The organism is Pseudoalteromonas sp. NEC-BIFX-2020_015, from assembly GCF_012952265.1.
GTDB lineage: Bacteria > Pseudomonadota > Gammaproteobacteria > Enterobacterales > Alteromonadaceae > Pseudoalteromonas > Pseudoalteromonas neustonica.
The window spans coordinates 1-57,671 of the sequence record NZ_JABCJL010000002.1; the positions used below are offsets into that span (position 1 = coordinate 1).

The 57,671-nt window shown below is 40.6% G+C and carries 46 protein-coding genes and 1 other RNA gene (1 of these 47 running past the window's edge); 13 read left to right on the forward strand and 34 right to left on the reverse strand.

The window, feature by feature from the left end:
* Positions 1-722: 722 nt before the first annotated feature.
* The 6 genes from HH219_RS01560 to HH219_RS01585 all read right to left on the reverse strand — a co-directional run bounded on the left by HH219_RS01560 (position 723) and on the right by HH219_RS01585 (position 11,578).
* Entirely contained in the window at positions 723-2,024 is a 1,302-nt protein-coding gene (locus HH219_RS01560; protein ID WP_169326441.1) for an MFS transporter, read from the reverse strand.
* A 217-nt stretch (positions 2,025-2,241) separates the two neighbouring features.
* A complete protein-coding gene (locus tag HH219_RS01565; RefSeq protein WP_169326442.1) occupies positions 2,242-4,779 on the reverse strand; it encodes a family 20 glycosylhydrolase in 2,538 nt (845 codons plus the stop codon).
* The gene (locus HH219_RS01570; RefSeq protein ID WP_064435275.1) at positions 4,772-5,650 is read right to left on the reverse strand and encodes an ROK family protein; all 879 of its coding nucleotides are present in this window, start codon (positions 5,648-5,650) and stop codon (positions 4,772-4,774) included. The genes HH219_RS01565 and HH219_RS01570 overlap by 8 nt, the downstream gene beginning before the upstream one ends.
* Before the next feature lie 27 nt (positions 5,651-5,677).
* Complete coding sequence (locus HH219_RS01575; protein ID WP_169326443.1) at positions 5,678-6,937, reverse strand: MFS transporter; 1,260 nt, start codon at positions 6,935-6,937, stop codon at positions 5,678-5,680.
* Positions 6,938-7,125: 188 nt separating this feature from the next.
* Positions 7,126-8,643: a tryptophan halogenase family protein gene (locus HH219_RS01580; RefSeq protein WP_169326444.1), complete on the reverse strand. Its 1,518-nt coding sequence runs from the start codon at positions 8,641-8,643 to the stop codon at positions 7,126-7,128.
* Between the two features lie 298 nt (positions 8,644-8,941).
* A complete protein-coding gene (locus HH219_RS01585) occupies positions 8,942-11,578 on the reverse strand; it encodes a TonB-dependent receptor (protein ID WP_054205589.1) in 2,637 nt (878 codons plus the stop codon).
* 256 nt (positions 11,579-11,834) lie between these two features.
* On the opposite strand from HH219_RS01585, the gene HH219_RS01590 reads away from it, so the two are divergent.
* Positions 11,835-12,704: an AraC family transcriptional regulator gene (locus tag HH219_RS01590; RefSeq protein WP_169326445.1), complete on the forward strand. Its 870-nt coding sequence runs from the start codon at positions 11,835-11,837 to the stop codon at positions 12,702-12,704.
* Between the two features lie 45 nt (positions 12,705-12,749).
* Here HH219_RS01590 and HH219_RS01595 read toward each other — a convergent pair whose 3' ends face one another.
* From HH219_RS01595 to HH219_RS01610, 4 genes are all read right to left on the reverse strand, one after another.
* Complete coding sequence (locus HH219_RS01595; RefSeq protein ID WP_169326446.1) at positions 12,750-13,916, reverse strand: FAD-dependent monooxygenase; 1,167 nt, start codon at positions 13,914-13,916, stop codon at positions 12,750-12,752.
* Positions 13,913-15,112 carry a 2-octaprenyl-6-methoxyphenyl hydroxylase gene (gene ubiH / locus HH219_RS01600; RefSeq protein WP_064435270.1) on the reverse strand — a complete coding sequence of 400 codons (1,200 nt, stop codon included), beginning with the start codon at positions 15,110-15,112 and terminating at the stop codon, positions 13,913-13,915. Before ubiH ends, HH219_RS01595 begins: the two co-directional genes overlap by 4 nt.
* Positions 15,113-15,121: 9 nt before the next feature.
* Positions 15,122-16,453 carry a Xaa-Pro aminopeptidase gene (gene pepP, locus HH219_RS01605; RefSeq protein ID WP_169326447.1) on the reverse strand — a complete coding sequence of 444 codons (1,332 nt, stop codon included), beginning with the start codon at positions 16,451-16,453 and terminating at the stop codon, positions 15,122-15,124.
* 64 nt (positions 16,454-16,517) lie between these two features.
* The gene (locus HH219_RS01610) at positions 16,518-17,081 is read right to left on the reverse strand and encodes a UPF0149 family protein (protein WP_054205584.1); all 564 of its coding nucleotides are present in this window, start codon (positions 17,079-17,081) and stop codon (positions 16,518-16,520) included.
* 194 nt (positions 17,082-17,275) lie between these two features.
* Here HH219_RS01610 and ssrS point away from each other — a divergent pair.
* Both ssrS and HH219_RS01620 read left to right on the forward strand, forming a co-directional pair.
* Positions 17,276-17,459, forward strand: a non-coding RNA gene (ssrS, locus tag HH219_RS01615) — 6S RNA.
* Positions 17,460-17,886: 427 nt separating this feature from the next.
* Complete coding sequence (locus tag HH219_RS01620; RefSeq protein WP_054205583.1) at positions 17,887-18,543, forward strand: hypothetical protein; 657 nt, start codon at positions 17,887-17,889, stop codon at positions 18,541-18,543.
* 132 nt (positions 18,544-18,675) lie between these two features.
* On the opposite strand, the gene HH219_RS01625 is transcribed toward HH219_RS01620, so the two are convergent.
* The 14 genes from HH219_RS01625 to HH219_RS01690 form a co-directional block, all read right to left on the reverse strand.
* Positions 18,676-19,089, reverse strand: coding sequence for a DUF4019 domain-containing protein (locus HH219_RS01625; protein ID WP_169326448.1), 414 nt, complete (start codon positions 19,087-19,089; stop codon positions 18,676-18,678).
* A gap of 49 nt (positions 19,090-19,138) precedes the next feature.
* Positions 19,139-19,627, reverse strand: a complete 489-nt coding sequence (locus tag HH219_RS01630; RefSeq protein WP_054205581.1) for a GNAT family protein — start codon at positions 19,625-19,627, stop codon at positions 19,139-19,141.
* A 3-nt stretch (positions 19,628-19,630) separates the two neighbouring features.
* Positions 19,631-19,990 carry a 5-carboxymethyl-2-hydroxymuconate Delta-isomerase gene (locus HH219_RS01635; RefSeq protein ID WP_169326449.1) on the reverse strand — a complete coding sequence of 120 codons (360 nt, stop codon included), beginning with the start codon at positions 19,988-19,990 and terminating at the stop codon, positions 19,631-19,633.
* Positions 19,991-20,263: 273 nt separating this feature from the next.
* Positions 20,264-22,894 (reverse strand): MMPL family transporter, encoded by a 2,631-nt coding sequence (locus HH219_RS01640; RefSeq protein WP_169326450.1) that lies wholly within the window; start codon positions 22,892-22,894, stop codon positions 20,264-20,266.
* 9 nt (positions 22,895-22,903) lie between these two features.
* The gene (locus HH219_RS01645; RefSeq protein WP_169326451.1) at positions 22,904-23,737 is read right to left on the reverse strand and encodes an outer membrane lipoprotein-sorting protein; all 834 of its coding nucleotides are present in this window, start codon (positions 23,735-23,737) and stop codon (positions 22,904-22,906) included.
* A 9-nt stretch (positions 23,738-23,746) separates the two neighbouring features.
* Entirely contained in the window at positions 23,747-24,946 is a 1,200-nt protein-coding gene (locus HH219_RS01650) for a DUF1302 family protein (protein WP_169326452.1), read from the reverse strand.
* Positions 24,934-25,701, reverse strand: a complete 768-nt coding sequence (locus tag HH219_RS01655) for an SDR family oxidoreductase (RefSeq protein ID WP_169326453.1) — start codon at positions 25,699-25,701, stop codon at positions 24,934-24,936. The genes HH219_RS01650 and HH219_RS01655 overlap by 13 nt, the downstream gene beginning before the upstream one ends.
* A 2-nt stretch (positions 25,702-25,703) precedes the next feature.
* Positions 25,704-26,462: a 3-oxoacyl-ACP reductase FabG gene (fabG, locus tag HH219_RS01660; protein ID WP_169326454.1), complete on the reverse strand. Its 759-nt coding sequence runs from the start codon at positions 26,460-26,462 to the stop codon at positions 25,704-25,706.
* Positions 26,462-29,314: an aminotransferase class III-fold pyridoxal phosphate-dependent enzyme gene (locus HH219_RS01665; protein ID WP_169326455.1), complete on the reverse strand. Its 2,853-nt coding sequence runs from the start codon at positions 29,312-29,314 to the stop codon at positions 26,462-26,464. Before HH219_RS01665 ends, fabG begins: the two co-directional genes overlap by 1 nt.
* Entirely contained in the window at positions 29,301-30,287 is a 987-nt protein-coding gene (locus HH219_RS01670; RefSeq protein ID WP_169326456.1) for a hypothetical protein, read from the reverse strand. The genes HH219_RS01665 and HH219_RS01670 overlap by 14 nt, the downstream gene beginning before the upstream one ends.
* A complete protein-coding gene (locus tag HH219_RS01675) occupies positions 30,280-31,554 on the reverse strand; it encodes a beta-ketoacyl-[acyl-carrier-protein] synthase family protein (protein WP_169326457.1) in 1,275 nt (424 codons plus the stop codon). The genes HH219_RS01670 and HH219_RS01675 overlap by 8 nt, the downstream gene beginning before the upstream one ends.
* Complete coding sequence (locus tag HH219_RS01680) at positions 31,547-32,617, reverse strand: beta-ketoacyl synthase N-terminal-like domain-containing protein (protein WP_169326458.1); 1,071 nt, start codon at positions 32,615-32,617, stop codon at positions 31,547-31,549. The genes HH219_RS01675 and HH219_RS01680 overlap by 8 nt, the downstream gene beginning before the upstream one ends.
* The gene (locus HH219_RS01685; protein WP_169326459.1) at positions 32,611-33,849 is read right to left on the reverse strand and encodes a beta-ketoacyl-[acyl-carrier-protein] synthase family protein; all 1,239 of its coding nucleotides are present in this window, start codon (positions 33,847-33,849) and stop codon (positions 32,611-32,613) included. Before HH219_RS01685 ends, HH219_RS01680 begins: the two co-directional genes overlap by 7 nt.
* An 18-nt stretch (positions 33,850-33,867) precedes the next feature.
* The gene (locus tag HH219_RS01690) at positions 33,868-34,341 is read right to left on the reverse strand and encodes a phosphopantetheine-binding protein (protein ID WP_169326460.1); all 474 of its coding nucleotides are present in this window, start codon (positions 34,339-34,341) and stop codon (positions 33,868-33,870) included.
* Positions 34,342-34,578: 237 nt separating this feature from the next.
* On the opposite strand from HH219_RS01690, the gene HH219_RS01695 reads away from it, so the two are divergent.
* Entirely contained in the window at positions 34,579-35,136 is a 558-nt protein-coding gene (locus HH219_RS01695; protein ID WP_054453699.1) for a TetR/AcrR family transcriptional regulator, read from the forward strand.
* A gap of 103 nt (positions 35,137-35,239) precedes the next feature.
* Here HH219_RS01695 and hrpB read toward each other — a convergent pair whose 3' ends face one another.
* The 7 genes from hrpB to metA form a co-directional block, all read right to left on the reverse strand.
* Positions 35,240-37,663: an ATP-dependent helicase HrpB gene (gene hrpB, locus HH219_RS01700; RefSeq protein ID WP_169326461.1), complete on the reverse strand. Its 2,424-nt coding sequence runs from the start codon at positions 37,661-37,663 to the stop codon at positions 35,240-35,242.
* Between the two features lie 72 nt (positions 37,664-37,735).
* Positions 37,736-39,595: a GGDEF domain-containing protein gene (locus tag HH219_RS01705; protein ID WP_169326462.1), complete on the reverse strand. Its 1,860-nt coding sequence runs from the start codon at positions 39,593-39,595 to the stop codon at positions 37,736-37,738.
* Complete coding sequence (locus HH219_RS01710) at positions 39,592-40,473, reverse strand: hypothetical protein (protein ID WP_054453695.1); 882 nt, start codon at positions 40,471-40,473, stop codon at positions 39,592-39,594. The genes HH219_RS01705 and HH219_RS01710 overlap by 4 nt, the downstream gene beginning before the upstream one ends.
* Positions 40,474-40,964: 491 nt before the next feature.
* Positions 40,965-41,321, reverse strand: coding sequence for a hypothetical protein (locus HH219_RS01715; protein ID WP_064435260.1), 357 nt, complete (start codon positions 41,319-41,321; stop codon positions 40,965-40,967).
* A 292-nt stretch (positions 41,322-41,613) separates the two neighbouring features.
* Complete coding sequence (metH, locus tag HH219_RS01720; RefSeq protein ID WP_169326463.1) at positions 41,614-44,244, reverse strand: methionine synthase; 2,631 nt, start codon at positions 44,242-44,244, stop codon at positions 41,614-41,616.
* A 10-nt stretch (positions 44,245-44,254) separates the two neighbouring features.
* The gene (locus HH219_RS01725) at positions 44,255-45,322 is read right to left on the reverse strand and encodes a homocysteine S-methyltransferase family protein (RefSeq protein ID WP_054205570.1); all 1,068 of its coding nucleotides are present in this window, start codon (positions 45,320-45,322) and stop codon (positions 44,255-44,257) included.
* Positions 45,312-46,259 carry a homoserine O-succinyltransferase gene (gene metA / locus HH219_RS01730; RefSeq protein ID WP_064435259.1) on the reverse strand — a complete coding sequence of 316 codons (948 nt, stop codon included), beginning with the start codon at positions 46,257-46,259 and terminating at the stop codon, positions 45,312-45,314. The genes HH219_RS01725 and metA overlap by 11 nt, the downstream gene beginning before the upstream one ends.
* A gap of 165 nt (positions 46,260-46,424) precedes the next feature.
* Here metA and HH219_RS22375 point away from each other — a divergent pair, with 165 nt between their 5' ends.
* The 7 genes from HH219_RS22375 (at position 46,425) to HH219_RS01765 (ending at position 54,069) form a co-directional block, all read left to right on the forward strand.
* Positions 46,425-47,324 carry a DMT family transporter gene (locus tag HH219_RS22375; protein ID WP_169326464.1) on the forward strand — a complete coding sequence of 300 codons (900 nt, stop codon included), beginning with the start codon at positions 46,425-46,427 and terminating at the stop codon, positions 47,322-47,324.
* 82 nt (positions 47,325-47,406) lie between these two features.
* Entirely contained in the window at positions 47,407-49,080 is a 1,674-nt protein-coding gene (gene ettA / locus HH219_RS01740) for an energy-dependent translational throttle protein EttA (RefSeq protein ID WP_054205567.1), read from the forward strand.
* Positions 49,081-49,217: 137 nt separating this feature from the next.
* Positions 49,218-49,703, forward strand: coding sequence for a TlpA disulfide reductase family protein (locus HH219_RS01745; protein ID WP_054205566.1), 486 nt, complete (start codon positions 49,218-49,220; stop codon positions 49,701-49,703).
* An 88-nt stretch (positions 49,704-49,791) separates the two neighbouring features.
* On the forward strand, positions 49,792-50,157 hold the full coding sequence (locus HH219_RS01750) for a PilZ domain-containing protein (RefSeq protein ID WP_054205565.1): 366 nt from the start codon (positions 49,792-49,794) through the stop codon (positions 50,155-50,157).
* A gap of 53 nt (positions 50,158-50,210) precedes the next feature.
* Positions 50,211-51,119 (forward strand): histone deacetylase, encoded by a 909-nt coding sequence (locus HH219_RS01755; protein WP_064435257.1) that lies wholly within the window; start codon positions 50,211-50,213, stop codon positions 51,117-51,119.
* A 94-nt stretch (positions 51,120-51,213) separates the two neighbouring features.
* Positions 51,214-51,882, forward strand: a complete 669-nt coding sequence (locus HH219_RS01760; RefSeq protein ID WP_064435256.1) for a hypothetical protein — start codon at positions 51,214-51,216, stop codon at positions 51,880-51,882.
* A 207-nt stretch (positions 51,883-52,089) separates the two neighbouring features.
* Positions 52,090-54,069 carry a methyl-accepting chemotaxis protein gene (locus tag HH219_RS01765; RefSeq protein ID WP_064435255.1) on the forward strand — a complete coding sequence of 660 codons (1,980 nt, stop codon included), beginning with the start codon at positions 52,090-52,092 and terminating at the stop codon, positions 54,067-54,069.
* 100 nt (positions 54,070-54,169) lie between these two features.
* Here HH219_RS01765 and HH219_RS01770 read toward each other — a convergent pair whose 3' ends face one another.
* A complete protein-coding gene (locus HH219_RS01770) occupies positions 54,170-55,636 on the reverse strand; it encodes a PLP-dependent aminotransferase family protein (protein ID WP_169326465.1) in 1,467 nt (488 codons plus the stop codon).
* Positions 55,637-55,749: 113 nt separating this feature from the next.
* On the opposite strand from HH219_RS01770, the gene HH219_RS01775 reads away from it, so the two are divergent.
* Together HH219_RS01775 and HH219_RS01780 are read left to right on the forward strand one after the other, a co-directional pair.
* Positions 55,750-56,325: a GNAT family N-acetyltransferase gene (locus HH219_RS01775; RefSeq protein ID WP_169326466.1), complete on the forward strand. Its 576-nt coding sequence runs from the start codon at positions 55,750-55,752 to the stop codon at positions 56,323-56,325.
* A complete protein-coding gene (locus HH219_RS01780) occupies positions 56,325-56,933 on the forward strand; it encodes an FMN-binding negative transcriptional regulator (RefSeq protein ID WP_169326467.1) in 609 nt (202 codons plus the stop codon). The genes HH219_RS01775 and HH219_RS01780 overlap by 1 nt, the downstream gene beginning before the upstream one ends.
* A gap of 191 nt (positions 56,934-57,124) precedes the next feature.
* On the opposite strand, the gene nqrM is transcribed toward HH219_RS01780, so the two are convergent.
* Together nqrM and HH219_RS01790 are read right to left on the reverse strand one after the other, a co-directional pair.
* Complete coding sequence (nqrM, locus tag HH219_RS01785; protein WP_054205558.1) at positions 57,125-57,337, reverse strand: (Na+)-NQR maturation NqrM; 213 nt, start codon at positions 57,335-57,337, stop codon at positions 57,125-57,127.
* A gap of 82 nt (positions 57,338-57,419) precedes the next feature.
* On the reverse strand, positions 57,420-57,671 hold the final stretch of the coding sequence (locus tag HH219_RS01790) for an FAD:protein FMN transferase (protein ID WP_169326468.1). Its footprint extends 777 nt past the window's final position; 252 of the gene's 1,029 nt are visible here — the last part of the coding sequence; its start codon lies beyond the right edge, outside the window; the stop codon is at positions 57,420-57,422.

Consider the following 57,671-nt stretch of genomic DNA (forward strand, 5'->3'; position numbering starts at 1 on the left):
ATCCACTTGTAGGTCGTGATTTATCGCGAAAACAGCGCGTAGATTAAACCTATTAGTAACTTCAAACCTCGGTGCATTTTGGGCTAAAGCCCAACCTACATCGCTCCAACAACTAAACACAGATCCACTTGTAGGTCGTGATTTATCACGAAAACAGCGCGTAGATTAAGCCTATTAGTAACCTCAAGCCTCGGTGCCTTTGGGCTAAAGCCCAACCTACATAGCCCCAACAACTAAACACAGATCCACTTGTAGGTCGTGATTTATCGCGAAAACAGCGCGTAGATTAAACCTATTAGTAACTTCAAACCTCGGTGCATTTTGGGCTAAAGCCCAACCTACATCGCTCCAACAACTAAACACAGATCCAATTGTAGGTCGTGATTTATCACGAAAACAGCGCGTAGATTAAACCTATTAGTAACTTCAAACCTCGGTGCATTTTGGGCTAAAGCCCAACCTACATCGCTCCAACAACTAAACACAGATCCAATTGTAGGGCGTGATTTATCGCGAAAGCAGCGCGTAGATTAAACCTATTAATAACTTCAAACCTCAGCGCCTTTTAAGCTAAAGCCCAACCTACATCAAGACTACACGTAAGCATCTAGCCAATTTTGATCACTACCTCAAATTCAAGGCATAAAAAAGCGCGGTATAAAACCACGCTCTTTATCACCAAACTCGCTAGCTTTATTCAAGCCTGCAGCTAGATAACTTAACTATTTCCAACTTCTCATTTTATGGCCTTTTAGGGCATAAAATAAAATGAAGATATAGCTTGGGATCATCACGATATAAGCACCTTGAGAACCAAGACCGGCTACGTTACCTAAGCCTATAAGTAATGGACCTAATGCACCACCCGCAATACCCATGATTAATAAACCAGACGCAGTACCCGTTAAACGGCCAAGCCCTGCAAGTGCCAACGGCCAAATTGCAGGCCAAACCATTGCATTAGCAAAACCGAGTAATGCGATACATAACAATGGATCAGGTAACTCAGGGCCACCAAATGGTACAAGTAATAAGTTAGCAATAATAAACGAATCGTTGCTGCCCATAACTACGGCAAGCACAGTCACAATACCGGCAATACCTGACATAACAAGTGCATTTTGCTGCGACATAAAACGTGGAATAAGTGCAATACCAATAGCATAACCAATTAACATACACGCCATAGTATACGAAGTCATAACAGAGTAATCAGCAATTCCTAAGTGTAGTGCATATGAACCAATAGTATCTGCTGCGATAACTTCAACGGCTACATATAAGGCAATACCAATAACGCCTAACGCTAGGTGTGGGTGGCTTAACGCTTCTTTTACTTCACCTTTGCCGTTACCTTCAGATTCTTCGAATACTAAATCTGGTAATGGTGCAAACTTAGCAAATAATGCAAATAGAAAGATTAAACCAGCAATACCGATATAAGGTAGGATCAAGCTATTCGCCATCGCATCTTTTTGTGCTTGTGATAACTGTTCACCGTCAGAAACGACGCCGCTTACGACTACGGCTGCAAAAAGTACCGGTACAATTACACCAGCAAACTTATTTAATAAGCCCATAATACATACACGTACTGCCGCAGATTTCTCAGAGCCCATTTTAACCACATACGGGTTGATCGCGGTTTGTAAAATAGTTTGGCCAACACCTATCATTAGCTGTGCAAATAAGAATATTTCGATCATTTGCATTTTAGCGGCAGGTATATACATTAGCGCCGAAGCAGCCATTATCGCACACCCTATCGCCATACCATTTTTATAGCCAACACGCTTTATAAGCATTGCAGATGGGATACCTGCGACTGTTACAGCAATATAAAACGATGAAATAATGAACGATGCTTGCAATGGTGATAACACTAGCATTTGTTGTAAAAACGGGGTTATTGCGCCATTCAACCAGGTTATACACCCTAGAATAAAGAACATTGACCCGGCCAATGTCATTGGCAGCCAAATACTATGTTTTGTGTTTGCGTCACACTCGACGGTTGCTTCCATAATTTTATCTCAACTGTTTATTTTAATTAATTATTTTAGTATTACACTGTAAAAGCTTTAAAAAACAAGGCATACAATACTAAAACCATTTTTATTACATAAAATTAATCATACACCAACAAAAATGACAGCGCTATCATTTTAGGCCAACCAAAAAACTAAAAAGCCGCACGATTAAAACTCGCACGGCTTTTTATTCACTCATCAAACATGTTAATTATAGCTCTAATGCTCGTCCTTTACGCAAACCATTAACTGATATTGCACGTACCTGCTGTGCTGATACTGGCTTGCTATCGGCTTTATACTTAAGCCACTGCCCATCACTGTTTTGGTACTCAATTGTAAGCCCTGGATAAGGAATAAATGCATCAACGTTATTATCAATGGCGCGTGCAGCAACACTTGGAATACGATAAAAGCGCCCTGCTTGTTCCAACTTAGCTAATTCTTTAAAGCCAACTAACGCTGCAAAACGTTGCCAATCAGCCTCTTTTTGCTGCTTTAATGCTGTTTTAAAGTGCCCTGTATTTTGATCGTACTTAACTCCCTGCGTCTTATATTCAAGTTCCCATGGTGCTTTATGCCAAGCACGTTCAGCTAACGCCAGCAGTCGAGGATAAAGCATATATTCCGCCTGACGGTCACTGCGCAATAACTCTGACCACAAATGCCCTTGTAAGCCATGAAATTCTTTAGTACGAATACTCTGGCGGTCATCAGCACTGTAGTTCTGTGATTTTACTGACTGCCAAATTTCAGCATGTGCAGGTAAATTATCAGGCATAAACCCAAATACTTTTTTGCTATCAATAGCGCGGCTTGCCCAGTGATTGCCCGGCTCCTGCGGATGTGACTGGTAAGGAAAATCAAAATAGGTCACGTCTGGGCTTGATAGCACCACATCCCAACCTTGGTTAGCATGACGGTGTGCAACTTGATGACCCTCTTCACTGAGCGTTGCCCATGCATTTGATTGCACGGTTTTGGGCATGTTCTTAAGTGCAACATCACTCATACCGTCACTCCAACCAGCTACTTTTAAGCCTTTCCCAGCCACTAGGCTACTCACTTTTTCAATAAAGTAGCCATTAAATGAATGTAACTCTGGTTGTTGTTGCTTAATTGCTTTGCAGCTTGGCGAATCAACCCATGCACCCGCGGTTTCATCAGCACCTATGTGGTAGGTTTTAAAAGGTACCCCCGCTTGCACATGCAGCGCGTTTACTTCATCAAGTACTTTATCTATAAATTGATAGGTTGAGTCTAAACACACATTGAGCGTGTTATCGTTATAGTGCTGAATAGAGTTGTAGTTAGTTTTATCAGCAGGCTCCACCAAACGATACTTGAGTGCCTGTGCGCTTTTTCCTTGTGCTGTTAAACGATTAAAACGCGCTTCCATCGCGATAATCGCAGCGCGTGAATGTCCTGGCATATCAAGGGATGGGATCACTTCAATAAAATGCGCTTGGGCATGTTTTAATATTTCAATGTAATCAGCTTGGTTGTAATAGCCATTCACCGCAGCCCCCTTATTAAGTCCCGCGCCTAGTTGCGGTAGTAAACACGCTTGCTCGGTTAAATCTAAACAGCGTGTTGCGCCTACTTCAGTTAACTCTGGCAAGTCTTTAATCGCTAATCGCCACCCTTCATCATCAGCTAAATGTAAGTGCAGTTTATTTAGCTTATAAGCAGCCATTTGCTCTATGGTGTTTAAAATAAATGCTTTTGAGCGAAAATTACGTGCAACATCAATATGCATGCCCCTAAATGAGTAGCGTGGTGCATCAGTAATTTTGAGCGCGGGTATGGTTAAATTCTCAAGGCTCACTAATCCAGCAATACTCTGTAGAGCATAAAACACGCCTGATAGGCTGCTTGCACTGATCGCTATTTGATCATGTTGCATACTAAGGGTATAGGCTTCAGGCACATTACCCGGCAGATCAAAGTTAATTGTGGTTGCAATACCTTGGCTGTGTTGCTTGATACCAAAGCTTGTTAGTCGCGTGAGCGCCGCGCTTAACTGCGCTTGATTGGTATCATCTAATTGTAAGTTTAGGCCTTGGCTTAAATCGACCACGTCCCCTGTTAATACAGTTAAATTAGCCGGTTTTGGTATCAAACTAAGCGGCGCTTTACTTAACGTAGGCTTTGTTTCATTTTGATATAAATACTCAGCCCCCATCCACACCGTGGCATCATCTTTACTCGTTTGTAATTGTTCAAGTGTTAAAAATGGGGCTAAATAAGGTTGCAACTCAAGCTTTGTATCAGGGTCTAAGGTGGTCTTAGTGCTATCAATAACCCGACTTTTTAAACCGCTACTTGCCAACATGTAGTTAGGCATAAACTCTGAGCGGGTAATTTGCGACTCTTGAGTATAAAACTCAATACTGATTGGCGTATTTGCTTTAAAGCCAGTAAACGCTGCTGTGGGCTTAATTTGGTGTAAATCACCATTAATATGAGTAATGCTAAATTGCGCTGAGTCAGTGCTGTAAATTGGCATTAACTGACTAAAATAAACAGACCAGCTATTACTTTTTACGTCGTAAGGAGCGCTCAATGTTAACCGTGATAAGTAGCACTGCGCTTGATGCGGTGCTGGGCACACATCAGGTTTTGCTGATAGTAGCTCATAATTTACCGATAACTGCTGTGCTAACGTATCTAGCTCAATTTGTGTTGGTGCTTTAGCCATTACTGTGGCCGAGCATGCCCCAGCCATAAATAATAAAAATTTACGCATAGTTGGCTCCTAGTGGCTGATCGCTGATAATTTCGTGCATGAACAAGGCGTGGCTGCCCAGTAATGGCGCGTTATCCCCTAGTTCACTGATACGAATATCTAACGACTGTAAAATAACCGGATTAACAAGCTTGGCTAGCTGGGTATGTAAACTCGGTAAAAAGAAAGCCGATGATTGAGCAACTGAGCCACCAAGTACAATAACATCAGGGTCAAACGCCAGAACTACGTGGCTTATTGCATTGGCTAAGTGCATGCCAAACTCATCAAATAACTGCAGCGCATGTGCATCACCATCAAGGGCATCTTGGTAAACTTGTTTGCCCGTTGTACCTTGATTAATAAAAAACTGCCCTGAGGTAAAATGCTCAATAATACCTTGCTGATAAGTAAAACTACCAAACTCGCCAGCGGCGGAATGCTTGCCAGTGTATAGCTGACCATTTAACACCAACCCTGCGCCAAGGCCCGTGCCTAAGCAAATTCCAATTAGATTCGTATCTGATTTAAAGTCACCTTGGGTAAATTCTCCCATAGCAAAACAATTGGCATCGTTATGAACAAGCACAGGTAATTTAAAGTGCGTGTTTAACAATTGCTTTAGGTGTACGTTTTTCCAATTAGGGATATTAACCGTTTCAATTACTTCGCCTGTTTTCATCACGACCATACTGGGCACGCCAATCACTATACCCATGCATGTTTGATCAATAACTTGACTGATAATACTGCATAAAAAATCGTTTGTTTGCTGCTTACTTGCAGCGCCATCCACGTCAAAATAACGTTTTTCAATTACACCATTAGCGGTTACTTTTGCTACTAGTGCTTTCGTGCCACCTAGGTCAACACATAATAAAGTTTGTGACATTACAGCCTCTTTTGTCATCAAGTTAAATTAGTTACTTTCAGCAAGTGTTGCTGTTTGTGAATTACGTTTAAACGTGTGATTAGCAATAAGAGGCTTAGCCCAGATACCCACACTTAAAATATAACCAAGTGGTATAAGTAACAGTAATAATGATAGTTGCAAGCTACCTGTCAGCTCGCTCATCGCTCCGACTATAGGCGATGCAAACGCACCACCCACAATCCCGGTGCATAGAATGCCTGATACCGTGCCATGCCCTTTTGCAACCGAGTTTAATGCCAACGAAAATATCACTGACCACATAATTGATAAGAAAAATCCAACCGCAGGAAACGCCCATAAAACCAACTCAGTTCCTGCAAATAATGCCGTTAGTAGACTTATCACCGCACCAACACTAAAAGCCAGTAAGACATGTTTAGCATCGAAGAATTTTAATAACACGATCCCAAGCAAACACCCTAACGTCAATGATAACCAAAATTGGCTCACCACTTGGGCTCCTTGTGTATTTGGATCAAGTTGGTGGTAGGTTTGTAAAAATACTGAAATTGAATTAGCCACGCCTTGCTCAAGAGCGACATAAGCCACGATGGCAAAAAAGAATTTGATCACGGTTGGATCTTTAAATAATTGCAGGCTTTGTTTGATACTGTTTTGTTGCGTACTCTGTGCTTGCGCCTTTTCTTTCATAGGAACAACACTGATAACCACCAGCATCACCACGCATAGCAGTGCAAATAATACGTACATACTTAGCCACGTCATATCTGCGGGCACTAATTGCAACAACCAGTTTTGACCCTGTGCGTGTGCATCAGCTTTAACAAGTGCGCTATACACCAGCGGTGATAACGTTGCCGCGCCACCAAACATCAACTGCGCCGCCACCGAAAACACAGCGAAATGTTTAGATCCACCACTTGCCCTTAGTAGCGGGTTAATGGCCACCTGCAACAACGCCATGGCAGTACCAATTAAAAATAACGCTAACATTGCCACTGCAAAAACAGGCATGCTAACAAATAGTACACTACCAAATAGTGCCAATGAGAATGCAATCAGCATCACCTTTTTCTCACCTAAGCTTTGCACTAATAAACCTGCTGGGATCGACATCACACCATAGGCAATAAAAAATGCAAATGAGAAAAAGCCAGCTAGGGTTAAACCAATATCGTAACTTTGGATCAAAGCCGGGAATATCGGCGCAAGTAAGTTCGTTATAAATGAAATAACAAAAAAAGTACTGAGTACCATTAATACTATCAAATAATTTTTTTTCATAATTGTGCTACCTGAAAGTCTACAAATAAAATAAAAAGAGTGGTGATTACAATCTGTTCGTGGGCATACAAACAAAATGATTCAAGGGAATAGTTAATCACCACTCTTAATTGGTTAAGTCTGCCACTTTAAAATAAACCATGCGGCACTGCTCTACGGCTTATTGGTACTTTTCAACCCACTTTAGCCTATGTGCTATATTGATTTTTCATCGTATGCAGTTGCTTTGCATGTGGTTCGCAGTGCTGATCACACAACTCATTTAAATATGCTTTTGCCGCATTATTTATTGCAGTGGATGCGGGCTCAAATACCTGCTGACAACGCTCACTTTTAAAATCCATACCACCGAGCAAGCAATACCAACTTGGCCTAAAATAAACCTGTTGTTGAGCATGCTTTGATAAGTAAACGTCAAAATCATCGCCATTAAGCCATGCGATTAATAATGATTTTAATGCGTTGGAACTATGCGTTAATTGCGTTGCAGCTAGCCAATAGCTGCTGTTGGTGCGCTGACTGGTTGCATAATGCGCCACCACATAATCTTTAATCCCGTACACTAATTGATGTAATTGCTGATTAACGTGCTCGGTCAATGCTAATGGTTGCTCGTTGTTTTGCAGCTTTACTAATGCTTGGCTAAATAATTTAATACTGTGCTGAGTCACCATCAAAGACGTCGCTTCAATAGGCTCAATAAAACTGTGCGCCAAACCAATCGCCATGACATTTTTTTGCCAAGCTGACTGCATACACCCCACTTTCATTTTTAAATGCCGAAAAGCGCTATTTTGTGCATCTATATTTAATTGATCTGCAAGTTCAGACTGGGCTTGTTCGCTAGTGATGTGTTTTGAGCTATACACATAGCCGTTACCAGTGCGACTGGTGAGGGGAATTTGCCAAGACCATCCAGCACTTAACGCTGTTGATTGGGTGGCACATGAAATAACGCCATCCGCAGTTACAGGAGTTGCTACAGCGACTGCGCTATCGTTAAGTAGCTCATTCGCAAATGAGTTAAAAGGGGTTTTTAGAGTTTGCTCAATTAATAATGCATTAAAGCCGCTAGCATCAATAAAAAAGTCACCGTTAACCTGTCGACCATCAATAAGCGTAATGCCGACAATATTGCCGCACTCACTTAACTGCGCTTGGCTAAATTCACCATCAATATGTTTAACGGCCTTTTCTTGCGCATAAGCTTTTAATACACCCGCCAATTTAGTGGCATCAAAATGATAGCCATAGGTTTGCTCTTTAAGCATTGGCGTATGCACTTTTGGGCTTAAATTGTGTTTTGCTATGTGGCCTGTTAAAAAGTAATCATCGGGTGCTTGCCAATCACCATTGCCGCGCCTTCTGGCATTGGCATTTACACAATATACCTCGGCCATTTTTTCATCCATTTGGCTATAAAACGGGTGAAAATAGCGGCGTTCATCACCATTCCAATTGTTAAAATAAATTCCGGCTTTGTAGCTTGCATCACACTGAGGCATCCACTGTTGTTCACTAACCCCCAATGTATCCATAAACGTTTTTAAGTGTGGTGTTGAACCTTCACCAACACCGATACTGCCAATTTTACTTGATTCAACAACCGTAATATCCAGCTTTGGATGCTGTTTAGATAAATACGCAGCGCACATCCATCCTGCGCTACCACCACCTAATATAACTAATTTATTTATGATTGCCATATACCCAAGCCACCTCAAGATGTAGTTTCAGTTGGAGTTAAAAGCGATTTAGGCAAGGCATTGATTGCAAATAATGGTTGTTCCCTTGTTAAAATCAATAACGCAGTATAAATCGCTTTTAAACCAACCCGTTGGGCGTTTCACAAGCGCTTACTCTCATCGTTGTTATTTCTTAAAAGGGACTGCCATTGTTGCAAAGTAACGCCTTGATATTAAACACCTGTGAAACGCTGAAGTCTGCATCTTGAGGTGGTTTGGGTGTAAATATAAAAGGCCGCCAAACGGCGGCCTATCCTTATTAAAATTTATAACTTACGCCAAGGTAATAACGTGAACCAAACTCGATGGTATTTTGCGTTAAAGCAAAGTTAGTATCGTATGATTGCACTACTTCGTTAGTTAAGTTTACGCCTTCCAGACTAACATCTAAGTTTTCCATCGCATGCCAAATAATAGAAGCATCAAGTTGCTGATAATCATCATTCTTAACCGCTTGCGCTGCACCAACACCAATCCATTCACTACGCCAGTTATAAGCTAAACGGGTACTTATTATGTCGTTCTCAAAGAAAAGTGATGCATTAAAGCTATTTTCAGACACCCCAGGCACCATTTCTTTAGAGCCACTTGGTGTAGTTGTTTCGCTGTCTACATAGGTGTAGTTGGTGACTACACCAAAACCATTATCAAAACTATGCTGTAGTTGTAACTCAAGACCATTTACAGAGCCTTCGCCATTACTACGTGGGCGAGTAACGCGGCATTTATCGTACAGATCCGCACTTGCACCACACCCATCAACAAACTCAACGCCTTCAGTTGAAAAGACAACGTTGTCAATTTGTTTGGTAAAAAACCCAGCGGAGGCCATTGATGCTTCAGTAAAGTAATATTCAATCCCGATATCAGCTTGGTTTGCTTCGTATGGTTTTAGATCTGGGTTACCGCCAGTCGCACTACCAAAGTTGGCGTTAATTGCTAAGCCTGGTTTTAAATCACTGTAGTTTGCTCGCGACATAACTTGCGATGCAGCAGCACGTAAAATAATCTCATCCGATAAGTCATAGGCAAAATTTACACTTGGTAGCAGGTTACTATAATCAACGGTCTTGTTATAAACGGCACCACCTGCATAACCTCTGGAGGTTTGCTCTGTTTCTACATAACGCAGGCCAACATTACCCCGATAGTTTTCGCCGCTAAAATCGGCTTTAGCGTAAATAGCGATAATATCTTCATCTACCGAGAACGTATTCCCTAGGTTGGCAACTTCTGTTAACTCGCCTGCCGCGTATTTACCACTAATAAAGTCCCACCACTTATTTGTATCAAGTGACGCATACGCATTTAATGTATGTCCAGCACTTTGAGAATGTAGCCCAGATAATACACCATCACTCCAATTTGCTAGATTACCATCAGGAACAAAACCGAGCACTTCATCTGGGTTACGATTAAAAGCTACACGTGAAAATTCGCTGCTATTAAATTTGATACCCGCTTTAATTGCGGTAAAGGTGTCACCATCGAGTTCAAATTTAAGGTCAGCCTGTGCGTAACTTACATTATGCTCTTGTACTGTGGTGTCAAAATTAGCCTCTTGTGCATGCTTAAACTTGCTTGCATCTGTAGCATCAAGGGATGTTAACCATACTTGATATGGGCCAGTAGCATCATAAGTAAAACCGCCATCTGTGCTGTTTTGGCCATTTGGAAATGCCGGATCGCCTATTTTACCGCCTTCATCTGAAGCTGGGATCCACCAAGATGATGCGCCAAATTGCGTGCCGCCGTCTGATGTAGATTTACCAATCACACCACTTACTTCAAAACCGTCACCTTGATACTTACCCGATAAATTAAGTACATCCGCTTTCATATTAACCGCATTGCGCACTACTGGGTTATAAATAATAGAGGCATACGCAGGTGTAATAGTTGCTCGTTCAGTACCGCCTAATCCATTATTAGTTACGTTGGTAGAGCCCGCACCACGCGCGCCAACTGTTAAAAAATTATGGTTTACATGCGGGTTATCAAATTCAAAGCGAAAATAATCAAGTACAAACTCCAGGTTATCAGTTGGCGCAAACTGTGCTGTTAATTGTGCGCTGGTACGTTCACGCTCTGATTTAAATGCCTGCGACCCTAAGCTCCATGCACCAACGGTTGAATCTTGCCCTGTTGCTTGATCTGCTGCAAAGTACTCGTAATATCCACCAATTGACTCAAGTACATGACGCCCAGAAGTTAATTGCTCATAAGAATACGCCGCTAAAATACCAAATTTTTCGTCATCATTTTTCCAGCTAGCCAGAACTGATGCGCCAGGATCTGTTTCATCATACAATGAACTTTGTGCCAGCTCAGCTGATACCATTAGCGTATTAGAATCTAAATCAAGCGGCTTACGTGTCGTTAAATTAACCGTACCACCGAGAGCGCCTTCTTCGATGTTTGCTTCAGGGGTTTTATACACTGCAACACCCGATACTTGCTCGGCTGATAACAGCTCCATATTAAAAGTACGAGTGGCTGGGCCTAAGTCGTACCATGAGGTACTTGCAACAGTTTGCCCATTTAACAGTACTCTTGATTGCTCTGGTGCAGTACCTCGAATAGTCACACCATTTACTTCACCGTATTGGCGGTCAACCGTGACACCCGAGATACGTTGCAGCGCATCACCAATGTTTTTATCCGGAAATTTACCGATATCCTCTGCGGTGATCGCATCAACTACACCATCGGCAAAACGTTTAGTGTTCATTGATGCTTCAAGTGAGCGGCGAATGCCACGCACTTCAATGGTTTCAATGTCACTTTCTGCTTGTGTTTCATTTGCTGCAAATGTCATCGGGGTGATATATAACGCTGAGATACATATCGCCAATGTTGACAATTTTAATGGTGCCTTGTTGTTTGTGCTTTTCATTCCTAGTCCCTCTATTTATTGTTTTTGATAGCGAAACTAGACTACCGTGCACAACACGTACTAAGAGGTACCATTCTCACCAGTTATGATACTTTTCGATCGGATAATTTGTAGGAATGTTGAAAAATCGAGCTAAAAAACCATAAATCACACAACATAACGATAGGTTAATACTAATTATGAATAGATAAGTATCACACCTAAGAGTATAAATTGTTCAAATAGAAGCGAGAATAATAACCCTAGGAATTAAGTCATGCGGGCAATGTGTGAAAAGGTCATCCCAAGCAACAACTCATCATGGCGATATTGTAAGTACAGCTTAGATTACATCCCTTTTAACTGGCACTACCATCCTGAATTTGAGATCTGTTTAACGCTCAATAGCCAAGGCGTTTGCCATATTGGTGATTATATTGCACCGTATGATGATCTTGATTTAGTCATTTTAGGCCCTGATTTACCGCATACTTGGCAATCATCCCCCAACTCAGATAACAGTGTGCAAATTGTGCATGTAGCGCAAATACCAAAAAAATGGCTTAGCCAACATGTCAGTAACCACCCTGAATTAGCTGTTTTAGAAGCGCTATTGATTGCATCACAACGAGGGCTTAAATTTTCAAGACAAACAGCGGTCATTGCCAAGCAATACTTTGAAAAAATTGAAGCCAGCGAACCTTTTGAACAATATTTAGGGTTGCTTGCATTATTAAGGGAAATGAGCAAAGAGCACTGCGCAAGAATGTTATCGAGTTCAACCTTTAGCGTGTCAACGCACACCCATCAAGCGCACGATAAATTTGATAAAGTAATAGATTATATTTACCGACATTATACTGAAACATTGTGCGCCGAGCAGTTGGCTATTATGGCGCATATGAGCACCAACCACTTTCATCGTTTTTTTAAAAAACGCATGGAACGCACATTAACAGAGTTTATTAACCAATTGAGAATTGGTCATGCGTGTAAAGAATTAATTAACACTAACAGGTCAATCACCGCCATTAGCGACCAATGTGGATTTAAAAATATTTCAAACTTTAATCGGCGTTTTTTAATGTTAAAAGGAGCAACACCGAGTGAATACAGAAAACGCCTAAGGCAAAAGTCACTCGTATAAAGCCACTAACCTTGCCCTCAAAAGCCTTACTCTCGCAAACTACCCTTACTTCCCTATCGCTTGCTTTGCAAACAGATGCTTAATTGGGCCTAGGTTATCAACTAAGCTTAAACCCACCCCTCGCACTAGTTTTTTAAGCGGGTTAGTGCCTTCAAAAAGTTCTTTTAAGCCTTGCATCATGGTTATGTGCTTTTGCGCGTCGAGTTTACGGGTGCGTTCGTAATCACGCAGAGTACGTGAACTTGCAAACTCTTTATGTTGTTGGCTTAGCAGCTCAATTAAGTAAGCGGCATCTTTGAGGCCTAAATTCATACCAAGCCCAGCTAACGGGTGAATGGTGTGGGCAGCATCGCCTATTAACACTACTTTACCTTCTACCCACGTTTGCGCATAACGCATTGTTAATGGAAACGCAGCACGCTCACTTTGCACTTCACATAACCCACATTGGCTATCTAAAGCGGCCATTATCGCTTTATTAAAATCGTTGTTATCCATTGCTAATAACGTTTGGCAGTGCTCAGGACTTGTTGACCATACAATTGAATGAGTGTTGGCATCTGGCAATGGTAAAAATGCTAATGGCCCTGTTGGTAAAAATACTTGGCGAGCTATATTATTATGTGGCTCAGCGGTTTTAACCGTCGCGACAATAGCGTTATGGTCGTAATCTTTAAAGGTAATTGGCAAGTTAAACTGTTTGCGAATTGCTGAATTTGCACCATCAGCCGCCACCAGTAATTTCGCTATCACCGGCTCCCCTGAATCTAAAGTAACAAATACGTCATTGTCACTTTGATGAATTTGTTGGTAACGAGTATCAAATAATAAAGTTGCTTGGCTATGATTTTCTAGCTCTTTGATCAATGCATAACGAATAACATCGTTTTCGACTATATGGCCTAAATGAGGTAAATCTAGCTCATCGCTGTTAAAAGCAATTTTACCAAAACTGTCTTGGTCGCGTACATCCATATGGGTATAAGCGCGCGCCCGCTTTGCTATAATTTCTGGCCATACATTGAGGGATTCAAATAACGCTTGGCTAGCAAGGCTTAATGCACTTACTCGTAAACCATATTCATCGCCAGGCAATACCTGCTTTGACGCAGCATCTATTACGACCACGCTGATATTCGCTTTGGCTAACCCTAATGCGAGCGTTAAGCCTACACAGCCACCGCCCACAACACATACTTGTGCTTGCTTCATAGTCGTTTACCTTGTTTTACTTGCCCCATTAATTGCTTTGCCAATGGGGTTTTTAATGAGGAACATAAATCCATGGAGAATAAACCGCAGCTGCGGCCAAATGCCAGTACCCGTGATGAGTTTGAAAATAACCGCACTAAAGAATCCGTTAGCGTCATTACGGTATTAATATCTTGATTACGTTGCTTGGCATATTCACGTGTAAATGCGTAGCTGCCGATTGCTGATTCACTTTTTACTAATTCACTTGTTATTAGCTCACATAACAGCTGTACATCACGCAAACCTAAATTAAATCCTTGTCCTGCAATAGGATGAATTGCATGCCCAGCATTGCCAATAAGTACTGTTCGATGACTACTAAAAGACTCTGCACGGCCATACACTAACGGGTAACTTGCGCGCATACCCACTTTACTAAATAGCCCGCCACGATAGCCAAACGCACTTTGTAGAGCATTAATAAAAGCATCTTCACTTAGCTTTAGGTGATCGTCAATATCCGTTTTATCCATACACCACACTAACGAATAACGGTTATTACTCATGGGTAATAATGCCATTGGCCCATGCTCAGTAAAGCGTTCAAAGGCATGATTATGGTGGCCATCTGCCACTTCGATATTGGCAATGATTGCCCCTTGCGAATATGGCTGGGTTGCAAAGTCTATCTTCGCTAATTCGCGCGTTGGCGACTGCGCTCCATCGGCAACAACCACTAACTTGGCATTTAAACTATTGCCTGATTGTAAGGTGATCTGTGCATTGTCACTTGTGTAGTTTAAGCTCGCGATACTGTCAGGACAAAACAGTTTAATGTGTGAATTGGTGAGCTGATTATGAAGTGAGCGGCCAAATGGATTAACTTCAACCACATAACCCAGTGCAGGTTGAGCAAACTCATCACAATTAATATGAGTTTTTCCAAAATGCCCACGATCCGATACGGATACTTTTTTAATCGCAGTAGCAAAACCAATATCGGGGTCAAACACCTGCAACCCCTTTAAAAACTGTACAGATTGCTGGGCTAGCGCAATGCTACGATCATCAAAACTAGGGTGATAGTCAGCATTTATTTGATTAGCTTCAACTACGGCAATGCTGAGGTTTGGCGCATGTTTAGCCAAGCTTAACGCACAACTGGCACCCGCTAAACCGCCACCAACAATAACTACATCAAACTGCTCTGCCACGCGCTGCTCCTAGCGATTAGTTGCTTGTTTTTTCATTAAGGCTTCAATTTCGCTGATACTTTTGGGCGCACTCGCTGTCAGATTTTCATGGCCTTGCTCAGTCACTAACAGATTATCTTCAATACGAATGCCAATGCCTTTATATTGCTCAGGTGCTTTAGCATCTAAACTAATATAAAGCCCAGGTTCTATAGTCAACACCATACCAGGCTCAAACGGGCGTTCTTTTTCGTCTTTTTTGTAATCACCTACATCATGTACATCTAAACCAAGCCAATGACCTAGACCATGCATATAAAATGCTTTGCATGCTTGATTGTCTAACAGCTCTTGTAAATCGCCTTGCAGAATACCTAAATCAAGTAAACCTTGCGTAAGTACTTTCATAGCCAGTTTATTTGCTTTTGAAAGCGTACCACCGGGTCTTACTTCAGTAAATGCCGCTTCTTGCGCAGCAAGTACAATAGTATAAAGCGCGGCTTGTGGTTCACTAAATTTGCCATTGATTGGGAAAGTACGAGTAATATCCGCCGCGTAACCGTGTAGTTCTGCACCAGAATCAATCAGCACTAGATCACCATTGGTTAGCACATCGCTGTTTGCGGTGTAATGCAATATATTAGCGTTATCGCCACTACCAACAATAGTGCCGTACGCAGGATGGCGTGCACCATGCATTGCGTAATGATGATGAAGCTCCGCTTCTAATTGATACTCAGTAACACCGGGCTTTGCAAATTGCATAGCACGCATATGACCTTGCGTACTTATTTCACAAGACTCACGCATAATGCGCACTTCAGCTGGCGATTTAAATAATCGCATTTCGTGCACTAAACCACGAATATCTTTAATAGTGTGCGGTGCTTTGTAACCTTTTTTAGGTGCGCCACGTAGGGTATTTAATAATTCCCATACTTTATCGTCAAATTGCGGGTAAGTGCCTTGTGCATAAAATAAAATCTGCTGGCCGTTCACCAAATTCAATAATTGTTCAGTTAGCTCACTCAGTGCACATGTTTGGTCGAATAAATAATCTTTTTTGGCTTTTTCAAAACCGATTCGTCGGCCGTGCCAAATTTCTGCCAACTTATCCTTGTTCAAACAAAATAACGTACTTGGTGTTTCACTGCTTGGACTCAGTACCAACACAGCATCGGGTTCATTAAAACCAGTTAAATAGAAAAAGTCACTATCTTGGCGAAACGCATACTCAGTATCTCTGCTTCGAGTTACTTCGTTTGCCGCTGGAATAATTGCTACGCTATTTGGCTCCATCATGGCCAGTAAACGCTCTCTGCGTGCTTTAAACTCTGCTTTTTCTATACTAACTGTTGGCATTGTAAACCCTGCTTTTAGTGTTTTTAACGTTAAGGTACATTTTAACATTAAGGTATGTTGTCACTTAATGAAGTGTTTTTTTAGTGCTTTTTGGCGCTGGCTCTTGGCCAAGTTCCGCAAAGCATAAAAGTGCAGATACACGCACATACTCAATCACTTCGTGCAATGCTTGGCTGTCCTCTTCAGTTTCGTCAAACATGGTATCTAAGCGGGTAATTTCGCTAAAATCACTGATCACTTCTTTTACGTCAGCTGATAATTTGCCATAGTCTTTTTGCTTTAAGCCAAAACCAAGCATAAATCCTGCAACCCAAGACACTAGACCATTGGCTTGATCGACTAAAGTTTCGTCATCGCTTGGTAAAAATAAATCAAATTGAAATTCTTCATCGTTAAAGCTCTCTACGACTTGCTTATAAATAACAGCAAAAAATTCTTTCAGATCATGGCTAAATGATTGACCATCATTAAACACATCGCTTAATAAGCCTAGGTACTCTTTGGCTTCAATACTCAAACCACAGGCTAATAACCCACTGATCACGCCATGCGCTTCTGAAGGAGTGACAAAAATTTCGTTTTTTTCCAATAGTAATTGGGCTTGCTGGTAATCTGGTAATTCGTTCATGCTGGCATCTTCACTTGGCTAATTAAGTTAATGCTACCACTCGATAAATAGCAACTCCAATTAATTGTATGATTGAGGTCAAAAAGCAATCCGAAAAGTAAATAGTCAGTTACCAATGCTGAAAAAACCTTCGAACAGTACAATTATTTTGAATTTGGGGTGTAAGGATTGGCTTATGTCTTATATACTTAATTTGTTCCCTAGGGTGTTGGAGCTGGGTTAAGTCCCTGAGCCGATAAATTTTATGTTAGGGTTTCTGTTCGTCTGCTATTGTGCAAGCTCGGCATGTACCGAGAAGCCTACGGCAAACCGCAGATTCCCGCCCTGAGACCTTCTGGTTTCAGGACTAATACCGAGTGCCGCATACTTGGGGAACACCTTACTACTTCACTTAAGCCCTACTACGTTAATACATAAATAGTTAGTAAAAGCTATATGTCGTATTTTTTCCCTTATTGCTAATCTATTTCCGTTATACCTAATTGATAATTAAATTTAAAAATTAAAAATAGTTTCATTTATATTGAGAATAGTTTACGAATAAAACTCAAAATGATACACTATAACATAACAATAAACACAAAAACTACTAACGTGAAATTTTTTCATCTTTAAAACCTATCCCTTTTAAGTCAATAAAATAAATTAAACCGGCTAATTTGCAGCACTCGCAGGTAAAATTAATTGTGATTTACTGAATAATATATTCCTTGCAATCTTTTTTCAAAACTTAATAATTGCCTAATAATAATTCATTTGTATAATCGCCGCCCATGGAAGCAAATAAATATTTAAAGGAACCAATATGTCCGCTTATCTAAAAAAACTACTCACTACTGTTACTCTTTCTGCCACTCTTGTTTTAACCGGTTGTATGTCAACTGAACTAAAAACAAATGATAAATACGAACTACCTATCGCGATATCAACCAATAACCCAGCGTTAATTTTCCCAGTATCACTACACGGCGTACCTGGAAATGATACTGAGGTTGGTCTAGCTATTACAGCTGGTGTAGCTGGTAAGTATGGTGCTTCTGTTATTTCTGCACAGCAACTTTATAGCGTAGTAGGCAATCTGTCATGGACACTTGGCGAAAGTATGCGTAGAGGCGCAAATAAAGGTGATTACAAAATCAATTACTATGGTGAAAGAATCGCAACCGACTTGCAGTACTCAATGGATAAACTAACTAAAGCGTTAAAGAGCTCTGGTGTTATTGATGATAAAAACTTTTCTTTTGAAAATGTAATTGTTCTTCACGTAGATAGCAGCGGTGGTATTCCAGTCCCTGGCGTAAGACGCGTTACTGCATTTGGAGGAATTATTAACGTTAAAGATCTAGAGGTTGTTTCTTATATCGAGAAAGATCTTGTTCTAGCTAATGACAATGAGTCTATCTTGGCGCAAATGCCACTTGAAATGAATGCAATTGTCGAAGAGTTAATCGGCAAAAAATAAGCATTTATGGCCTTACAAGCATATGCCTGTAAGGCTGTTAGTATGTAGATTAACTCTATCCCCTCCCCTAGAGTTAAGGCCAGCTCGCGATTGTTTCCATCATAAATATCTAAATAATAGATTAAGTATTTTCTATTGAATAAAATAACCAATTACCGACCATTGCTCCGCAGATTTTTTTAACATCACAGTTTCAATGGATTGTGCTTTATTTTCAAAATCAGTTTGGAACTCTAAAATCACATAATCACCATCTGGTAATTGTGGTATGGAGGTTAATACTTGACGGCTCACGCCTTCACGAGATTTAACAACGCCAAGTGGCCTGCGAACTTGCTCTAGCTTAGATACCCAAAGTGTCTGGGGGACATTTTCTTGAAAAAACGCACCCGCCTGTTGCCAGCTAGCTGCATACTTACCACTATCAACCTCTTCTAACCAGCTTGTAGTCGGTTCAATTTCTTTTGACACATCGATAACTTTAGGTGCCTGCGCCCAAGAGAGCGTAGCTGTAATTAAACATAAAATAGCGATGAGATTTCTCATTTAAAGTTCCTTTTTATTATGTATTATAAGCGCATTAAATTAAAATATATTACTGTACAACTTTGCCGTAAATTAGTGCATTATAAAAACGATCATTTTTATATATAGCTTTATGTAAGCAGCCCTCTTTCAAAAAACCATTTTTTTCAAGCACCTTTGCTGAACGTAAGTTATTTTCAAAGACAACGGCATGCAAACGCACAACCTCAGTTGCTTGTAGTTGTGCAATTAATAACGCTAAAGCTGTTGTAACAACTCCTTGCCCCCAATATTCTTGAGCCAGCCAGTAGCCTATTTCGGCTGATTTACTATATTCAAACTCTCCTTTCATTGCTCCTATGCAACCAACACATTGCCCATCGAGTTCAATCGCCCATGCGTTACTTAATATGCAGCCTTTTTCAATCCACCAGCGCGCATCCTCTTCAGTATATGGGCTAGGTATTTTCGATGATAAAAAGTGAGTAACTTGTAAATTATTAAGATACTTAACAAGCAATAAGACATCGTTTGGTTGAAATGACCTGAGCTTGATCACGTATTATACTCCCTTACTTTCGAGTTGATTTTTATTACAATAAGTGGCCTTTTCAAAGTCACTCACATTCATCGCAATGTTATCGATATGCGGGAACATCTGAGTAAGTTTGGTCACTATCACTTTTGATAATTCAGCTTTTTGAGCCGTTGTTCGACCTTCCATTATATGGCCAAAAACATGGATAAATTCGTGCTGTTTATTGCCCACTAAATAACGATTATACGGGTTTACCCTGACTTTAATTTCATGCTCAGCAAACAACCCCGAGGCGTTTACAGTATGGTAAATTTGCTCATTAATAGTATCTTCATCATGATAGGCCAAGATACTCTGCGAGCAATCGATAATAAAATGTGGCATTAAATAACTCCTTGTTTATGAAAAAATAAGTATCTAATTTAACTTATCTTTTTTATCATAAAGCACTGCATTATAGTTAATTTTATTATAGAGCTATCAAAGAAAATGTATGAGTATATAAGGAAAACGAGATGGTGTTATACCTAAGCCACCTCAAAATGCAGGATTTTACCTTTAGTAGAGTGTATTTTACCTCTTCTCACTTTAATCTAAAGCCGCATCACCCGATACGGCTTTATTATTTTATCTAGGCTAGCATATAGTCTTTATATTTTAACTTTCAGGGGTCAATATCCCGACTGCGCTTTGTGATTCACTGGCTTTAAGCTCCCCCTTGAAAAACCAAGGTGCGAATAAAGTAATGACAAATAACGTAACCATACCGCTAATTAGCAGTGATAACCCCACTAATGTACCAAGATCAATCAGTGCTTTGTGCTGAGAAAACAACAAAGCAATAAATCCAATACTGAACACCAAGACATTAGCAATAATCGCCCTACCACTTACCCTCATTGCATTTAATAAGGCGTGGTTAATACTGTGACCATTTTGTATTTCATGTTGGATCCTCAAGATGTAATGCACTGAGTAATCAACAATGCCAAGTACTAAAAATGAAATAATGGCCGTCCCGATGTTCAGCTCAATGTTTAATACCGTCATCAATGCAAAATAAATCATCACTGTAGACAATAAAGGCAAAGTGCCTGCTAAACCTAAGCGAATCGATTTAAACCATATGATCATGACAAGCAACACTGTTATTAATGCAATAGAAGCGCTCACAGTTTGACTTTTCACTAACGCATCTAACACAGCAGTCCATATGATTGGCGAACCTGCGTGTGTAATTTTCACTCCTTCCGGTTTGTTTTTTTCAATCCATGGTAAAGTGTGATCTAAGAAAGATTGATAGTCATTTGCCACCGTTGTTCCTAGTGTGTAAAGCAACACGGTTTTAGAAAAGTCTTCGTTTAGTACATTTGTGACATCAGAACCGCCACTATTTTCAAACATTAAAATAGACTGCCTGATGATATCACTGCCGGCAATTTCAACTTCATAAGTTTGCTTTGTATCTTCATCAATTTCAGTAAAGCGCTCAACTTCATTGGGTAGACGATTGTACTGAGGATCAAAGTCATTCAATGTGTAATTAATACGCCTTACATAGCGCGCCAAAGAGTAGCTGTAATTCACTGTACTGTGCTGATGAATGTGTTGCTCTAATTGGTCAATAAAATGTGCAACTTCAAGAGTCAATGCACCACCTTTTATACCTGTATCCACTTCGATCCAACCAGGGCTGGTACCCGCAATGTGATTATTTATAAAATCGTCGGAGATCCTAAAATCACTTTGTTCTGGAAAGTAACCCGATCCCATATCATCAACACGCACTTGCGAAGCCAAAAAGCAAGAGCCAGCAAAAAGCCCAAGAAAAACCACTGAGAACACTTTTCGATTAGCCATAACAGGTGTTAACGTGCGCACAAGTAAGCGACTAATAAAATATTTTTCACTCACATCACCACTACTTTGTGTTGTTTGTGGTGTCGCTATGATGTCTTTGTTCGGGAAAAGAGCGAGTAAAGCTGGGATCAATAATAAAGAAATAATCAGCGCAACAAACATACCAAACGATATAAACAAGCCAAAGTTGCGCAAGCTTTCAATACTAGATGACGTTGACATTGTAAAGGTCAAGCAGGTTGTTATTGTGGTTAATACAACTGGGGACACCATTAAGATCATCGCTTTGCGAATAGCCACTAAGCGAGATTTATTGATTTTCTTCTGATGGTAATACTCAGCCATAACGTGTATCGCATCAGATAAGCAGATGGTTAATAAAAATACCGGCAGGATGGCGGTGATCACATCTAATGGCGCATTTACAATGGCCATCATGCCCATTGTCCACACTGTACACATCACAACGTTTATTAAGGGGATAACAACACCTAAAATGGTCTTAAAGAATACCGCTAAAATTACCGTAATTAATAAAATAACGATCGGCAGTAAAGTCGCAAAGTCGTGGTCTATCACTTGCTTTTGTGCAGCAAAAAATACCGGAACTCCACTGATATAAATATCATCTTTAAGTTCAGGGTGAGCCTCTTGGTAATCACTAACAAGCTGTTTAAACGCCTCATATGCACGCACTTGGCCAATGGCATCATCTTCTAAAATACTTAACTCAACAACAATAAGTGCAACTTTTCCATCCGGTGAAATTGGACCATACTCAATGAGCTCGTTATCTTGGACTGCATTTTTAACAAACTCGATATCTTGATTGCGCTGATTCACTGTTTCTTGCGCAAACATAGTACCATGTTCATCTAAAAAGACATTTTCAGTTGATGACAAACCCGCCATTTCTCTAACGGGGTCAAGGCGTTCAGCAAAAACTCGTAAATTGCGTTGCTGCTTGTCTGTCAATTGCCAAGTAGCTGATTGACTGACAAGTTCACGCGCGAGTAAACCGTCATTTGGGGTCATGCCATCCGCCAAAATTACATCAATACTGGTTATTAGTTGACGGTTTTCTGGGTAGGCAGATTGCAGCTCTTTAAGCATTTGCGCATCGCTTTGATCAACATAGTTCATTCTTTCAGCTGCGCGTGATAGATCAAAAATAGCGTTAATCGAAGCTTGATTGAAAACTGTATTATCATTGTGCAGAGCGATCATTACAGAGTCGTATGTGCCCGTAAACTCCTCTCTTAAGTCAAAAATTGTACTGCGAGCAGGGTGATCCTGCGGTAAGAAATAGGGGTTGTTATCTTCACTCAAATTAGCAGAAGCAACCAGAAAGTAAGCTGTAATAAGTACTAGCAAGGCTAATATTGATTTTGGGTACTTAAACACAAAATCTAGATATTTTTCTAACATGTCAATTCCTTATTCTAATTCAGAGATTTTAGTTAACTCTGCAACATCGCTGTCTTTTATGCCTCGTTTAAGTTTCGACTTTCTGAAAATGGCATCTTCAATACCTTGGTTATAAAGCGTCTCATGAAACAAAAAAGTGCTTTTTTTATTTTCAATAAAATTTGTCATAGTTGATGCCGTAATCGTCCAAAACCCTTGAATTTTATCAACTTTATCAACATTCAGTTGTTTAAATAAAATACCTTTTGCATCAAAGTATTGCTGTTTCAAAATTAACTTTCTGTCTTTATCAACCCAAGTTACCAACTTGTAGTATCCCGACTTATTTATAACATCTTGTGATTTTGGAGTACGCTCAATGACATGTGTCTCAACGTCATTTACGCTTTCGCTTTTTACAATTTTTGAGTCAAAATCAGTGACGCGCAATTTATCTAAATCGTAATACGAATATTCGCTGCCCATAAAAGCGCCACGTTTATCCGTCGCAGAAATACGTCTTACTTTTCTAAATGCCGGAAGGTACATCCACTGCTCGTCTTCCTGCGCCGTACCTTCATCAAAGCTGCGCATCAAAAAACTAATATCGCGCACATCTGCGGGGGCTTTGATAGCCAAAACCATTACTTCGTCTTGATCTATATCTTTTTGCAACATATAAAACTGTCGCTGATTAAGCAGACTATCATCGCTTAGCGTTTTCAAAGTCACCGTGGACATGTAATCTTTACCGTCATTGCGATCACGCACCTGTTGTAAAATGTTATTTGCGTCATTAGCCGAAGCATCTGCAAATACACTTAACAAAATGCCAGCTGAGGCCAAAATATGTGTTAGTTTCATTTTTTCTCCTTAAAAATAATATGTTGCAGCAAGCCAAATGCGATCACGCTGCTGCTGTGCACCTAAATAATTCGCTTGCTCACCATCGATGAGATCGAGGTTTAGCTTTAGTAGCCAATATTGATTGGGCTTGTAAGTTAGTTTTAGCTGGGATAAAAGCCCACCACCTTGGTTATCGACGTAACTTAATGCCGCGCGTAAGTAAACTTGATTAGCAAAGAAACCCCGCTCTGCTGAGGCTGTGTAAATTGGTGCAGATTCAGGGATCATATACGTGGGTTGCCAACCATTGAGCAATTGATTGGTATACTGAACTGTTGTAGTCCAATCTTTGTAGCGATAATCCAAGCCCACTAATGCTTCCAACTTGTTGACGTCTTTGTGCTGTAACGCACTATCATTAACTGTGTAATTATCAAAGTAGGCAAGCTCAGTCCGAAGCACGAAGGCATCTATTGGCTTGCTCAAACTAGTTCCTAGCATTGAAAACTTTTCATAGGAATAGTCAGGCCGTTCACTAGCCGTTGCATTCAATACGGGATCATCTTGGTAACCGTGAAATGCGTACAAGCTGATATCTGTGTCATGAACAAACATGTTATAACGCAAACCTAGTTCGTACTTCCCCCACTCACTGCTTTCACTATTTGGGTAATAGTTATTGCCAAACTCTGCACCCGAGGCTGGGTATTCATTACTACGTTGTTCAATAGTGGTAATAAAGTTTAACGTATCGCCGTTATCGTACTCATAGTCCACTTTTAACATTGGCACAGCCACACGATAATCGTCGATATCAAACAAAATAAAGCTTTTAAAATCCAATGGATTAATAACATCAACAATACGTAAATCGTCGGCTTCGCCCCACACTACCTTTTGATAACCAAATGACCAAAAGCTCAGGCCTAATTCCCCTGAAACATACGCCTCTTCGATAATTGCTCGCGATCCATATTGATCTTCGGCTGCAATGCTAAAACGCTCATTATCACTGTAGACAAAGTCATGCTCTAACCTGCCATCAAAGGTAAAACTCAACTGCTCAGTGCTGTATTCAAGTTTTGTCCCAACCGCAATTCTTTGCTCTGTAGCATAATTTTCTGCAATGTTGTAACCAAAGCTACTTGTTAGATTAGGTTGAACATACAAATTGGCGTAGCTACTACTACTTACGCTGCATACAGCAATCAATACTAACCTCCGCATGAGCTGCCACCGTCAATAATTAATGATTGCGCAGTGATCATTCGAGCTTGTTGTGAACATAAAAAATACGCACTATCAGCAACATCACTACTTTGCACATAAGAGCGCATTGGGATGCGTTTTTTTGCTTTTCGCATTACTTGATCGAGCGTTGAACCAACCATATCAGCTTGCTTTTGCAACTCTTTACGAAGTAAAGGCGTATCAACGTAACACGGTAAAATAGCATTAACTCGAATACCATGGCGCGCCCAATCCATTGCAAGCCCTTTCATCATACCCAACTGTGCATGCTTTGAGCTGCAATATGCTGTGTTACGATGATTACCCATTTTGCCCAAAATTGAGGACATAAACAGTACAGCACTGCCTTTATCAAGCTTAGCCTCACATTGCGCTATAATTGATTGGCAGCTATTTACATTTACGTCCATCACTCGCATGAAGGTATCTCGCTCATTAATCTCATTTTCATCAGCTACGCCATGACTAAGCACTAAAGCCTCTAATTGTGTTAAAGGTTCTAGTGCACTGGCTAATTTCGAGAAATACGCTTGGCCAGTCAAATCTGCTGCAATAGCAATAAAAATGATATCGCCATCGGCATAACGCAATTGCATTGCTTTTAAGCTCGCTTCATCTCGATCAAGTGCAATAATGTAGCGGCACCCTTGTTCAATAAATTTTTCAACACAAGCCGCGCCTATACCGTTTGCTGCGCCACTTATTAAAACTGAATTAATTGCTTTTTCCATTTTTACCTCAACAACATGCCACCATTAACAGCAAATATTTCGCCTGTAATAAACTCGGCCTCTCTACTAGCTAAATAAACGACCAAAGCGCTGATATCACGAGGACTGCCAATTCGTTTACACAGTAATTTTGACTTTGCAGCGAGCTCATTTCCACGTAGTAAATCAGCTACCATCTCGGTTTCAATAATTCCTGGTGCAATACAATTTACTCTTATATTTTTGCGTGCTACTTCAACCGCCAAAGCACGAGTAAAACCTTCAACCCCCGCTTTAGAAGCAGCGTAATTAGTTTGACCTGGATTTGGTTTGGTTGCCGAAACAGAAGACATATTGATAATGCAGCCACGCTTTTGCGGTAACATTATTTTTAACGCAGCCTGAGCACATAAGATTGGCGCGGTTAAATTAACCGTGATTACCTGCGCTAACTCTTCATGAGTCATCATCGCAAGTAGATTGTCTTTGGTTATGCCGGCATTGTTTACGAGTAAATCTAAACTTAAGTTCTGATTACTCATCGCCTCAAAAAAACCGCTGATACTGTCGCTGTCTAGCAAGTCAAGTGGCTGGCAGAATACTTGGGCTCCTAGAGTTATAAGCTCTTCACGCAAGTTGTTTGCTTGTACTTCATCGCGATAACCAAAGGCAATGTCATATCCTTGCGCTGCTAAATGCAACACTGTTTCACGGCCAATGCCACGCGTTGCACCAGTGATACACGCGATAGGTCTGGCATCAAGATTACTTCGAGTACTCATTACATCGACCCCTTATCTTTACTACCCGCTAAGAAAAATCCCTGCCTTTGTGCCATAACTAAAATTTCATCAACTTGAGGCTTACTTAGATCGCCATAAGAGTAATGCTGTTGGACGCCTTCTAAACCAAGGATCACTGACTCGGCCATACATGCGTATATTTGTCCTGAGTCTAAATATGCTCTAGCTCTAGCATCGAGTGACTCGCCGTTTGGAGTGCCAACTATGCCGCCCCGAATACAGCTCACATCAGGTCGAAGAGCAAGATCCTCATTGCTGAGGTTATGAGGAATAGATACATCACAGATCAGCGCATTACTCATCAGTTTACTAACATCTAAAATAGCTTCAGAGGCATTGGTTGCACACACTATTACTGAGCAGTCATAAGCTTCGCTTAACTCATCTGCAATAACGACAAGACCGTTCATATCTTGACTAAATAGCTCAAACAGTGCCGATGCTATATCACTTGGGCATCGAGCTTCATCTGCTAGCCAGTGCTGACACTGTGGATGTTCCGCTACTTTTTTGATCAGCCCAGTGAGTGAGCTTTGTGTCTTCACACTATCCCAAATATCACTGTAAATTTTATACGCAGCTTTGAGTAAGCGTTTTTTCGAGCCCATACGAGCACTGCCCACTAGCACTAATTGCTGACAATGTTCAGCCATTACAGTGGCATATACTGAACCAATATTCCCTGCTGACCCTATGACTGCAACCTTGTCAACGTGCACATTACGCGCTTTAATTTGCTCAAGTACCGCCAGCTTAGTCATACCAACAGTTAACGCATTGCCTGACGTTAATGCGATATCGGTAGCTCTAATCGATTTGCAATTATTACTAACCACGGAGGTAAACATACCAAAACCAGCAACAGAGCAACCATCTCTCTGCGCGGTTTGCGCCCGCTCTGAAACAGCACGTCTAATGGCGTCTAATTCATTGTTTTGCAGCATCACACTGATCTGCTCAGAAGTAACAGATAAAGGATATAAAATAAAGTCAACCGTTTTACCTGCTGTCGAGGTAATGCGCATCGGTGGCAAAGGAGCGACTCGCCAATCAAATCCCAAGCGCTCAATAAGTAGTTTAGCTTCAACCTCGGGCACTCCTTCCATTGCTGGATCTACCTGCCAAATCCAGTCAGCAGAAATCAAGTGATTAACAAAGGCAACTTTAACGTCAGCTTCATTATCGCTCTGTTGAAGGCCTGAATAAAACGCTCTAAAATCAGCCAACTCAGCACGTGTAGAACGTGTTTTAGCCTCCTTCGTTAGGTGTTTTAAAAAGTGATAGCTATCTTGATATTGCAATACCTTACAAACATCTTCTAATCCTGTAATCAATTGATCAATTTCAAGCTCAGTTACATGAATGGTTGGCTCTAAACGCACAACATTAGGAGCACTTGATGAAGGAGCCACACGAATATGGTAATTATTAAATAAATACCCCGTGATCATGTAGCCTAAAAAGCCTTGGTAAAGAATTGATTTTAACCAAATTGAATCAAGTGCCATATCCGCATTAAACTCAATACCAATTAGTAAGCCTTTACCACGTACTTCTTTAATAAGCTCTGGGTAGCTCGCTTGTAACTCAATCAATCGCACTTTGATATGCTCGCCTTGATCTTTTATGCGCGCTAATAAATTTTGTTGTGGATCATACAATTCATCTAAAAATGCTAACGCAATTCTGGCACTGTGATCATCTTCACCAAAAGTTGAGCTTTGAATGATATCAAAGCCCGCTTGATACTTACTTTTTCTTATAGCAACCAAACCAAGTTTAGCGATACCACCTGCAAGGGCTTTTGATAAGACAAAATAATCTGCTTTTAAACCAATTTCACTGCCCGCTGTAAGTGCTCCACAACGACCTGAACCTGATTGAATTTCATCACTAATAATTGGACAATCAAGAGCTTGGCTAAGTTTTTTTAAATGTTGGCTATGTTCAACTGTCAAGCAATGAATCCCCCCTTCGCCTTGTACAGGTTCAACAAGGATGGCTGTTGCTAGGCGCAGTGGTTGCGTAATTAGTTTGACAGTGTTGCCCTTTAATTTAGGCATTAGTAAAGTTGCAAAGTGCTTTTTATTAAGTGCTGATAAAACGGTATTCAGCTCATTCACAGCGATAAACTCAGATTGCACACCTAGGTGAGCAAAAGGCGCGCGGTACATTTCACCATGAGTAAGCTGAATAGAGGTCATTAATTTGCCGTGAAAGGCATTTTTAAGCACAACAAAGTAAGGTTGTAAACATAATTGCTGCTCATTATAGCTACGAACCGCGGCAATAAATTCATCGATATTAACAGCTGTGCTCAACCCGAGTAATTGTTGCTGTTCATCGCTAAGTACCGGCTCAACAACCTTAGTTGCGCGGTGTAGCTGCGAAATGGAAAATTGCATTTCTTCCACAAAATATTGAGTTTCATTGCGTCGTGCCATTTCAGCATGCTTAATTGCAACCTCTATAGATTCCGCTCCTGTGCTGGTAAATGAAAAATAAAAATCATCATGCAGCTGGTTTTCTGTTTTTAATATTACATTTAATCGCTCTGCTAACTCACTAGCAGCATCTCGCACTGAAAACTGATTATGAAAGGCAATTTGTTGTTGAAAGTTTGCTGTCGCAGCTTGGATCATTTTCGGGTTATTATGCCCAATTAATGCAGCGCCATAACCTCCGAGAAAATCTATGACTTCGCATTCATTGCCTTGTTCATCAAAGTAAAACATAGTGCCTTTTTCAGCACGGTGAAAAACCCTATCCAAACCCATTGCATAAATGCCGTGATTCAGCGAAGGCTTACAATATTGACTATAACGATTCATTTTCAATCCTAACAAATGAGTAAAAACCAGCCTGATCGCAATTTACACTGATACCTTGACCGTGTTTTTGTTTGCGAAGTGCGAATAAGTTGCAGGCGATAGAAGTAATAATGCTCGGGCAGATGTCCGAACCCGTAAAACTATTGAGGGGTTGAATAGGCATATCTAAACTCATTAAACCTTGCATTAGAGATCGATTTTTATCTTTACCTGAGTCAATATAAAAACTTAAAAACTGGCTTGGCTTTACATAATGAGTCATCAAAGATGTTAATTGCTCGGTGTTTAGATCATAACCACTAGCAACAAGAGTCAACCGTGCCAAAGCTTGTTTTCCGTGATCTAAAAGCCAGTCATCACTCGCTAACACCAAGCTCGTTGCGCCTTGTAAATTAGCAGTCGTAATATCGCTTTCAGTTCCATCAAACCATTGTGAAAGCGGGTCTTTACTGCTCCCTCCAACTGCAACAATCGCGAGCTGGCACTCACCTACAGCAATCGCGGTCATCGCTTCTTGTAATGCACCAAATGCACCAAACTGGTCGCGTATAAATGCACAGGCATCTCCATTTAGTTGCCAATTTAATCCTGACACTCCGAGTAAATTATTATTAAGTGCATTAGTAATTAAAAACGGATTCACCCGCTCACTTAACCAAAGTGCCTTAAAGGTTTCCTCTGCTGACTCAGTATTCGATGGCAATGCTGCTGAAAACTCGGCGTAAAATGGGTTGCTATACCCTGTTTGAGATGTATAAATACCCACATCTTTAGCTCGCTCAGTAAGTGTTAAGTCAGCAAGTGCAGTAGTTGTGGCCGTCAGTGAATTGATTGTAAATGGCGCCATGTAACGCTTTAACTTTCGCGGCACTTTGATGTGTTCCGGTTGATTATCTAACAATAACGCGAACTCATTTTCAGCATAACTGCTAGCGTAACCAACCAAAGCTATTGAATGAGAGTTATTATCCATAATACCTCGCAATAGCCAATGAGGCATTAATTCCACCAAAACCAAACGAATTTGATAAAGCACAGTCAATCCTTGCGCTTCTTCCATGACCCATTACATAATCCAAATCAAGCTCTGCTTGAGGTTGTTTTAAATTAATTGTTGCTGGCATAAATTGATCACGAATTGCCAATATGGTTGCTATTGCTTCCGGTGCACCCGCAGCTGCAATCCAATGTCCAATCATCGATTTAGTAGACGACACACCAATAGAATTTGCATGGCTACCAAAAACAGCTTTAATTGCCTTTGTCTCGATCACATCATTTAATGGCGTCGACGTACCATGAGCGTTAATGTATTGAACATCACTTACATTACAACCTGCACTTTGCAATGCGCCATTCATAGCGCTGATTGCACCTTCGCCTTGCGGATGAGGTGCCGTCACTTTGTAAGCATCCAAAGAACTGCCAAAACCAGTTACTTCGGCATAAATTCTAGCGCCGCGTTCGCGCGCGTGTTGCTCACTTTCGAGCACAAGCATTGCTCCCCCTTCACCGGCAACCAACCCTGATCGGTCTTGGTCAAAAGGTCGGCAAAGTTGATTTGAAAAACGCTGTGTTTCAGCTGTAGCCCCTAACAGGTGTAGCGCTGACATAGTGCGGATACTTAGTACTGAATCCGCCCCTCCGCACAAAACCACAGCAGCTTCACCGCGTTTAATTGCTCGATATGCAAGACCAATGGCCTGAGTAGCCCCTGCACACGCCCCACTAACATTACATATAAAACCCGAAGTATTAAGCTGCTGAGCTAGTGTCGTGGCCAGCACATCATTACTACAACGGATGCCTGAAAAGCGCTCTATTGCTCGTTCCCTCTCCTCAAGTGCATGATTCATAATATTTTCTTTAGGTTGCTTTGCAAGTGCTACTAGGGAGGTATCATCAAGCTCTGGCACCCCACTACATACAGCTATTGCAGCCTGTGCTAACTGTTCTGAAAGCTGCGCATCAGCAATTGCTTCTTTTGCTGCAATCAGTGCATAAATTGCACGCCTTTCAATGTGTTTCGGTAAATTAAATTCAGCCAGCTCGTTATCAGCAAGTGATTGCGTATCTGACTTAATGGTAGCTGCGTGCTTTACTGGAAAGTTTTCAACCCCAGATGGGTGCCAAACATCAACAGCATTTTCCCCCGCTTTAACTGCGGACCAAAAAGTATCTACTCCTACACCAAATGGACTGAGCACTCCCAAACCTGTGACCACTACTCGATTAGTCATTATTTGCCTCTATAATAAAAGTACCAAACTCCGCGTAATCGCCAAATGTAATCACAATGACCACTCCTTCCTTATGCGCTTGCAAATAACATAATGCACTATTACAAGCGATAGCGGCTGCTGCAGCCATAGTTGCACCGACATAGCGATCCAAAATGACGGCCTGAGCTGAAAGATCGTCACCTAACACACCCAAAGTGATTTCGCACTGCTCAGGCGATGCACCAACGAGTATAATTTTGACAATTGAACGCGTACCTATACATGAAGATTCCATGAGGTGATTAATTTGCTGAGGGAGTGATTCATTATTATTTTGTAAGCTGGCACGCTGGATATGACGTAAAACACCACTAGCGACTCGCTCATTCAAACGCGCCTCATCACTAGCAACAATAAACGCTGCAGCCTCAGTTAACCAAAAGTTATCCTGCTTAGCCCAAATTGATTCGTATGCGAGCAATGACCAAGGTGTAACTTTTTGACTACCACCACCGCATAAAGCATGTTTTATCCGCCCTTCAGCAATTGCAAAATAGCCTTCACAAAGAGCATTAAAACCGGCACTTTGCAGCGGTGAAAAACTCATATTTTCACCTGTGATCCCTGCCAATTGTGCAATGTGGCTCGTCGCACTTGAATTGAGTAACGCTAAACAAATTAAAGGTCGCCGTTCTTCAAGCATAGCTGCCGATAAACATTCAGCGGTTGGCTCTTCGACCAGCTCTGGGTTATCCTCCTCATCACAATCAACTGTGCCTAAACCAATAAATAACCCAGCCTTGCTGTTCTGTGGCTCACTCATATATCGACGCCAACTTCTAACTCCAGCGGCAATTAGCCATCGAGCTTGCCGCTCACTGGTTTTACGCACCATTCGTTCAGCACCGATATCCTTAAGAGGCTCATCAGCTAATGCTGAAGTGAAAACAGATTGATTTAGTAATTCAGCACTTTTGCAGGGTGCGCTTTTTAATGTTTCTTTATGGTAGAGAAGTGATTCTAAAGAAGCTTGCTGGGGTAACAGCGTCTCGCCCTGAAACAAATAAACAGGTTTTAACATCTGCTTTCCCTCGCTAATACAATACTGGTATTTACTCCACCAAAGCCAAATGAATTACTGAGTATATAATTCATTTTTTTTGCCGTTGCCTTAGTTACAACATTGATCTCACCATCATCATTACTAAGGGCTGAAAAGTTTAAAGTAGGTAACATTACTTGGTTCTTTAGACTTAAAGCAGATAACACAACCTCAATAGCCCCACTGCCCGCCAAAGAGTGCCCCAATGCAGACTTTGTGGAAGTGACTGCTGTTGTACTGCCAAACACCTTTGCTATGGCCAAGCTTTCAGCACTATCGTTACTTTTTGTGGAAGTTCCGTGCGCACTAATATGATCAATATCACCAGCTGCAACACCGCTTTTGGCAAGTGCTGTTTCCATACACTCCGCATAGTATTTACCACTGGGTTCTGTTGAGGTCATTTTGTAGGACTCAGTGCAACGATAAGCCCCGCTGATGTAAGCATAAATTTTTGCGCCTCTTCTCAATGCCGACGTTTCGCTTTCAATTACAACAAACGCAGCGCCATCAGCCAGAACAACCCCAGCGCGATCACGATCAAATGGTCGTGATACTGCACTCGAGTCAGTAAAACTATGGCCTTGATTAAGTGCGCCTATTTTTTTAAATAGCAACTGCATTACCGGTTGCGTACCAAAGTCAGCAGCACCGCACATGGCTATATCTAACGCACCACTGGCAATTTCTCGATAGCCTGAGATGACACTGGATGCGCCAGCTGCACAGGCATCAGCACAGGAAGCATGTGGACCAGCAATACCAAAATGTTTAACCATATCTGCGAACACAGTTTGCGGATTGTAGTAAGCTGTACTTTCATTTAATTGACTAGTGGCTCTATTCGGCCCAGCTAATTGATGTAACAGTGCTGTTGTCGGTAGTGTTTTATTAGTACCAAAATACAAACCAGCCTGCCTGATTTGACCTTTATCTAGGCCTGCATCTACTATAGATTGGCTCAATGCATCAAAACCAATAAAGCCCGAAGGCGCAATTTTACTCTGCTGTAAAAATGCGTATTGTTGCTGCAAATAAGTCACTTCCTGCTCACTGATACGGCTACTGGCTACGCCATGAATACCCATAGCAGCTAGAGCTTGATCTTCCTTGATCAGTGACTGGCCTGATTTTAAAGTGGCAAAAAGGGTATGTGGATTTCGATGTTCAGAAACAGTCATGCCAATCCCTGTAATAACAACCTTATGCATTGTTTTTCCTTAACAAACTTATGCTGGAACGTTAATCAGTTCAATATTATTGGAGGCGCAAAACTGCTCAATATACTCTTGTAGTAATTGATCACCGTTTTGATCAGGGTGATCGTAAACTTCGCTTGCAAGCGAGAACCAGTGCTTTACTGTTGTTAAGCTTAGTAAGTTGGTTATAGCCAAATTTACGCCAATCTCATCGCGAGAATAATGACTAGGACTGTTGATCAATAAATCCACGCCTGAAGCCGTCAACTTACCGTGTTCGGTAAATATCTTTTCATCTGAGCAAAGCTCATTGGCGATGATTAAGGTCGTTTTTGTAGGCATTTTAATTTTAAGTTTCTTACCTAATGAAAATGAAATATCAACTAAATCTAAAGAATCAGCGCCTAAATCATCTACTACGGAGCTAGATACAGTTACCTCCTCTTTATCGAGCTCTAAAACCTCTGCAATAACATCAATAACAACATCATACGTAATTTTCACTGTAATTTTCCTTATAGAGATACAAAAAAAGCAAGTACACAGTAGGTCAAACGACCTACTGTGTCAATGAAATGATAAATATGAAACAAAAATTTAACACTGGTGATTTTCTACTTACTCGATCTAAATAATACATTGCTTGGTGATAAACCTACTTGATGCGCTATGCTATGATTTGTCGAATGGCAACTGGGCAAACAATAAAAGATATGGAAATCAACTAAGAGAAGGGCAGTGATGAAAATTAAATCAAATAAAGAAATAATTATAAAGACCGCAACAAAAATACTCGCTCAAAGTGGCAATCACGGTGTAACGTTGAGGAAAGTAGCTGAACAAAGTGGCGTTACTTTAAGTAATGTACAGTACCACTTTGGTGATAGAGACGGCTTAATTAGTAGTGTTATTGACTCATATCTCGAAATTTGCCTCAGCCATATTCGCAGCTCAGTCCAAGATAGTAATGTGGAAAATAACCCTGACGCTATAAAGAGCTATATGATTAACTTGCTTTCTTTTGACGATGTTCAAGGTTGGTGCGAAGTGTTTCGAGAAATTTGGGCTATTGCATGTCGCTCAGAAAAAATACAAGCTAGTCTTGATAATTACTATCAGCAATGCAGTAATGAACTCGTTACACTCCTAATCTCTCTCGGTTTTCACGAGCAAAGAAGCAAAGAGTTAGTATCATTGCTTATCCCTTTTATTGAGGGCTTTTCAATTACCTCTATTTCACTACCACTAGAGAAAGCAAAAGTTAGAGAGCTAATTATAAATCAGCTGTTTGAAGGTTAAAATAGTGATTAGCTATCAAGCACTGAGATAAAGCACCTCAGCTTAAACTGAGGTGACTTTTCGACCAATCTTTAGTTCAACCTTAAGTAAACTACCAACGACTTCACATCTTACTTTTTACTTTACTGGTCGCAATACTGGTTGCTGGATCATCAGGCCAAAAATGTTTTGGATAACGGCCTTTCATTTCTTTTTGCACGTCGCGATAGCTACCTTGCCAAAAGTTGGCGAGATCTTGTGTCAGTTGTAATGGTCGTCTTGCTGGTGATAGTAGCTCCATCAATAATGGTAACTTACCTTGTGCTAATAACGGTGTGCTAAGCATACCGTACACCTCTTGCATACGTACACTGAGTTTAGCGGGGCCATCAAGCTGATATTCAATCCGCACATTTGAGCCACTAGGCACTGTGACTCTCAATGGTAATAAATCATTTAATGCACTTTGCTGCTGCCAATTAAAGCAACTTTGCAACGCACTAAAGTAATTAAATTTTTTGAGTTGTTCTAACGTTTTTATATCTTCAAGATAAACACTTAACCACGCTTGTGCGTTATCGATTAAGTCTTGCTTAGTTATTACAGGAAACTGCTCAGGTATTAAACGACTGGCTAAACACATACGTGTGAGTAACTGATCACTGTCATTTTGCTCATTAAATAATTCAAAACCCTGTTTGTGAAATAACGCTAACCACGCTTTTGCACGCTCACTTTTATCAAGTCGGTGTTTACTTGGCTGACTCGACACTGTTATTGCTCCTAGCTTCACTTCATCTTGATGAATAAAACGTCCTGCTTTTTCATCAAATTCACAGCGGGTTTGTTCACTAAATAAGTGCCCTAGATCATTCTCTATCTCTGTGGGAGTAAACACAATGCCGGAAAAAATGCGGCCGCCTTTATAGCCCCCCATATTAGCAATGGCAAGGTAATCATCGTTATGCCAGTACTCTGTATTTAACTCAGCACCTGCGCCATTGGCAAGTAAATAACCATTGCCGCGCTTTTTAGCCAGGCGATCTGGGAAGGCTAATGCCACCAGCAAAGCTAAATAATTGGTTTTTAGTTCGCGTGTTTCATTTAGCTTTAAACGTTTTAACCAAAACTTAAGTTGCTGTTTAAATATTGGGTGTGGCCGCGCATGTTGACTGTGCAGCGCTAAACTTAAATCTGCAACGTGATTAACACGGCTTTCTAGCAGGGCAACTAAATACGCCGCTAAGGTATAAATACCCGGCATTTTCGACTCTAGCAGCTTTGCTTTAATTAGCATGTGCGCTAAGCGAATATCCGCACCAAAACCCAGCATTTGGGTGCCAAGTGAGGTCAACTTGTTATTGCTATCGAGCGCTTCTAACATTTGCAATAACTTAGTCGCTTGCTGAACTTGCTGCTCTGTCGGTCTATCTAACAAGCTTAAATCACTTAGTTCAGCCCCCCAACATTTAGCCTCTAATAGTAACTGGCTGATATCAGCACTTAAAATTTCAGGTGCGTCGTGGCTATTACGCCGCTCAAAAGTTTGTTTTGATCCTAACCGGTAGACAATTCCGGGCTCAATTCGCCCAGCCCGCCCTGCCCGTTGCACTGCCGATGAACGTGAAATACTTTGTGTGGTGAGCTCTGTCACACCCGTTTTTAGATTAAAACTGGCAACGCGACGTTTGCCGCTATCAACCACTATTCGAATACCTTCAATGGTTAAGCTGGTTTCAGCGACATTGGTTGTCAGGACGATTTTACGCGTGCCTTTTTGTGCAGGAGCAATCGCAGCTTGTTGCGCGCTTTTATCTTGCTCACCAAATAAAGTAAATACATGGCAATCAGCGGGCAAATCAGCGAGCGCTTGCTGTACGCAGTTTATTTCTCGCTGACCGGGTAAAAACACTAATGCACTCCCCGCTTGTTCATCTAATGCGTGTTTGATAACAGAAGGAATAGCATCAAGCCAGCGGCTTTCATCTTTAACCGGTATATATTCTTCGTCAATGGGGAAACTGCGTCCGCTAGAGCGAATAATTGGGCAATCAAAAAAATGCTGATAGCGTTCACTATCAAGGGTTGCCGACATCAGTAAAATAGTTAAATCATCACGAAGCGCAGCTTGCGATTCGAGTGCAAATGCTAATGCCGTATCTGCGGCTATCGAGCGCTCATGGAACTCATCAAAGATCAATAAATCAACATCACTGAGCTCAGGGTCGTTTTGTAGCATGCGGGTAAGCATACCCTCAGTGACTATTTCAAGGCATGTATTAGCACTGACTTTGGTTTCTTGCCTAATACGTAAGCCAATACTTTGACCCACATTTTCGTTTTGGCATTGCGCTAAGTAATTAGCAATATTTCGCGCTGCTAAGCGTCGTGGCTCTAGCATTACAATGCGCTTAAAGTGCCCGTCGCGCATTAATTGTAATGGCAGCCACGTTGACTTACCTGCACCCGGTGGTGCTTGTAATAATGCGATAGGGTTATCGTGTAACGTAGTAACTAATTGTGGGTAAACTTCTTCAACAGGTAGCACAAAGAGACCGTTTTATAACTTTTTAATTCCCAGCAGTATACCCATAAACGCCTTAGGTTAATTCCATTTAGACTAATATTTTAATGTTCTTTCAATGTTAGTAGTAACATGTAGCGTGCGCTGTTCTAAATACACGCGGTAATTTTTAACGACATCTTCGCTTTGCTGATGCGAAGTTGAGTCACTTGCTTTAATGCCAACCCATGCATTACGCTGGTTCTCTTTAGCTAAATATAAACCGCCATCTGCAAGTTCAATTATTTGCTCCCAACTAAATAATTGAGGCTTAGTGCCTAGTAATGGATAACTAGCAAAACCAATAGAGCATGTTGCATGCAAACTTTCACCGTTATTTAACGTAAACAAGTGATCAGCAATCTCGGCGCGTATTTTCTCAACAGTATGCGCAGCTTCATCATAACTGGTGTTTTTCATTACAAGTAAAAACTCTTCACCACCCCATCGTATGAGTAAATCATCGCTTCGTACTTGTTGCTTTAATAAGTGAGAAAATTGTTCCAAAACTTGATCCCCAACACTGTGCCCAAAGCTATCATTAATGTTTTTAAATTTATCAATATCAATTAATGCGAACACTAAACGTTGAAGCTCAGTATTATCAGGCAATGAATTAAAACCTACTAGTAACTCATTAATAACACTAAAAAAATAATGGCGATTATGTAAGTCCGTCAAACTATCAGTAAAGCTCATTGCCTTTAAACGCTCATTACTTTTGGCCAACTCTTGCGTTCGTTCGGCTACCCGTTGTTTTAATACCACTAGATAGCGTTGGTTCTGCCATCGCCAATAAACAAAGCCAACTATACTAAACAATAGTACGGCACCTAGCACCCATCGCTGTTGTTGCAATCTATGATTAGTAAACGCTTGTTGCTGCTGATCTAAACGCTGTTCCTTTAAAATATTATCTTTACCAAGTAACTTAAGCTCCTGATTTTGTAAATCAAATTTATAATGAGATTCAAGTTGGAGTACTTTATTATTACGACGTTGTAAACTAAGCGCATCTTTGCTTAATGCGTAACGTTTTAAATATTTATACGCTAATTTATAATCACTCTGCTGGCGATACGCGATAGCAATTAAATATTGTAACCGTGCTTGTTCTTCTAAAAAGCGAAGGTTAATAGGGTTTTCCAATTGAGCCAATGCAATTTCAATTGCTTGGTTTAAGCCACCAGTCTGTAAATGACTATTGGCTAATGCTAAATAATAATGCAATTTGATACGCGCTTTTGAGCCACCTAATTTTTTTAAGTCAACCAAACTCAATGCTAATTTTGCGGCCTCGATATTACCCAGTTTAAGTAGAATTTCAGCCTGATTAATAGCTAATTCAGAATAAATATTCATAGAGCTTGTTACGACCTTCAAGGCTTCACTATTCGCTTGTAATGCTTGGTAATAACTTCCCATTCTTAAATATATTTTACTTTGCCAAAGAAACATCAAAGCAGCATAGTTTGCATTGTTATTTTTATAAAAATCAATTGGATATTGAATATAATCGAGCGCTAACGTGAAACGTTCTAATTCAAGCTCTAAATGTGCTAAATGCAAATACGCCCACGCTGTATACTCCTCATTGCCAGCCGATTTAGCCAATTTAAGAGCGTAATGGTTTAATTTTACACCGTCTCCGTAAGCACCATAACGACGCTTAATCATCGCCTCTAAAAAGTAGCTTTCTATTTCAATCTCTTTGGCATTTTGGCTAATAGAAAGTTGACGTAGCCGCGCTAAATAGGTCATAACATGCAGCGTGTTATCAATGCTTACATCCGCTTTGAGCTTGGCATAATAAAAATCTAATTGTTCCTTATCTTCGGCATCTGTCGATCCAAACAATACGCCTGTATGAATAATAAAAATAAAGCATAAACAAAATAAACACGTTTTTCTTATCATAATCTAGGCACTATCATTTGTTGATTTATCACTTGCCAATCAATTGTTTGTTGGTTAATAAAGCCCGATTGCTGCAAGGCTTTTTTGATCACTCCTCGCTTAGTCAATACTTTCAAACCGCGCTTTAATGCCTGGGCAACCTGCTTGCCTTGAGGGTGAGCTTTACTCACAGCAAAATGCCGTGTATCAGGTAAAATTACTTTTAATTTTTTTAGTGGTGTGAATAGCTTGCCTTCAAAATTAAGATCTAAATGATCGCTAACGCTAAAGTTGATCATCATTGCATCTACAACCTGTGTTTCAACCATGGCTAACATATCTTCCCAAGGACCAATATAGCTAATTACGCTTATCGGGGTATTTACCAACGCTCGCCAATCGACATGCCAACGTGGGTTGACTACAACCGTCAATTGATTTAACTCTGAAGGCTTTAATTCCTGCGCGCGTTTATTATCTACTGATACATATAAACCAGCTTCATATTGGCCAAACTCTATAACGGCATCACTTACATAAAGAGAGCCTCGATAATCCAGTAAGTCTTCGTGCCAGATGGTACGTGCGAGCATTAAACTACTGCCGTCAATTAAAGAATCAAACTCCGTCGAATTTACCCAAGTTTGCGGGCGAAATACCACTTTTTTAGTTTCCCCTCCCAAATACAGCGCTTGCTGGAGCAATATCATTTCAACAATCTCAAGATGTGAACCATCTGTACTCGGATTAAAATCTGTAACATCCATTACATCGCGACCATTTAAAAAAGCCGTATAACGCTCACTAAAGTTTTCACTGCTGATAATATCGATTATAAGTGGTTGCTGCGCCTTTAACTGGCTACTGAACAGCAGAAATAAAAATAGAAAGCACTTCATAAACAAAACCCTAGAGATAAAAAAACCGCAAAGGTAAATATCCAATGCAGCTTAATTATACAGTAACAACCAATAAAATGTTAACAAGTGTTGTATTTTGTAGCGAAAAACAACTAGAGCTATTACTTTATTTACAACTTAATACCGTATAGTCAGTTTTTAATTTGATTAGTGAAGAATACGTAACAAGCTAATTAAACATGACGCATATAAATTTTAACTACTTTAAGGAGTGCGTAAAAATAAAAATGTACCGTAAAAAATTAAAAAATACCTAAATAATTTGACTCGGACGGGTGACCCTATATTCCAATTTTGTTTCTCCTTTCGACCTGAATCACGTTGCACCGCTACTATTGCGTTGTATTTTTCTTCTGGGTGTAGCCCGAAACTGCAGTATCTGCCCACATGGAGTAAGCTAGCTCTAGTAGTTTTCACGAGCTAGCTCATGGGGCTATTAGACAAATATAAATTCGCGGATTTATCATTAATTACTTATTGCTGGAGATTTCTTTAACCACGGATTGGCGAATAAAAAACATCATTAAACAGCCAAGAATATTTCCACCTATTATTAAGTTAAGCACGGCTAAAGTAGTTATATGCTTAACCTTTCTTCTAGATACAGCCCATAAATGCCAATAAGCATAGCCACAAAGACCACTTACTGCAGCAACTAGTGCTGTTGGGTGTACGCCTCCCTTTTTAATAACTATACTCACCATTACAATAGAAAGTATTAATGAAAAAGCACAAAGTGCAACCAAATAAAGTTTTATCCAGATACCCAGAGTCGAAAAGTTAAATTCATCTTTAATTGCACTTGATTGATTAGTTTTTATAGCCACAATATTCCTTATTAATTTGGCCTAAGAGCTTCTCAAATACCACTTTGATATTTTAGACACCCCAAATGACCTCCACTCCATCGTTTAATAATTCCACTAAACAAACCTATTGTAAATAATTGTTTTTCTTGGCAATAAAATCCCCTTTGTTATTTAGTCCAAAAAGGCCAGTAATAATGATATGAGGAAAAAACCAGAAAACTTTGTATTCTCGCAATTACTTTATAAAAAAACGAGCCTAATTTGACTCGCTTTTTTACTTATAATTCACTGCTTAAAGTTTACAACGACCTTAGTCCGGCTCATACCCTAAGTTAGGCGATAACCACCTTTCAGCTTCTTCCAGCGTCATGTTGGTCCGCTTGGCGTAATCTTCAACCTGATCGCGTTGTACCGCCGCTACTGCGTAGTATTTAGCCTCAGGATGAGAGAAATACCAACCTGATACTGCCGCACCTGGCCACATGGCGTAGGAACTAGTTAGCTGCATGCCAATGCGTTTTTCTGTGTCGAGTAATTGCCAGATTTTCTTTTTCTCGGTGTGCTCAGGGCATGCTGGGTAACCTGGAGCTGGGCGAATACCTTGGTAGTTTTCGCGTATTAGTTCGTCATTGGCAAGATTTTCATCTGGTGCAAAGCCCCAATATTCTTTACGTACTTGCTCATGGAGGTATTCAGCAAAGGCTTCGGCTAAGCGATCAGCCACGGCTTTGATCATAATTTTATTATAATCATCTTGCTGAGCATCAAACGCATCCGCTAACGCATCTTCTTCTAAACCGCCGGTCACTGCAAACGCACCAAAGTAATCAGGTGTCCCTTTTGGTGCAATGTAATCAGCTAGGCAGTAGTTTGCAAAGTCGGTTTTTTCAGTTTGCTGACGTAAGTGGCAAGACGTAGTGAGTATTTCTTTGCGTGTCTCGTCGGTATAGATTTCAATGTCATCACCCACTCGGTTAGCTGGAAATAAACCAAATACACCTAATGGTTGCAACGTCCCTGATTTTTCAAGGTCGTCTAACATGTCGTTGGCGTCTTTAAATAAGCTTTGCGCTTGCTCACCGACGACTTCATCGGTCATTATGCGTGGATATTTACCAGCAATTGACCACGTCATAAAGTACGGCGTCCAGTCAATGTATTTGCGCAATGTTGCGATTGATACATTTTTAAACTCAGTAACACCGAGTTTTTTAGGCACCGGTGGCGTGTAATTATCCCAGTCGAGTTGCGCGGCGTTATCGCGGGCACGTTGAATAGTTACCGGTTTTGAACGTGGCTTTTTACGGGCTTGTTGCTCGCGTACTTTGACATATTCAGCGCTGATTTTTTCTAAAAAGCCGGGCTTTATTTCTTTTGATAATAAGTTGGATACAACACCAACTGCGCGGCTGGCGTTATTAACGTAGACGACGCCTTTATCATACTGCGGCTCTATTTTAACTGCTGTATGCGCTTTTGAGGTCGTCGCGCCACCTATGAGTAACGGCAGTTCAAAACCTCGACGTTTCATTTCTTTGGCTACGTGTACCATTTCGTCAAGTGATGGCGTGATCAGGCCTGATAAACCGATTATATCAGCCTTTTCATCAATGGCGGTTTGCAGTATTTTATCTGCAGGTACCATTACGCCTAAGTCGATAACTTCGTAGTTATTACATTGTAGAACAACACCAACGATGTTTTTACCAATGTCGTGTACATCGCCTTTTACCGTTGCCATCACTATTTTACCATTGGTAGAGCCCTCTTCTTTTTCAAGCTCAATGTATGGATCTAGGTAGGCTACCGCGCGTTTCATTACACGAGCTGATTTAACTACTTGCGGTAAAAACATTTTACCAGCACCGAACAAATCGCCCACCACGTTCATGCCGTCCATTAACGGCCCTTCAATTACGTGAATAGGTTTGTCGGCAGCCGCACGGCACTCTTCTGTATCTACATCTATATATTCTGTAATGCCTTTAACAAGGGCGTGTTCTAAGCGTTTTTCAACTGGCCATGTGCGCCATTCTAAATCTTCAACGCGTTCTGCTTGCGCCATGCCAGAGTATTTTGGTGCCAACTCAACTAAACGTTCACCTGCGCCTGGGTCGGTATTGAGTACTACGTCTTCAACCGCTTTACGAAGTTCTGCTGGAATATCATCATACACGGCTAACTGCCCTGCATTGACGATGCCCATGTCCATACCTGCTTGAATTGCATGGTATAAAAATACTGAGTGAATGGCTTCGCGTACTGGGTTATTACCACGAAATGAGAACGATACATTTGATACACCGCCTGACACTTTACAATGCGGTAATCCCTCTTTGATACGACGTGTACCTTCAATAAACTCAACAGCGTAATTGTCGTGCTCTTCAATACCTGTGGCTACGGCAAATATATTCGGGTCGAAAATAATATCTTCGGGAGCAAAGCCAATATCGTCTACTAATATTTTATAACTGCGCGCACATATCTCGAATTTTCTATCGGCGGTCTCTGCTTGACCTTGCGTATCAAACGCCATTACCACGGCAGCCGCGCCAAAGCGCTTAATTATTTTTGCTTGGCGAATAAACGGCTCTTCACCCTCTTTTAAAGAGATAGAGTTTACTATCGCCTTGCCTTGAATACATTTTAAGCCTGCTTCGATGACTTCCCATTTTGAGGAGTCGACCATGATTGGTACGCGTGATATGTCAGGCTCTGAGGCGATTAAGTTTAAAAACTTAACCATTGCCGCTTTTGAGTCCAACATGGCTTCGTCCATGTTGATATCAATTACCTGAGCGCCATTTTCTACTTGTTCACGGGCAACGGTGAGTGCAGCTTCAAAATCTTCTTCCATGATCAAACGCTTAAACATGGCAGAACCTGTAACATTGGTACGTTCGCCGACGTTTGTAAATACAGCTATTTTTTGACTCATGTCAGATATCCTAATTTAAATTACAGGCTTCAAGGCCAGATAAACGCATACGCACTTCAAGCTCTGGTAACGGACGCGGTTTAACACCTTCAAGCCCTTTGGCAAAGGCTCTTATATGTGCAGGTGTAGTACCACAGCAACCGCCCACTATATTGATGAAGCCAGACTTACCCCAATCGATAATCTCAGCGGCCATTTCTGGCGCTTCTAAATCGTATTCACCAAACTCATTTGGCAGGCCAGCATTAGGGTGAACCGAGGTAAAGGTTTCGCATACGCGCGATAGCTCTTCTACGTATTGGCGTAATAGGTCTGGGCCAAGTGCGCAATTTAGGCCAATTGAAATTGGCTTAATGTGGCGAATCGAATTATAGAACGCTTCGGTTGTTTGCCCTGATAAGGTACGCCCCGATGCATCGGTAATAGTCCCTGAGATCATTACTGGCAATTTACGCCCCGCTTGTTCAAACGCTTCCTCTACTGCGAACGAGGCGGCTTTTGCATTCAGTGTATCAAAAATGGTTTCGATTAGAATAAGATCTGCACCGCCTTCCATTAACGCAAGGGTTGATTCAACATATGCAGTGACCAGCTTGTCAAAGGTTACATTACGGTAACCGGGATCGTTTACATCCGGTGAAATCGAGCAGGTTTTAGATGTTGGCCCAAGCACACCCGCAACATAGCGTGGTTTTGCTGGGTTTTTAGCTGTAAATTCATCACAAATACTGCGTGCCAATTTTGCAGACTCTAAATTTACTTCACGGCTGATACTCGCCATGTCGTAATCTTCCATTGAGATAGTGGTCGAGTTAAAGGTGTTGGTTTCGATAATATCGGCGCCCGCACTTAAAAAACCACGGTGAATATCACCAATAATTTTTGGCTGCGTAAGGCTTAATAAGTCATTATTGCCTTTAATTAATACATGCCAGTCTTTAAAGCGCTCACCACGGTAGTCTTCTTCTTCGAGTTTGTGTTCTTGGATCATAGTGCCCATTGCACCATCAAGAATTAAAATACGCTGCTTTAGCGCGTCAATTAACTCGGCACTTTTGTTTTCTAAATTATTCGGCATAGTTGTTAGTCCTTACGTCTTGGCTAACTAAATTAATATCATAGGGTGTGGTTTGATACACATAATAATTTAACCAGTTCGAAAAAAGCAAAAAAGCATGACTTTGCCAGGTTTTCGACGGTTCGTTATCTGGGTTGTTATCTGGAAAATAATTTTCTGGCATCGGCGCATCAGGGCTTTTTGCTAAATCACGTTGATATTCGCCTTTTAATGTATGTGCATCATATTCAGGGTGGCCTGTTAGGTAAACTTGGCTACCTGATTTATTTTTTATTAAGTAAGCGCCTACTTGCTCTGAACCTGCCAGCACGACTAAATCATCACACGCATTTATTTTTTCAATGTCGATGTGACCATAACGAGAATGTGGCACTACAAAGGTGTCATCAAAACCGCGCGTAAGTGCGCCATGTTCAAAAAAGCATTTATGAGTAAACACGCCACACAGCTTATTTTCTTTAAGTTCACGCTTTAAATTATGATGATGGAATAAACCCGCATGGGCCGCCCAACACGAAAATAACGTTGACGTTACATGCTGCTCTGCCCAGTCTAAAATCACTTTTAGTTCATCCCAGTAGGCTACGTCGTCGTATTCTAAATGCGCTAATGGCGCACCAGTAATTAATAATGCATCGTAGTTACTGTCTTTCACTTCAGAGAAATAACGATAAAAAGTATCTAAATGCTGCTCTGAGGTATTTTTACTACGATGGGTATCTAAGCGTAATAGCTCTACATTAACTTGCAAAGGCGAGTTAGCAAGTAAACGAATGAATTGTACCTCGGTTTCAACCTTATTAGGCATTAAGTTTAAAATAGCCAAGCGCATAGGGCGAATTTCTTGTGTTTTCGCACGACTTTTTGGCATTACGAATACGTTCTCTTGACGTAACTTCGCAATTGCGGGCAATTCATCTTTAACGGTAATAGGCATACTCATCTCCAAGGTATTTTTAACCAATGGCTAATTATGAACGGATAGCTGGAAATTTCAACCTCTAGATGTTTAGATGTCCAAATGAATTTAATTAAACAATTTTTTGCATTCTTAAACAAGCTCGCCATAATGCCCTTCTTAATTTAACTACAAGGTGAAATTGTGTTTGATTGGCTTGGTTTAGGTGAGTTATTAGCAATACTTGCGGCACTGGTGTGGGCGCTATCAACTATTTTATATAAAGGTTTTAGTCATCACTTAACCCCAATGCAATTAAATATTAGTAAAAGTGTGCTCGCGAGTGCATTGATGCTAGTTACACTTATCATTACTCAAGATTTTGCTATACCAACCCAGATTACCAGCTGGCTGTGGCTCATTGCGGGCGGAGTTATTGGTATTGCTATTGGTGACAGCGCTTATTTTGCAGCACTACGTAATATAGGCCCAGCGCGTACATTAGTTATTGAGTCTTTAGCCCCGGCCTTGGTTGGTATTTTTAATATTATTCTGTTAAGCCATTACTTATCAGCCTTTGCTTGGTTTGGTATTGCATTAACCAGTGTGGGTGTTGTAATTGCGATTAAGCCCGCAAAAGGACTACCAAGTGTTGATAATAAACATTATCGCGTTGGTGTTTTGTGCGCACTTGCTGCCGCAATATGCCAAGCCCTTGGAATGGTAATGTCAAAAGGAGCGCTTAATAACGAAGAGATGAGCAGCTTGTGGGCTGCATTAATTAGGCTTGCATCGGGGACACTTACTGTTGCATTAGTGGTTGCAATGTTTAAAAGCAGTGATTTTAAACAAGCACTCACATTAAAAGGGATTAGCGGTAAACACTGGTTTTTTGTTGCTGTATTTTTAGGTACTTTTTTAGGTTTGTGGCTGCAACTCGGCGCCGTAAAATACACCGATCCTGCGATAGCACAGACCATTTTTGCTACCGCCCCATTGATTGTAATGAGTATTGGTTTTTTTAAGCGTGAGCCTGTTACCAATAAAATGCTACTTGGCGGCCTGCTTGCGCTTATTGGCGTAGGTGTATTGCTTGCTAATTAACGTGCTGATGCGTTGACTGTTTAGCCATTGAGACTCTACAATAGAGCATTAAAAATTTTATTCTTATTTGAAGGCTCCTTCCATGGTTTTACCTGATAAATTTATATTCTCGATGAGTCGAGTATCTAAAGTTGTGCCGCCTAAGCGCACTATTTTAAAAGATATTTCTTTGCATTTTTTCCCTGGCGCAAAAATTGGCGTACTTGGTTTAAACGGTTCTGGTAAATCAACGTTACTACGTATTATGGCAGGCCTTGACCAAGAATTTGAAGGTGAAGCATACCCTCAACCGGGCACTAAAATTGGTTACCTACCGCAAGAGCCTATTTTAGATGAAAGCAAAACAGTACGTGAAATTGTTGAAGAAGCAGTAAGCGAAGTTAAAAACGCGCTAAACCGCCTTGATGAAGTATATAACGAATATGCAATGGAAGGTGCTGACTTTGATGCACTAGCTAAAGAGCAAGGTGAGCTTGAAGCAATCATTCAAACTCACGATGGTCATAACATTGATAACGTATTAGAGCGTGCTGCTGATGCGCTACGTTTACCTGAATGGGATGCTAAAATTGAGTTCCTATCTGGTGGTGAGCGTCGTCGTGTTGCTATTTGTCGCCTATTACTTGAAAAACCAGATATGCTTATCCTCGATGAACCAACTAACCACTTGGATGCAGAATCTGTCGCGTGGCTTGAGCGCTTCTTACATGATTACGAAGGCACAGTTGTGGCGGTAACGCATGACCGTTACTTCCTTGATAATGTAGCAGGTTGGATTTTAGAGCTTGACCGTGGTGAAGGTATTCCATGGGAAGGTAACTACTCATCGTGGCTTGAGCAAAAAGATGCCCGCTTACAACAAGAGCAGAAATCTGAAAAAGCACGTCAAAAATCAATTGCACAAGAGCTTGAGTGGGTACGTTCAAATCAAAAAGGTCGTCAAGCTAAGTCTAAAGCACGTATGGCACAGTTTACTGAAATGCAGCAATCTGATTACCAAAAACGTAATGAAACTAACGAGCTGTTTATTCCACCTGGACCACGTTTAGGCGATCAAGTAATAGAAGTTAAAAACTTGAAAAAGAGCTTTGGTGATCGCGTACTGATTGATGATTTAAGTTTCACTATGCCAAAAGGTGCCATTGTCGGCATTATCGGTGCTAATGGCGCGGGTAAATCAACTTTATTCAAAATGCTTAGTGGTGAAGAGCAACAAGACAGCGGCGAAATCAGCTTAGGTGAAACAGTTGAACTGGCAACCGTTGATCAGTTCCGTGGCAATATGGATGACAGCAATACAGTTTTCCAAGAAATTGCTGATGGCCAAGACGTGTTAAAGATTGGTAATTTTGAATTTCCAAGCCGCGCGTATGTTAGCCGCTTTAACTTCAAAGGCAACGATCAGCAAAAGTTTGTTAAAGACTTATCTGGTGGTGAGCGCAACCGCTTACACCTAGCTAAGCTTTTAAAAGCGGGCGGCAACGTAATCCTACTGGATGAGCCAACCAATGACTTGGACGTTGAAACATTACGTGCTCTTGAAAATGCGATTTTAGAATTCCCAGGTTGTGTTATGTGTATATCGCATGACCGTTGGTTTTTAGACCGCATTGCAACACACATTCTTGATTACCGTGATGAAGGCCAAATAAACTTCTTTGATGGTAACTACACTGAGTATGAAGAATGGCTTAAAAAGACGTTAGGGTCGGCAGCTACACAACCTAAGCGTATTAAGTATAAAAAGATTGGTTAAGTTCTAGGTTCTAGGTTCTAGGTTCTAGGTTCTAAACATATTTTAAGCCCTGCATTTACGCGGGGCTTTTTATTTTTGAAAGAAATAAACGCTTGCGCCTTTCTAGTTAAGTATCTTCACTTTATAAAATAATCACCATGAAATACTTATTTGCACTGATTTTAGTAAGCATGAGCTTATTAAGCTTCGCCGCCGAGACTGAGCAATCCCCCAAATTACCGATGCTGACCTTTAATATGGCAGATGGTAGCCAAATTAAAACCCAAGACCTATTAGGCAAACCGTTTATTTTACATTTTTGGGCAACATGGTGTCCGTATTGTAAAAAATTGCAGCCTGGACTGGATAAAATTCATCTAAAATATCAATCTCAGGGCCTGCAAGTAATTGCTGTGAGTTTTCGTGAAGATGAAGACGCTAACCCCGCTCAATCATTACTTTCGCGTGGTCATCATTTTCAAACCGCAATAAATGCAGATGACAGTGCAGAATTATTAGGAGTTCGTGGTACACCCACTACGCTTTTTATCAATAAATTAGGCAAGGTTGTACTTGCTACCACAACATCAGATCCCCAAGATCCTATTCTTTATAAAACAGCAGCAAAGCTAGTTAAACCCTAAGACTAACTCTGGCCTATCATAACTTTAGCGACTATGCTTAAGTTATGAGCGAACATCATTTTAGCCACAAATAAAGGTATGTTGAATTATGAAGAACCGCCGCCAATTTTCTCGTGTTTTATTTTCAACTGCTGCCCAATTAGATTTAGCCGATAATCAATACCCGTGCAAATTATTAGATATTTCGTTGCACGGTGCGCTTATTACTCGATGTGATGCGTTCACTGCAAATAAAAACGCTACAGGTCATTTATGCTTTACTTTACCGCAAAGCGATATTGAAATTAAAATGGCTGTCACTATTTGTCATATAGAGCAGCATCATATTGGCTTAAAATGTACGCATATTGATATTGACAGTATTACTCATCTAAAACGTTTAATTGAGTTAAACCTCGCAGATGACGCCTTACTCCACCGTGAACTCGCGATGCTTATTCACGAACAAGAATAGACTGTTAAAGGTTTGTTGATTACCATAGCGTAAACTGATTACATAGCGCCGTTATGACTTTAAACCCAGATTTACCTTTGGTATACCATCCAAACTACTCATTTAACTTTGATCCTAAACATCGCTTTGCGATGAGTAAATTTGCGCATTTACACGACTATGTTAAACAACTCGGCTTAGTGACTAATAATTTAGTTAAACCTGAATTAGGCACACCAGAGGCACTTGAGCTGATCCATTGTCATAACTATATAAATGATCTTTGGTATAACCGATTGGATGAAAAAGCCATGCGCCGTATTGGGCTGCCTTGGTCACATGAGTTAATGGCGCGCACATTCACCGCCCCGCAAGGCACTTTAAAAACCGCACGTCTTGCTTTGCAACACGGTATTGCTTGTCATTTAGCTGGGGGCACGCATCATGCGCATACTGACTTTGGTTCAGGCTATTGTATGGTGAATGATTTAGCATTTACCGCGCAAACGCTTATACAATCTGGTGAAATTACCAACGTGCTTATTTTTGATCTTGATGTACATCAAGGTGATGGTACTGCCGCGATGTTGCAGCATCAACCTTATGCTTATACGTGCTCTATTCATTGTGAAAAGAATTTCCCGTTTCGTAAATCAGCGAGCGACCTAGATATTGGTTTAGCTAATAATATGCAAGACAACGAATACTTAGGTATTGTTGATGATACGTTGCGCTTTTTACTAAAAGAGCTTAACCCTGATTTAGTACTTTATGACGCAGGTGTGGATGTGTGGCAGCAAGATGGTTTAGGTAAACTTGATATTAGTTGGCAAGGCATAGAAAAACGCGACAATTTAGTACTAAAACGCTGTATAGAACATAATACGCCGGTGGCTACTGTCATTGGCGGCGGTTATGACAGAGATCACCTGCGTCTTGCAAAACGTCATGCTATTGTTGTAGAGCAGGCTGCGCGTTTTTAAATAAACATTCAAGACTTACAAAACACGTGACTAAAAGCAGCTTTTACAACGATTTTTTACTACAATTTAAATTAATATATTGATTGAGACTACTATGCGACTGCCGCTTATTTTATTATTTGCCTTTATGAGTACTTTTACTACCGCCGAAGAAGAAGTTGTAAAAGAAGAACTCCCACCAATGAACCCCGCTTACAGTGCAGAGCATGCTATGGTTCTTGTGAATCATGGCTCACGTATTTTTGCTATTAGCCTACCGACGTATAAACTGCCTCATGATGTTCAAGTGGTATATCAAATTGATAATCCTGATGTTGCTTTTTTAAGCCTAGTGCGTGACGCTGATCTCATCACCATCAAACCAAAACCATTTAATATTCAACATTTAATGCGTGGTGAAGAGATAACAATTACAGCTGATGTTTATGAAGGTCATTACAAGCGTGGTGGCAGTTTAGTTTATTCAGATAGAGCAATCGTTATGAGTAAACAACTTTACGCACGCGAACTCACAGACTTGGCAGAATCCTCTCAATGGCAAGAATACGATATGATCACTCTTAAAAATAGTGAACGAATTTACATCCACAAAATTACCCAAGCCCCGAGTTTTAATCACCTCATTTTTGCCGACTTAACCAATGCCTGCATGCAAAAGTTCCGCACATCTAAACGTGTACCGAAAGAAAGTGAACTCACATATAAATTTGTTAACTGCGGCACTTTAAAGCCGTTGTATTTTGATAGTGAAGATTTTCAATAGCTTAATCACTTTTTAAGTAAAGTATAACCAAAAGCTTTTAAAGTAATTATACGACTTTAAAAGCCTCTGAAATTAAGACTATAAACATACAAATCAAACACTTAAAAAAACCATTAACGTTCATTTACAATAATAATGTACAGATTGTTATAAAAAGAGGGACAGTCGTGTAAATTCACGCGATACTCATCGATAATCGGTACAACAATGGCTATTAAAACTAAATTATTACTTTCCTTTTTGCTTTTAGGTTTGCTCCCAGCAGGCATTGTATCGATATTATCTTTATATCTGTCTGCCCAAGCATTAGAAAAACAAACGTATAACCAACTTTCATCTATAAGTCATATCAAAAGCAATCAACTTCAAGATTATTTTAAAACCACAAAATCAGATATGAACTTATTAACAACTAATTTTGAAAGCCTATCCAAGCATAATTCCAACTTATCACTATCAGAGCTTGCTGCATTAAATCATCCGTGGTTCGATGGGTTTATAACTGATAAAGGTTATTATGATTTATTTTTAATTAGCCCTACGGGCTTTATAGATTACACAGTAACAAAGGAGGCTGATTATTTAACTAGTCTTACAACTGGGCCATATAAAACTTCAGGCCTAGCAACACTTTTCAACAAAACTTTAAGAACTCGCTCATTTGAAATAATTGATTTTTCAAAATATGCACCGAGTAACGATGAGCCTGCGGCATTTATTGGTCAACCGGTTATAATTAATGGCGAAGTCGTTGCTGTTATTGCACTGCAACTATCCATTGACGCAATTAATAATATTATGCAAACACGTGATGGAATGGGGCAAACAGGCGAGTCATACTTAGTCGGTGACGATTTATTAATGCGTTCAGACTCTTACCTAGATCCAATAGGCCACTCTGTTGTTGCTAGCTTTGCCGGTAACGTAAAAAATAATGGCGTAGATACCGTTGCAGTTCATAATGCCCTTCAAGGCCATACAAACACGCAAATGATTATGGATTATAACGGTAACCCTGTTCTGTCCGCTTTTAAACCATTTAAATTTGAGCGATTAAATTGGGCTCTACTTGCCGAAATAGATGAAGCTGAAGCATTCGCTCCTATTTATTCTTTATATTGGATAATAAGCACCATTGCCCTACTTTCCTTTGCTGTCGTAATTATTGCCGCACTGAGTATTACTCGCTCTATTATTAAACCCCTCGGTGGTGAGCCTGCACAAATGCAGATAATCAGTAAACGCATCGCAAGCGGTGATCTAAGTCAGGTGTTTGATTTAGATACTCCTAAGATTGGTGTATACGGTGCTATGGCGAAAATGAATACCTATTTGCACCAAACAATAAGCACAATATCCCAAGCAACTGACAGACTTGCATCCACCGCAGCGCAAACGAGTACTGCAAGTACTCAATCAAATGCAAGCTTACAAGAACAACATGCAAGCATTGAACATGTTGCCAATGCTATTTCACAAACAAACGCATCTATTGAAGAAGTATCTGAAAATGCTCGCGCTGTGGCTGATTTAAGTATTAAAGCTAAAGAAACAACATACTCTGCAGATGTTCATTTACAACAAACAATTGTAAAAATGAGTTCACTTGAGCATACAATAAATAATACGGAAGTAGTGATCAAACGCGTCGAGGGTAACGCACAAACGATTAATAAAGTACTTGAGGTTATCCGTTCTGTCGCAGACCAAACAAACCTTTTAGCACTTAATGCAGCCATTGAAGCAGCTAGAGCAGGAGAGCATGGTCGAGGTTTTGCCGTTGTTGCTGATGAAGTTAGACAGCTAGCTAAAAAAACACAGAATTCAACAGCCGATATAGAAAACATGATTGAATTACTGCAAGCAGGTACACAACAAGCCGTTGTTGAAATACATAAATCTATAGATGCCACAGAATCAACGATTACAACAGCAAATCACAGTGCTGAGTTATTAAAACAGAGTGTTGAACAAATAGACTATATAGCTCGTCGAGCTGAAATCATTGCAACAGCAGCGCATGAACAAAGCAGTATGTCTGAAGAGATAACCCATAACATTGACTCGATAAAACAAGCTGCTATTGATAACGCGGTAGGAGCTGATCAAGTATCTGCTGCGAGTATAGAGCTGGATCAACTCAGCAAACAATTGCAAAAAATAACGCATGATTTTAAATTATCATAGCAACAAAAAATGACAGCTGTTATGTAACCTTAGTTGTAATCAAATAGCTGCTGTTGCCTTAATGTAGAGCATGGACTACTGCCGGGACTGTTAAAACATTTTAGCGCTTATAGGTCTGTTGTATAATAAGTGATAGGCCTAGCTGCATACTTTCATTCGATTGCCCAGCAAAGCCAAGTCGAATATAGCTAAGATTTGCAGGCTTTAAGCTACGTACTGAGTTGGCAAAATAAAACTCCCTCTCGGTTTGTATATATACGCATTGCTTTGCTAATTCAGTTTTTAAATCGCGCGTATTTTTATTAAAATTAACCCAAATAGCCATACCACCGTCTGGTTTTATGTACTCAATAGGATAACCTTGTGCTTGAAGCTGCATTAAGTAGCTATCCATCGCTTCATAGCGTTGCTTATACAGTTTAGTCATGCGCTTTAAATGGCGCTCAAAGCCGCCCTCTTTCATCCAATGTGCTACTGCTAATTGCATAATTACATCGTTCTTATGATTCATCAGCTGCTTCCAGGCGGTTAATTGCGCTATCACTTCAGGGGCTGCGCAGATATAGCCAATACGCGCTGCTGAGAACATAATTTTTGAAAACGTCGATACGTAAATAATAATGCCGGCAGGGTCATCCGCAGCCATAGGTTGTAATGGCTGACAGCGATAGTGAAATTCATGGTCGTAATCATCTTCAATGATCATCACATTATGGGAATAACACAACTGATAAATCTGTAAGCGCCGTGTTGGCGATAAAGTCACTGTGGTCGGGTACTGATGCAACGGTGTTAAGTACAGCATCTTTATTGGGAATCGCATAAGCTGGGCTTTTAAATCATCGACACATAAGCCTTCATCGTCTTGCTTTATATCGACCAATTGAGCGCCACATGCAGCAAATGCCTTTCTTGCTGGTGGGTATCCTAGCGTTTCAACAGCAATATTATCGCCCTTTGCTATAAATGCTTTAGCGATTAAAAATAATGCCTCTTGTGAGCCATTACAGATCAGAATATCGTCCGTATCTAAGTTACGTGTTTTATGTAAATATTCTTTAATCTGTACTTTTAGTTCAGCGCAACCGCTTACTTCTCCATAGTGTAATTTACTAATGTCGATATGATCACACACATGGCTAATTGCACGTTTAAACTCTTTTTGAGGGAAACTTGCTAAGTCAGGTAGCCCCCCTGCAAAATTATATTTATAAGCATTTAAATCCATACCAACGCTAGGCACTTCAAGTGTGTTAGCGAATTGATAAGGTGTAGACTGCAAGGCGGGTGCAGTTTTTACGCCAATGCTGCTTTGAATAGGTAAACTATCTGTCACCCGATACCCTGAGCGCTCATTTGATATTAGCCACCCCTCAGCAACTAACAATTGCAATGCATTCATCACGGTATGGCGATTGAGCTGATAAGTGTTAGCCATGGCACGCGCTGAGCTGAGCTTTACTCCTGGTGCAAACTTGCCTTGCATTATGGCACTGCGTAGTGCGCTGGCTAGTTGCAAATATTTAGCGGGCTGTGACTCATGAAATTGAATATCTAATGGCTGCATTTTAGTTCCTGCCACCCCAAACTGGTCTAGTTAAAAAGATAAAACTGGTTGTTTATTACTAACCAATGCAGCGTACCTTTGTTATTCATAAATAGCAAAGTATAGGCCTTATCATGTTTACAAAACACATTCATCAAACCAATAAACTGGCTTTACAGCCACTGACACAAGACCACCTTGAGGGGCTGTATCAAGCAGGCCAAGAGCCACAAATATGGCGTTGGGTTTTAATGAATTACACCCAAACACGTGCAACGCTCACTGATTGGTTTATCAATACGGCACAATTTAATGCTGAGCAACAAATTGTCTACGCCATCGTGGATAAAGCAAGTAGCCAAGTGCTTGGCACTACACGCTTATTTAGATTGGATAAACAAAATCGCAGCGCCGAGATTGGTCACACATTTATAGGTCTCCCTTGGCAGCGCAGCTTCGTAAACAGCCACGCAAAATACTTGCTACTGCAATATGCGTTCGATGAATTAGGCTTAGCGCGTATTGCTTTTAATACCCATGAACAAAACCAAAAATCGCGTAATGCTATTGCACGCCTTGGCGCCCGCTTTGAAGGCATTAGTTATAAAGACAGATTACTTGCTGATGGCTCATATCGAAACACCGCCCAGTTCAGTATTATTGATGAGCAATGGCCGGCAATAAGATCGCAGTTAGAAGGAAAGCTATAATGTACCCAGCGAGGCATTTTCAACAACATGATAGTAAGCAATTGCAACAGTTAGTAAATTGCTATCCGCTGGCGACTATTTTAATGCCAAATACACAAAATCAGCTCAATGATATATGTCGCGTCCCCTTACTCTTTGACTCAGCACGGGAGATTTTTATCGGCCATGTAGCTAAATATAACCCTCTTTCATTGCTTGATGGTCAACCTGTGAATTTACTGTTCACAGGTGATGACTGCTATTTATCCCCCTCATATTCAAAGAATAAAACACTACCAAGCTGGTTATATTCCTCTGTTTTAGTCACAGCCAATGTGCATATCATTCAGAAGCTTAGTCAAAAAGAGTCAATAATGGAACGGCTTACTACTCACTTTGAGCAAGAATTTACACCGAATGAAAACCCGATATGGCAGCTTAATGATGTACCACAACAACATCGTAATACTATGTATCAAGAGCTTAGCTTTATTGAGTTTGAACCAACAAGCTGGAAAGGTAATTTTAAGCTAAGTCAAAATAAGGCTACGATAATTAGAGAAGAAATAAAAAATAGCCTAATATTAATCAATAAAGTAAGTATTGCTAATTTGATAAAAACATATTGATACTCGCTTTAATCAGGTTTTAAAACGGTAAGTTGATGTACTCGTAGATACCCAAGTTACCTGAAGGTGCGAGTGTCATTGGATTTAAAAGCGATTTAGATATTGATTGAGGTGTGGTCGTTAAATGTGCAAGTAAAACAAAAAACGCCTTTTAAAGGCGTTTTTAAATCTGTAGTTTTATCTGCCACAGCTTATAATATTTGGTTTTCTTTCCAAACTTGCTCTTTTGCCATACGCTTTTTACGTTTGTCACATGGGTCATCGCAATCACAGGCTTTATCAATGCCTACAGAGCCAAGACCGCCACAACTACTGGCCATAGATTTCTTTTGTACTACCATACCCACAGCCATCGCAGCGACGATTAAAAGTAGTAAACCAAAAGTAAGAAGAAAAAGTGACATTGCTTAGCCCCTATTGATCAGCAATAAAATAATACCCAACAAGTTGCTGGGCTGACTGTATTATAAACTGATTTAAACCGCGCTACAAATAGGGTTTAAATGCAGGGCTAGAATAAGTGACTAAACCATCTTCTGATTTAGCAATCAGATAAACGGGTAAACCATGCTCCTGTGCATACGCTTTTGCTTTTTCCATCCCCATTACAGTCAATGCTGTTGCAAGGCCATCTGCGGTCATTGCTGATGGGTGTAAAACGGTCACAGAGACAAGATCATGACGACTTGGCATACCCGTTACTGGATCGATTAAATGGCTGTAAGTCACTCCCTCCAT

Bases quoted from the DNA above. Each gene is read 5' to 3' on its own strand.
- HH219_RS01560 (WP_169326441.1), bottom strand. From the start codon at position 2,024: ATGGAAGCAACCGTCGAGTGTGACGCAAACACAAAACATAGTATTTGG.
- HH219_RS01565 (WP_169326442.1), bottom strand. From the start codon at position 4,779: ATGCGTAAATTTTTATTATTTATGGCTGGGGCATGCTCGGCCACAGTA.
- HH219_RS01570 (WP_064435275.1), bottom strand. From the start codon at position 5,650: ATGTCACAAACTTTATTATGTGTTGACCTAGGTGGCACGAAAGCACTA.
- HH219_RS01575 (WP_169326443.1), bottom strand. From the start codon at position 6,937: ATGAAAAAAAATTATTTGATAGTATTAATGGTACTCAGTACTTTTTTT.
- HH219_RS01580 (WP_169326444.1), bottom strand. From the start codon at position 8,643: ATGGCAATCATAAATAAATTAGTTATATTAGGTGGTGGTAGCGCAGGA.
- HH219_RS01585 (WP_054205589.1), bottom strand. From the start codon at position 11,578: ATGAAAAGCACAAACAACAAGGCACCATTAAAATTGTCAACATTGGCG.
- HH219_RS01590 (WP_169326445.1), top strand. From the start codon at position 11,835: ATGCGGGCAATGTGTGAAAAGGTCATCCCAAGCAACAACTCATCATGG.
- HH219_RS01595 (WP_169326446.1), bottom strand. From the start codon at position 13,916: ATGAAGCAAGCACAAGTATGTGTTGTGGGCGGTGGCTGTGTAGGCTTA.
- pepP (WP_169326447.1), bottom strand. From the start codon at position 16,453: ATGCCAACAGTTAGTATAGAAAAAGCAGAGTTTAAAGCACGCAGAGAG.
- HH219_RS01610 (WP_054205584.1), bottom strand. From the start codon at position 17,081: ATGAACGAATTACCAGATTACCAGCAAGCCCAATTACTATTGGAAAAA.
- HH219_RS01620 (WP_054205583.1), top strand. From the start codon at position 17,887: ATGTCCGCTTATCTAAAAAAACTACTCACTACTGTTACTCTTTCTGCC.
- HH219_RS01625 (WP_169326448.1), bottom strand. From the start codon at position 19,089: ATGAGAAATCTCATCGCTATTTTATGTTTAATTACAGCTACGCTCTCT.
- HH219_RS01635 (WP_169326449.1), bottom strand. From the start codon at position 19,990: ATGCCACATTTTATTATCGATTGCTCGCAGAGTATCTTGGCCTATCAT.
- HH219_RS01640 (WP_169326450.1), bottom strand. From the start codon at position 22,894: ATGTTAGAAAAATATCTAGATTTTGTGTTTAAGTACCCAAAATCAATA.
- HH219_RS01645 (WP_169326451.1), bottom strand. From the start codon at position 23,737: ATGAAACTAACACATATTTTGGCCTCAGCTGGCATTTTGTTAAGTGTA.
- HH219_RS01650 (WP_169326452.1), bottom strand. From the start codon at position 24,946: ATGCGGAGGTTAGTATTGATTGCTGTATGCAGCGTAAGTAGTAGTAGC.
- HH219_RS01655 (WP_169326453.1), bottom strand. From the start codon at position 25,701: ATGGAAAAAGCAATTAATTCAGTTTTAATAAGTGGCGCAGCAAACGGT.
- fabG (WP_169326454.1), bottom strand. From the start codon at position 26,462: ATGAGTACTCGAAGTAATCTTGATGCCAGACCTATCGCGTGTATCACT.
- HH219_RS01665 (WP_169326455.1), bottom strand. From the start codon at position 29,314: ATGAATCGTTATAGTCAATATTGTAAGCCTTCGCTGAATCACGGCATT.
- HH219_RS01670 (WP_169326456.1), bottom strand. From the start codon at position 30,287: ATGGATAATAACTCTCATTCAATAGCTTTGGTTGGTTACGCTAGCAGT.
- HH219_RS01675 (WP_169326457.1), bottom strand. From the start codon at position 31,554: ATGACTAATCGAGTAGTGGTCACAGGTTTGGGAGTGCTCAGTCCATTT.
- HH219_RS01680 (WP_169326458.1), bottom strand. From the start codon at position 32,617: ATGTTAAAACCTGTTTATTTGTTTCAGGGCGAGACGCTGTTACCCCAG.
- HH219_RS01685 (WP_169326459.1), bottom strand. From the start codon at position 33,849: ATGCATAAGGTTGTTATTACAGGGATTGGCATGACTGTTTCTGAACAT.
- HH219_RS01695 (WP_054453699.1), top strand. From the start codon at position 34,579: ATGAAAATTAAATCAAATAAAGAAATAATTATAAAGACCGCAACAAAA.
- HH219_RS01705 (WP_169326462.1), bottom strand. From the start codon at position 39,595: ATGATAAGAAAAACGTGTTTATTTTGTTTATGCTTTATTTTTATTATT.
- HH219_RS01710 (WP_054453695.1), bottom strand. From the start codon at position 40,473: ATGAAGTGCTTTCTATTTTTATTTCTGCTGTTCAGTAGCCAGTTAAAG.
- metH (WP_169326463.1), bottom strand. From the start codon at position 44,244: ATGAGTCAAAAAATAGCTGTATTTACAAACGTCGGCGAACGTACCAAT.
- HH219_RS01725 (WP_054205570.1), bottom strand. From the start codon at position 45,322: ATGCCGAATAATTTAGAAAACAAAAGTGCCGAGTTAATTGACGCGCTA.
- metA (WP_064435259.1), bottom strand. From the start codon at position 46,259: ATGCCTATTACCGTTAAAGATGAATTGCCCGCAATTGCGAAGTTACGT.
- ettA (WP_054205567.1), top strand. From the start codon at position 47,407: ATGGTTTTACCTGATAAATTTATATTCTCGATGAGTCGAGTATCTAAA.
- HH219_RS01745 (WP_054205566.1), top strand. From the start codon at position 49,218: ATGAAATACTTATTTGCACTGATTTTAGTAAGCATGAGCTTATTAAGC.
- HH219_RS01750 (WP_054205565.1), top strand. From the start codon at position 49,792: ATGAAGAACCGCCGCCAATTTTCTCGTGTTTTATTTTCAACTGCTGCC.
- HH219_RS01755 (WP_064435257.1), top strand. From the start codon at position 50,211: ATGACTTTAAACCCAGATTTACCTTTGGTATACCATCCAAACTACTCA.
- HH219_RS01760 (WP_064435256.1), top strand. From the start codon at position 51,214: ATGCGACTGCCGCTTATTTTATTATTTGCCTTTATGAGTACTTTTACT.
- HH219_RS01765 (WP_064435255.1), top strand. From the start codon at position 52,090: ATGGCTATTAAAACTAAATTATTACTTTCCTTTTTGCTTTTAGGTTTG.
- HH219_RS01770 (WP_169326465.1), bottom strand. From the start codon at position 55,636: ATGCAGCCATTAGATATTCAATTTCATGAGTCACAGCCCGCTAAATAT.
- HH219_RS01775 (WP_169326466.1), top strand. From the start codon at position 55,750: ATGTTTACAAAACACATTCATCAAACCAATAAACTGGCTTTACAGCCA.
- HH219_RS01780 (WP_169326467.1), top strand. From the start codon at position 56,325: ATGTACCCAGCGAGGCATTTTCAACAACATGATAGTAAGCAATTGCAA.
- nqrM (WP_054205558.1), bottom strand. From the start codon at position 57,337: ATGTCACTTTTTCTTCTTACTTTTGGTTTACTACTTTTAATCGTCGCT.